Genomic DNA, 56,130 nt, shown 5'->3' on the forward strand with positions numbered 1-56,130 from the left:
CGCCATGGATGGCGCCATCGAGCCCCCAGGGACGGGTTTACGGCGTGTCCTGCCAGCCCACACCGCCCCGCCAAGCCACAGACAACCCAGAGCCGCTTTGGCTTTGGCTTTGGCTGTTGCCGGCCAGCGGCCGGCACTACCGCAGGTGCAGGGCGCAGCCCTGCCAACCCACCCTTCCCCTGCGCACGAAAACGATTTCACTGATTTCAGCAAACCGTCATCCCTTCGCCACGCCAGTACCATATTGCGCAGCAGCATGCGCCCACGGGCGACCCGTGCTAAAAATCGCCCGCCCATCGCTTAGATCGATCCAAGAACGACATTGCGATGGCCGGGAGTTGGGGGAGCAGCAACAGGACGTACCAGGCCACACGCGCGGTGCTCTGCCACCCACATGGCGACAGCCGCAAAGTCACTTCAAATTAGATCGATTCAAGTTGTCCGTGCCACGTCACCGGATCAATCCAGGAGAGAGGGAGAGATGGGAATGAAGCATTCAATACGTACGCATGGCCAGGACGCACTGTCGTTGGCCATCGCGCTGGCATTGGCCGCCGCCGTCATTCCGGCTGGCGCCGCCGCGCAACAGGCCACGTCTACCGGCGCGCCGGATGCCACCACTCTGGACAGCGTCCAGGTCACCGGCTACCGCTACGCCATCGAAAAGAGCCTTGAGCAGAAGCGCGACGCCAACGCCGTGGTCGAAGTGATCACCGCCGAGGACGTCGGCAAGTTCCCCGACAAGAACGTGGCCGACGCATTGCAGCGCGTGCCCGGCGTGGTCATCACCCGCAGCGGTGGCGAAGGCAAGAGCGTCAGCGTGCGCGGCCTTGCACCGGACCTGACCCTGACCCAGTTGAATGGCAACTACGTGGCCACGTCGGAAACCAACGACGAAGCCACCCGTTCGTTCAACTACACCCTGCTTCCGTCGAACATGCTGTCCAGCGCCGAGCTGTTCAAGTCGCCGGAAGCCCGCATCGACGAAGGCGGCATCGGCGGCACGGTCATCCTGCACACGCGCCGTCCGCTGGACATGGAGTCCAACTCGGGCTTCGTCACGCTTGAGGGCACCTCCTCCGATACCCACCACGATATCGACCCGCAGGCCTCGGCCCTGTATTCGTGGCACAGCAAGGATGAGCGTTTCGGCGTGCTGGTCGGCGTGACGCAGCAGAAGCGCACGACCCGCACCATGGAAGCCAGCACCGAGGACTACCAGTGGTACGGCGCCGGCAGGGCACGCGACGCCTATGGCAACGTGCAGCAGCAGGATGGCATCCACTACTGGTGGGGCAAGTCCGGCTTCAACAACCAGACCGGCGGCAACTACAGCGACTTCTTCATGCCGACCTCGGTCAACTTCGCGGTGAAGGAAGAAAAGCGCGAGCGCAAGGGCGGCCAGCTGACCTTCCAGTTCAAGCCGGTCGACAACGTCACGATGACCGCCAACTACTTCCGCTTCGAGCTGCAGGGTGACTACACCCAGAACATGCTGAAGATTCCGGAATGGAGCATGGCGCGCTACAACCAGGACGGCAACTGGGCCGGAGGCCGCCTTCTCAATGGCCTGGACTTCGATGCCAGCGGCAACACCGTCACGGGTGCCCAATTCGAAAAGCTGGCTGGAAAGACCTACTACTGCAGCGAAGACCAGGCCAAGGCCGCCGGCCTCAAGCCCGGCGGCTGGGGCCCGGACGACTGCACGATTCCGACACCGCAGCTGACCGGTGGCTACAGCAAGGAAAAGGCGCTGTCGCAGACCGCCGACCTGACCATCGACTGGGACATCAGCCCGCTGTGGAAGGCCTCGTTCACCGGTGGCCGCACCTGGTCCGAAGGTGGTCCGTCGATGAACTTCCGCATGTCGGCCAAGCCGCGCCGCAAGGTCGGCAACGACTACCTGTCCGGTAACCAGTACAGCGCATGGGACCTGACCGGCACGCCGTCTGCCACCTTCTCGCCCGACCTGCAGCAGCAGTTGATGAACGGCATCGCCGAAGTCGACACCGGCTCGACCGATTCGTCGTGGAAGCGCACCGAGGTCAAGCAGAACTACTTCCAGGCCGACGTGACCAAGCTGTTCGAGTCCGGTTGGCTGGATTCAATCCAGTTCGGTGCCAAATACCGCGACGGCAAGGTGCACCGCAACACCGGCAACACCTACTGGGTGTGCCCCGGCCGTGACCCGGCCGACTATGACAACAGCCGCTACCAGAGTGGCTGCGATCCGACTGCCGGCGATGCGCAGCCCGGCTTCTTCCTGTCCAATCCGATCAGCAACATTGCCGGTGGCTTCAATGCCAACGTGTTCCCGGGCATCAACTACCCGGCGTACATCGACTATCTGAACAAGACCTACGGTGGTTCGCACAACCGTACCGAGGAAGACTTCGTCTACAACGTCAACGAGAAGATCTACTCCGGCTACTTCCAGGCCAACTTCCGCACCGAGCGCCTGCGCGGCAATGTCGGCGTGCGTGTGGTGCGCACCAAGCAGTTCGCGCAGTCTTCCGACTCGATCGAGAAGTTCAACGACTACTTCCTGGACAACGCATCCGGTGCGCCGATGGCGTGCACCGACCCCGCCGCTGCGGCCTACCCGACCTACAGCTGCGAGAGCGGCTTCGTGCGCCTGCCGCATGACCTGGCGCAGAGCAAGACCTACAGCCTGATCGGCGTGGACCGCACCTACACCGACGTGCTGCCGAGCTTCAACATCGCATGGGACATCACCGACACGCTGGTGCTGCGTGGTGCCGCATCGAAGGTAATCGCCCGCCCAGGCTACACCGACATCGCAGCACCGGGCGCACTGAGCTACTACAGCGAGGAGTACGTCAATGATCGCCGCGTTGCCGGTGGCGCATCGACCGCAGGCTGGGTCGGCCAGGGCAGCAACAAGCAGCTGGAGCCGTTCAAGGCCACCCAGTTCGACCTGGGCCTGGAGTGGTACTTCCAGCCGGGCGCGGTCGCCGGCGTCAGCCTGTTCCGCAAGAACGTGGACAACTTCACCCTGCCGGTGGTGCGCGACACGCCCATGGTCATCAACGGTGAAGCGGTGAACGTGCAGCGCTACGAGACCCAGGCCAATGGCCGCGATGGTGTGTCGCAAGGCGTCGAGCTGTATGGCCAGTACACCTTCGATTTCGGCTTCGGCGTGCAGGCCAACTACACCTACAACGACACCAACCTGGCTTCCATTGTTCTGGACGGGCAGGAAATCGGCTCCTCGCCGCTGGTCGGCAGCGCCAAGAACCAGGCCAACGTGACGGTCTTCTACGAGAACGAGAAGTTCCTCGCGCGCGCTTCGTTCAACCGTCGCGGCCAAGTGGTCGGCGGGCTCAACAATGGCCTCACCGTCTACACCGAACCGTATGACCAGCTGGATCTGAATGTTGCCTACAACCTGACCCCGGACTGGACCCTGACCGCCTCGGTGATCAACGCCACCAAGTCCGAGCAGCGCGTGCATCTGGGAAGCGACACCAAGGCACGCCTGATCTCCAATACCTATGCAGGCCGCCAGCTGTACTTCGGCGCTACCTGGAAGTTCTAAGGCAACACCGGGTTGCCCGGGCGCGCCCCGGTGCAACCCACGCCCCGCCCTGGCGGGGACGTTCCTCCACGGCAGCCGCGCTGGTACAGGCGGCTGCCGTTTTTTTTGCCGCCTTGCCTGTCGTTCAGCCCGGCACTTGACCCTGCCATCGTTGGAAGGTGCACACTGACTCGACCCCAAGAGCACCCAAGGAGCTACGGATGGAATTCCATGTTGAAGGCATGACCTGCGGCGGTTGCGCGCGCAGCGTGACCAAGGCGATCGAACTGGTCGATCCGCAGGCCAGCGTGCAGGCAGACCCGGCCAGCCGCCGAGTGCAGGTGCAGACCTCGGCCAGCGAAGCGCAGATCGTGGCGGCACTGACCGATGCCGGCTTCCCGCCGCGTACTGCCTGATCCCCTGTCCTGTCCCATACTGAAAAGCCCGCCGGGTACTACAGCACCCGGCGGGCTTTTTCATGCATGCGATATCGAGTCAATGCTTGTGCGTACGCCGCCGCACCGCACCAGTCTTCGCGGTATCGACCGGTACCAGCGTCCCATCGTCCTCACCCAACCGCTCCAGGATCGGGCACTCCGGGCGCTCATCGCCCGCGCAGCAGCTGATCAGCGACTTCAGCGTGTCGGCCATCTGCCGCATGTGCTCGATGCGTTGCTCCAGATCGGCGATGTGCTGCTCGGCCAGGTGCTTGACGTCGGCGCTGTGCCGCGAGGTATCGTTCCAGAGGCCGAGCAGATCGGTGATCTCGGCCACCTGGAAGCCCAGATCGCGTGCGCGGCGGATGAAACGCAGGCGGTGGATGTCCGCCTGCGAATACGCCCGGTAGCCCGACTCGGTTCTATCAGCGGCGGGAATCAGGCCGATCTGTTCGTAGTAGCGGATCATTTTCGCCGACACGCTGGAGGCTTTGGCGGCTTCACCGATGTTCATGGGTATTCCCTTCAATGAGTGACGGCGGCGGCATCCGCCATCGGTGGCTGGAAGCGGCGCAGGCGCAGCGCATTGCCCAGCACGAACACGCTGGACAGGGCCATCGCACCGGCCGCGAACACCGGTGACAGCAGCACGCCCCAGACCGGATACAGCACGCCGGCGGCCACCGGAATCAACGCGGTGTTGTAGGCGAAGGCCCAGAACAGGTTCTGCCGGATGTTGCCCAGCGTCGCCTTCGACAACGCAATGGCATTCGGCACACCCTGCAGGTTACCCGACATCAGCACCACGTCGGCCGATTCCACCGCGATATCGGTACCGGTTCCGATCGCCAGGCCGACATCGGCCTCGGCCAGTGCCGGCGCATCGTTGATGCCGTCGCCGACGAAGGCGACATGGCCATGTGTGGTCTTCAAGCGGCGCACCGCCTCGACCTTGCCTTCCGGCAGCACCTCGGCCACCACTTCGTCGATGCCGAGCTGGCGCGCGATCGCCTGCGCGGTACCAGCGTTGTCACCGGTGATCATCGCCACCTTCAGGCCAAGCTGATGCAGTGCCGCGATCGCGGCCGGCGTGCTCGGCTTGATCGGATCGGATACCGCGATGATTGCGGCCAGGCGACCGTCAATGGCGGCATACAGCGGCGACTTGCCCTGGGTGCCCAGCTCTGCCGCCAGCGCCGCAGACAAAGTGATGTCCACGCCCAGATCGCGCATGAAGCGATCGGCACCGACCTCCACCCGCGCACCATCAACGCTGGCACGCACGCCCATGCCGGTGACCGATTCGAAATCGATCATCGACGGCAGTGCAATGCCCTGTTCAGTGGCTGCATCGACGATGGCGCGGGCGATCGGATGTTCAGAGCGCGATTCCACTGCAGCCACTGCCGCCAACACTGTGCTGCGATCGAAGCCGTCCGTGATCTCGAAGTCGGTCAGGCGCGGGCGACCCTCGGTCAGCGTGCCGGTCTTGTCCACCGCCACCACCTGCGCATCCTTCAGCAGCTGCAGCGCTTCGCCCTTGCGGAACAGCACGCCCATTTCGGCGCCACGACCGGTCCCCACCATGATCGAGGTCGGCGTGGCCAGCCCCATCGCGCAGGGGCAGGCAATGATCAGCACCGCCACCGCATTGACCAGCGCGAAGCTCAGCGCCGGCGACGGGCCGAAGATCAGCCAGACTGCGAAGGTCGCCAGCGCGGCCAGCATCACCGCCGGCACGAACCACAGCGTGACCTTGTCAACCAACGCCTGGATCGGCAGCTTCGAGCCCTGCGCCTGTTCGACCATGCGGATGATCTGCGCCAGCAGGGTCTGCGCGCCCACCGCCGTCGCACGTACCGTCAGTGCGCCCTTCTGGTTGACCGTACCGCCCACCACGCTGCTGCCCGGCTGCTTCTCAACCGGAATCGGCTCGCCGCTGATCATCGATTCGTCGATGTAGCTGCGGCCTTCAACCACCTCGCCATCGACCGGCACACGCTCGCCTGGCCGCACTTCCACCACGTCGCCGCTCTGCACTTCATTGACCGGGATATCGACGGTGCGGCCGTCACGGATCACGTGGGCGACCTTGGCCTGCAGGTTGACCAGACGCTTGATCGCCTCCGAGGTGCGGCCCTTGGCGCGCGCTTCGAGGAAGCGGCCGAGCAGGATCAGTGCGACGATTACCGCCGCCGCTTCGTAGTAGACGTTCACCGTGCCCGGCGGCAGCAGCCGCGGTGCAAAGGTCGCGACCACCGAATAGCCGAACGCCGCAGCGGTGCCCACCGCCACAAGCGAATTCATGTCCGGTGCAAGGCGCAGCAGCGCCGGGAAGCCCTTCTGGTAGAAACGGCGACCGGGGATGGCCAGCACCAGGAGCGTCAGTGCGAACTGCAGGTACCAGCTGGCCTGCATGCCAATCGTGGCCATCACCCATTCGTGCATGCCGGGAATCAGGTGCGAGCCCATCTCCAGCACGAACACCGGCAATGCCAGCGCAGTTGCCACGATCAGGTCGCGCTTCAGTTCGGCACGCTCGGCATCCTTCTTTTCTACGGTCTCGTCATCGGACTGCACACCCGCCTCGATTACGCGTGCGTCATAGCCGGCCTTGTCGATGGCGGCGACCAGCGTCGCAGCATCCGCCACGCCACGCACCGTGGCGCGCTCGGTGGCCAGGTTGACGCTGGCCTGGCTCACGCCTGACACCGCCAGCAGCGCGCGCTCCACGCGGCCCACGCAGGAGGCGCACGTCATGCCTTCCACGGCCAGTTCAACGGTGGCGGCAGGTACGTCGTAGCCCACCCGCTCCACCGCCTGGATCAGCGCGGCCCGATCGACCGGGCCGGACGGGCGGATATCCGCGCGCTCGGTGGCCAGATTGACCGAAACACTGCCCACACCTTCGACCCTGGACAGCGCCGCCTCGACCCGGCCGACACAGCTGGCGCAGGTCATGCCCTCGATGGGCAGGCTGATGGTGGCAGGACTTGCGGTGGCGGCAGCGGCGCGGGGCGTGCTCATGATCGGATTCCCGGGGTTCCTTCTGGATGCGGACAGGCTAAACCTTGCCATCGTGGGAAGGTCAAATCCAGCCTGTCCGCATGCCTGAAGGGGGCGCCGCCCCCGGCGTTCCGTTTCCGCATCCACGCATGGCGTGGATCTACCGGCGAGGTCGGTCTCTTCAGAACGTGAACACATACTCCAATGCGAGCTCACGGCCGACCGCGCTCAGCAACCGGGTCGGGGCGAAGTCATAGTCCAGCTTGTACGGATCCTTGTGATTCCAGCTGGCGGAGTTGAAGGCGTTGTTGACGTACACGTTTACCTTCGCGTGTTCGGTCACCTGGTAGCCCACGTTGAAGTTCCAGGTGATGAACGGCCCCACTCGACCGTAGTAGCGCGCCGTCTGCTGCCCGGCATTGGGGTTCGGGTTCGGCGAGCCATCCGGACGCGTTGCCGGCTCCAGGCAGTTCAGCGACGGGCTGTCGCTGGGCACGTAGCCATCGGCGAACGGCAGGCAGCCGCCGGGGTTGTCCAGGCGGTCGGTGCCCCAGTGGTAGCGCACGCCCGGCACCGAGCCCACGCGGTCGGCATAGACATTGGCATTCCAGTTGCCGCGCTGCCAGGCCAGGCTCGCGCGCAGCTTGCTGCGCAGGTCGCGGTCGCGGCGTTCCGGGTTCGGGTCGTTGGCGTAGCGCTGTTCCTTGGTGGAGATCTGGTTGGTGTAGTTCACACCCAGCTGGAAGCTGCCCCATTGCGCGGTCTCCAGACGGTAGCGCGCGGTCAGGTCGACGCCACGCACTTCGCGGCTGGCCAGGTTGAACGGGCCGCGCTCGATCGACACCAGGCGCCCGTTGCTGTCACGGTTCACGCGCGCCAGGATGCCGGCGCAGTAGTCGCCACCGGCCGGATTGGCCCATGGCGTGCCATCGATGTTCTTGCCGGTCAGGCAGCCGGCCTCGCTGGCCAGCACCTCGTCGGCGCCGACGTCGACGATCATGTCTTCCAGCTTGATCGCCCAGTAGTCGGCGCTGACCGACAGGTTGGGCATCACGTCCCAGACGAAGCCGACCGTCCACGAATCACCGGTTTCCGAGCGCAGCAGCGGCGTGCCACGGCGGTTCACGTCGAAGGTGTACCAGACATCGGTGTTGCCCACGCCACAGTTGTTGACCAGGTAGGCACCGCTCTGGATGCAGCGCAGGCGATCATAGGTCTGCACTTCGGAACTGCTCGGCTGGCCCAGCAGGTAGTGCATGTCCGGCGCGTGGAAGCTGGTGGCATACGAGCCACGCACCAGCAGCGATTCGACCGGGCGCCATTCCAGGCCGACGTTCCAGGTGGTTTCCTTCTGGCTGCCGATATCCAACGCTTCACTGCTGTCATCGGCCTTGTAGTTGCCATAGCGGTCGTAGCGTGCGGCCGCGGTGGCCGTCACGCTCTCCAGCAGCGGGATCTTGAACTCGACTCCCGCTGAATACCGGGTGCGCTCGCCACCACCGCGGTCGACGTTCTGCAGGTCGAAATCGATGCCGGCGCGTGGGTCCGGGCTGAGGTGGTAGCCCTGCTGCGCGACTTCAGCTACCGCTGCGAACGAGATCGGGCCTGCCCAGCCCTGGAACAGCTCGCCGGTGATATCCGCCGAGGCCTGGTTGACCCACGATGACGCGCGGTTCCTGGCCACCGTGCCCATCTGCCAGTATTGGTCCGGCGTGAGCGGATTCCACCAGCGCGATTCGTTCAACGCGTAGATCGCCTCGCCATCGGGGGTGGTGCCCAGGCGCGGGCCGAGGAAGTAGTCGTACGACTTCTGCTCGTCCACCACGTTCTGCCGTTCTTCCACGCGGTAGTAGGAACGGCCCACCGAGGCGCTCCAGTCGAAGCGATCGGCAAGGCGGCCACGCAGGCCTGCGCTCCAGTCCCAGGACAGCTCGCGGTTGGTGTTGCGCAGGGTATCCAGGCCACCGACTTCGTTCGGAGTGAACTGGCGCACGCCCAGGATCGGGCGGTTGCGGTTGGCATCCCAGTAATAGCCGTTGTCGTCGTCGATCAGCGAGACGCTGGGCGGATTGGTGCCCCAGATCGCTTCGGAGTGGTACACCGCCAGGTTGGTCCAGGCCTGCAGGTCGCTGCTGAAATCGAAGGTGGCGTAGAGGTTGCCGGAAACATTCTCGGCGCCGCCGGTGAGCAGCCAGTTGGCGTAGTCGGCGCTCATGCCGCACAGGCGGCCGGTGTTGGTGATGGTGTTGGTAGCGTAGTTGTAGACCAGCCGATCGGCAGTGTAGTACTCGCCGTCGAACTTCTCGCAGGTGCCTGCAGGCGGTGCCAGGCGCTGGCCGTTGGTCGGGTCGATCAATGCCAGGCCCGAGGTGGGGCGGAAGCCGACCTTGCGCTGCTCCATGTTCCAGGAGGGATACGGTGCGTCGTCGGCGTCGTCCATCTGCGGTCGGTCGCGTCCGAACAGCGGATCGCGCTTGGTGTACTGCAGCGCGTAGGTCACGCTCCAGTTGTCGCCGGTCTTGCCGCCGGCCCAGGACAGGTCCCAGGTATCTCGTCCACCTTCTGTGGAGGTACCGCCACGCACGCGCACTTCGTCGCCGTCGTAGTTGGTCTTGAGGATGACGTTGACCACGCCGGCGATCGCATCCGAACCGTAGATGGCCGAGGCGCCGCCGGTCAGCACTTCAATGCGCTCCACTGCTGCGGCCGGAATGTTGCCGTAGTTGGAGAAATTGGTTTCGCCGCCGTAGGGCAGCGGGTAGTCGGCCACACGGCGGCCGTTGACCAGCAGCAGAGAACGGTTCGGGCCCATCCCGCGCAGGTTCAGGCCACTGGCGTTGGGCGTGTGCGAGCCCCATTGCGAGGCGGCTTCAACGGTGCCGGTCGCTTCGGTGAGCGTCTTCAGCGCGTCATACACGCTGACGAAGCCTTCTCTCTGGATCTGCTGCGCGGTGATCACGTTGACCGGGGCCGGGCCTTCGACACTGGCGCGCTTGATGCGCGAGCCGGTGACGGTGACCGCGTCGAGATCCTTGGTAGACGAGCTTGAGGCTTGCTGCGCATTGGCAGCCAGGGGAAGCAGGGCCAGGATCAGGGCCTGGGACAGCAGGTGGCGACGCTTGTGGACGATCTGAGCCATGGTGGTTGCTCTTCGAAGATGTGGACGCACGGGCGGACGGTGGCGCGGCACTACGACGGATCCAGGCGCTTGGATCGGTTCACGACCGATATGGCACCTCCCCTGTGGATCGATCCAAACTAAAGCACAGCTGAACCACGCCCGGCATGCGGCGGCGCAGCAACAGCCGGCGGAATGCCGCTAGCGGCCACCGACGTCCATAACAATCAAATAGTTGCGACACATCGCTGAGAGAACGGCGCACGAAGTAGTGACACGATCACGACAGCCGCGCGCGGAACGGTTTTGTCCGCCCTCAGCGATTCCCCTCACCCGATCGAGTCGGGACGAAGCGGTCATTTCGGAGCGCGTAGTGGCTCGACGTATCGCCTCCGGGTCCGATACCCCACCACTCGATGGAGAACCCGTCCCCCTGCCAGATGACCGAGGAAAAGTCGGATTCACTGTTGGATCGCCCTGAGTTCTGGCTCACCAGAGACAGGGTTTCAAGGCAGCTGCTGATCAACACCCTGCCGCGCTCAATGGGCTTCGGCAGGGTCAATTCGTAGACGAACAGATGGATCTCGCGCCCAGCGCCACAACGTCCCATCGGGTTGGAAGCGTTTGAATCGAACACCTGATACAGCGCGCGAAAGCGCTTCTCCCCGATCCGATGTACGCGCGTGTCGAGGAACGCGCCCCGCGCGGTTGGCTCAAGCCTCACACCAACCATTTCGGGGTCAACCTGCAGGTCCTTGTCGGCAGCCACCTCCCGCACCCACTCCGGTGCATGCCCTTCACGTGCGCCGATTGCAATGGCTGGCACCACGCAGACAAGCAGCAGGAACAGTCGAAACATGCGGGAATTCGTTGGCGAACGACGGTATGAACCACTATCGGCAATCACCGACTGCGCCGCCATGCGACGGCGCACCAGCGTATCCATTTCAACGACTTGGCCTGCCGCCCCAGCCGTTCGAACGTGCTGTAAGCGTCACTTCTTCGGCCGCAACGATGGGCAGGCCCGGGGTCGGAGCCATTCTGCGAAGGGATCCGACCCCGGGGCCCAAAGAGCAGCCGAGCGTGGGCTCGGCTCTACAGAAGAGGCGGGCTACCTTGCGCCGTCCAGCGCCTGCCGCAGCGCGGCCACGGTCGCGGTGGCGGTCTGGCTCCAGTCCGGGTCCAAGCCGCGCAGGGCCGGGTTCTGGAACTGCATGGCCGAGCGGCGCAGGCCTTTTGCGGACGCGTGCAGTTCGGTACAGCCCGTCTGCCGCGCGACGGTTGCGATGTTGCCCGGGGCCAGCCCCGCGCCGGCCATCACACTGATGCGTCCCTTCGCCTGGGTCACCAGGCCCGCCAGCACTTCGGCACCGGCCTCGGCGCTGACCTGCCCGCCCGAGGTCAGCACGCGCTGGCAGCCCAGCCCGATCACCTGTTCCAGCGCTGCCGGCAGGTCGCGGGCCGCATCGAATGCGCGATGGAAGGTCACCTGCAACGGCCCGGCGGCCTGCACCAGTTCCCGGCACAGCGCCAGGTCGATGCCGCCCTGCACGTCCAGCGCACCGATCACCACGCCATCGCAGCCCAGCGCGCGGCACTGCGCGATGTCACGCAGCATCAGTTCGGTTTCCAGCGCGTCGTAGTGGAAGTCGCCCGGGCGTGGCCGCACCAGCACGAACAGCGGAATCGACAGGCGTTCGCGGGCAATCGCGATGCTGGCGAAGGACGGCGTGGTGCCGCCCTCGGCCAGGTTGTCGAACAGCTCGATGCGGTCGGCGCCGCCGGCCTGCGCGGCCAGCGCCGAGGCCAGCGAGTTGCTGGCGATCTCCAGGGTCCGACGCGTACTCACGCCTGGGAGCTCGTGTAGATCGACGGCGAGTCACGCAGGTCATCCTGGCGCTGCGCATCGCACACCGCATAGACGAAGCCGCGATGCAACGCGCAGGCGCCCACCTCGCCCTGCTTGTTCATGGCCAGGAAGCACACCTGCAGGGTCTTGCTCGCCTCCGGCCGCTTGCGCACCACACGGTCGATCGCTTCGCGGCAGGCCTGTGCCGGCGAGCGCCCCTGGCGCATCAGTTCGACCACCAGGAACGAAGCGGCGTTGCGGATCATCTCTTCACCCACGCCCGAAGCAGTGGCCGCGCCCACGTCGTTGTCGACATACAGGCCGGCACCGATAATCGGGCTGTCGCCGACCCGGCCGTGCAGCTTCCAGGCCATGCCGCTGGTGGTGCAGGCACCGGCAAGGTGGCCCTTGGCATCCAGCGCCAGCATGCCGATGGTGTCGTGGTTGTCGCTGTTGCCGGGAATACCACGGCGCTCGGCGTTGATCTGCGGCTGATACTTCTCCGTCTTCAGCCACTCGCGCCAGGCCGCTTCGGCCTGCGGCGTCAGCAGGTGCTTGCGCTCGAAACCCTGCTGCATCGCGAACTGCTGCGCGCCCTCGCCCACCAGCAGCACGTGCGGGCTGTTCTCCATCACGTTGCGGGCCACCGACACCGGATGCAGGATGTCGACCAGCGCGGCCACTGCGCCACAACGGCCATCGCCATCCATGATGCTCGCGTCCAGGCTGAGCACGCCGTCGCGATCGGGGTTGCCACAATGGCCGACGGTGGGGTTGCACAGCTCGCTCTCAGCCCAGCGTGCGCCTGCTTCCACCGCATCCAGCGCGCTGCCGCCCTGCGACAGCACCTTCCATGCGGCCTGGTTGGCCGGCACGCCGAAGTCCCAGGTCGAAACCACCTTGGCCCCACCCTGCGTGCGCGCCTGCACGCCCGGCAAAGCCGCCATGCCTGCAGCCAGTGCACCGGCCTGCAGGAACTGCCTGCGATCCACCATCTTCCCCTCCCAGTCTGCAATGCACGGCCGGCACGATGCCGGTCATGCCGATCAGTCGTGCGTGGGCTGCCGTGCGGCGTGCCAGACCGCTGCGCCGAGCACGCCCAACTGGCCGTGCTCCACGCGCCATACCGGCACCTGGCGCAGCACCTCGGTCAGCACGCCCTTGTTGAGGAAGCGCTCACGGAAGCGGCCATCGGCCAGGAAATCCTGCACATGCGCGGAAATACCTCCGGCGAGGTACACCGAGCGCGCACCGACGGCGATCGCTGCGTCGCCGGCCAGGCTGCCCAGCCAGGCGCAGAACACCTGCAGCGTCTCCACCGCCAGCGCGTCTTCACCGCTGCGGGCGGCACCGATCAGTGCTTCGGTACTGGTCCACACCGGGGTGACGCCGCGCAGCTCGCACAGGCACGGGTACAGGTTCATCAGGCCACTGCCGGACAGCACGCGCTCGTTGTCCACGTGCGTCCAGCGCTGCAGCAGTTTGCCCAGCACCTGCAGTTCCAGCGCGTTGCCGGCGCCGAGCGCGGCATGGCCGATCTCGCTGGCCAGCACCGGGCGCTCGCCATCGGCGAAACGCAGTGCCGCGCCCAGGCCGGTACCGGCGCCCAGCACCAGCGCCGGGAACGCCTGCGCCGGGTCAGCATCGCCGTTCAGTGGCACCAGAGTGGCAGGCTGCAGGTACGGGATGGCCAGCGCCACCGCTTCGAAATCATTGATCAACTGCAGCTCATGCAGCCCGGACTGCGCGCGGGTGGCCGACAGCGAGACCGTCCACGGCAGATTGGAATTGATCAGTACATCGCCATCGAGCAGGCCGGCGATGGCGACCACCGCGGTCTGCACCGGCTGGCCGAGGCCAGCGGTGAAATCAGCAAGGATCGCCGCCAGGCTGGGGTGCTCGGCGCAGGCATAGGTGCGGTGGCTGCCCAGCCGTGGTGCGTGGCCGGGTTGCGCTTCAGCCAGCGCCAAACGGGCGAAAGTGCCGCCGACATCGGCGACAACGAGACTGCGCGGAAGACCGCCGCGGGCGGAGTCGGTGGAAACCGTGGACGCTGCTGCGATGGTCACGCTGGCCTGGCCTGCTTGGATCGATTGAATCGCCTCGATTCTCAGGCATCGGGGCGGCTTTGCCTAGCGCGCCGGCGGTTCAGGTTGGCCTACATGCCTTCCTGTTCGGCCACCTGCACGCCATCCACCAGCACGCGCAGCCGCTGCGGGCGGAAGCCGGCAAACAGCAGCGGCCGGGTGCGCTCGACCAGCACTTCGTGGCCGGCGATGTGGCGCAGCCACGACTGTACCAGCGAGAAGGAGAAGTGCGTGCCCGGATGCAGCGGATGCTGCACCCAGACCTTCTCGGTGGCGCTCTGCAGCAGCATCGCGCCGGTGAACCAGTGGCGGCTCAGGGTCACCGGCGTGGTGCCGGCCATGAAGCGGATATCCATGCGAGGTCCTTTCGCTGGAGAGGCCTTGCGGCGTGTCAGGGCTGGGCCGTCTGCAGGCTGTAGCGGGTGGTGGCGGTGAACACCGCGCCATCGGGCTGGGTGGAGCGTACCTCGACCTTGTGGCTGCCCACGGCCAGGTCGGTCGGCAGCGCGCCACGCCACAGGTGCGGCGACGCGGTGGCCTCCGGCGAGCGGTCGTAGCCACGCAGGCTGTCAGCCAGATCGTCGGCCACGTTCTCCACCATCAGGCGCGGGTCGGGCTGGCTGACCTGCTTCATCGGCTGCCAAGCGCCGCCATCAACGCGGTACTCAACCACGCTGGCATCCTCACCCATGTAGACGTTGGCATAGATGCCCCACGCCGGGTAAGCCCCCTGGCGCAGCACTTTCGGCGCATGCAGGCCGATCTGCTCGCTGGCCGGCTTGCCGGCCACGCGGTACTGCAGGCGATAGCTGCCGTTGCCGGCCACGTCGAGCAATGCGTAGCCCTTCGGCGTGCCATCACTCATGGTGCTGTCCGGCACGCCGGCGGCATCCTTCACCCCCGACCAGAACGCACCGCAGTTGGCACCCACGTTGTATTCGTGCAGCGGTTTGTCGCCGTTCCAGCCGTCGGCCTTGCCGTGGTAGACGTGCTGCTGGGTGTGGCTGTGGCCGCTGAGCACGAGCACGTTGCGGAAGTCCTTGAGCAGGTCGAACAGGCGCTGGCGGTCGGCATGGCGGAAGGTCTCGCGCCCCGGCGCCGCGTCGAACAGCGGGATGTGCATGCCCAGCACCAGCAGGCGATCCTTGTGCAGGCCCTTCAGGTAGCTGGCGAGGAAGGCGAACTGGTCTTCGCGCAGGCCGCCGATGTACTTCGGCCTGGCCTTGGGGTCGTACACCACGTCGTCCAGGAACACGAAACTGGCGCCGCCCTCTTCCACCGCGTAGGTGTCCGGACCGTAGATGTTGCGCCAGCTGTCCAGCGAGTGTTCGTCGCTGGCCGCATCGAAATCGAGGTCGTGGTTGCCCGGCACATGGAACCACGGCACGCCAAGTCCGGTGGTGACCTTGTTGATCGCCGGGTAGAGCGTCAAGTCATCGTTGACGATGTCACCCAGGGTGGTGCCCATGCGCGCCTTGGTCTGGCCGACCAGCGGCGCCACGATCGACTGCTGGTAGTAGCCGATGTCCTTCAGGCTCGCGGTCTGGGAGTCGGTGAACACCAGCATCTGGAAGCCGCGCCGACTGTCATGGCGATCCGACTGCAGGGCGAAATCCCAGTTGCGGGTGACGTCGCTGGTCGCGGCGATGCCGCCGTACTTCAACGCCGGCGAACCGTTCGGGCGATAGTGCCGCCAGAACGAAGGCAGGCCGTCGGCCGCTTTCGGGAAGGAATACGCATCAGGCTTGATCACGAATACGGTCTGGCCGTCGCGCACCGGCAGGCTGTAGCTGCCGTCAGCGGCAGTCTTGACGATGGTCTCGCCGTTGGAAACCTGCACCCCGGCCAGGCCCGGATCGGTCGCACCGCGGCCAGGCTTGCCGTCATGCTCCAGATACACCTTGCCGCTGACCACGGTGTCCGCAGCCCAGGCCGGCGAGGTCAGCAACAGGCAGCACAGCCAGGCGGCAGGCAGTTTCATGGGAGGCATCCGGCAGAAAGAGACGCGGTATTGTAGAGCCGAGCCACGCTCGGCTGCATTGCCGGCACTACCGCACTTCAACGATGGCGTTTTTCCAGTACCGCGCGCGCATCATCCAGCGACAGGCCGCGCGCGCGCAGCAGCACCAGCAGGTGGTACAACAGGTCCGACGCCTCGCCCAGCAATGCCTCGTCATCCTGCGCCACGGCGGCCAATGCGGTCTCCACGCCCTCCTCGCCCACCTTCTGCGCGATACGGCGGATGCCGCCCTCGAACAGGCTGGTGGTGTAGCTGCCCGGCGGGCGTTGCGCCTCACGCATCGCCACCAGCTGGCCCAGCCCGCCCAGGAAATCCTTCGGCGCCTGGTCAAAGCAGCTCTCTGCACCGGTGTGGCAGGTTGGCCCCGCCGGCCGTGCCATCACCAGCAAAGTATCGGCATCGCAGTCGACGCTGATCGACTGCACCACCAGCACGTTGCCGGACTGCTCGCCCTTGGTCCACAACCGCTGCTTGCTGCGGCTGAAGAAGGTCATGTGGCCGATGGCCAGCGTGGCCGCCAGCGATTCGGCACTCACATAGCCCAGCATCAGCACCTGCAGGGTGTCGGCATCCTGAACCACGGCCGGCAGCAGGCCGTCGCCCTTGCTCCAGTCCAGCGCCTGCAATGCGTCCGACGACGGCCTGACTTCAATAGACATCCCGCACCTCGATCTGCTGTCCGCGCAGGTAGCGCTTCAATTCTGGAATGGCGATGGCGCCGCTGTGGAACACGCTCGCCGCCAGTGCACCATCGACGTCGGCCTGGTCGAAGGCTTCTGCGAAATGTTCCATCGCACCGGCGCCACCAGAGGCGATCAGCGGCACCTGGCACAGTGCCCGCGCCTGCTGCAACTGTGCGACATCGTAGCCGCGGCGCACGCCATCGCTGTCCATGCAGTTCAACACGATCTCGCCGGCTCCACGCCGTTGCGCTTCGACGATCCAGTCGAGCGTGCGCAGCGGCACCGCCTGGGTCTTGTCCGGATCGCCGCTGAAACGACGCACCCGCCATTGCCCGTCGGCCTCGCGCACCGAATCGACCCCCACCACAACGCACTGCACGCCGAACTCGTCCGCCAGCTCGGTGATCAGCTCCGGCCGGCCCAGCGCCGGCGAATTGATCGACACCTTGTCGGCACCGGCGAACAATACGCGGCGCGCGGTTTCCACGCTGTCGATGCCACCGGCCACGCAGAACGGAATGTCGATCAGGCGTGCGATGCGCTCGATCCAGGCCACGTCCACTGACCGCGCCTCGGGGCTGGCGCCGATGTCATAGAACACCAGCTCGTCGGCGCCCTGGTCACGGTAGCGCTGCGCCAGCTCGGCGATATCGCCCATGTCGACGTGGTCGCGGAAACGCACGCCCTTGACCACGCGGCCATCGCGCACGTCCAGGCACGGAATGATGCGCCGGCTCAACATGCCAGTGCCTCCGACAGGTCCATGCGCTGCTCCAGCAGCGCCTTGCCAAGGATCGCGCCACCGCAGCCTGCACGTCGCGCTTCGGCAACGTCGGCCACGTCACGGATGCCGCCGGACGCCTGCACCGCCACGCCCGGCAGCAGCGCCGACAGGTGCTGGTAGAGGCTGATGTTGGGCCCGGCCAGCATGCCGTCGCGGGCGATGTCGGTGCACAGCAGGTGGCGCATGCCGGCGCGTGCGTAGCGCTGAGCCAGAACGTCCAGGGTCACCCCGGCGTTCTCGGTCCAGCCGTGCACCGGCAGCTGCCACTGGCCCTGTGCATCCTGGCGGGCGTCAAGCGCAATGGTGATGCGTTCGGCGCCGAATTCCTCCAGCCAGCCGACCACTTCATCGGGGCGGCGCACCGCCAGCGAGCCGACCACTACGCGACCGGCGCCGGCATCGAGGATGCGCGCCACGTCGTCGCGACCGCGCACGCCACCGCCGGTCTGCACCTGCAGCGGCGTCTGCGCACGGATCGACGCGAGCAGCGGCGCAAGGGTGTAGCCACCGGCACGCGCAGCGTCCAGGTCGACCAGATGCATCCACCGCGCACCCTGCGCGGCGAAGGCCTGCGCGCGTGGCAACGGATCATCGCCATACGAGGTTTCCTGCGCGTAGTCGCCCTGGCGCAGCCGCACCACGCGGCCATCACGGATATCCAGCGCGGGGTAGACGATGAAACTCATGCAGCAGTGCCCTCGAGGAAGTTGCGCAGCATCAGCGAGCCGGTCTCGCCGGAGCGCTCGGGGTGGAACTGTGCGCCGTAGTAACGCCCCTGCTCCACCACGGCAGTGAACAGGCCGCCGTGGTCGCAGGCAGCGACGGCGTGGGTATTGAGCGGCGCCGCATAGCTGTGCACGAAGTAGGCGCTGGCACGCTCCGGCACGCCGCGCAGCAGCAGCGATTCGCGCAGTGGCAGCAGGCGGTTCCAGCCCATGTGCGGCACCCGGATGCCGCAGGCCGGCACCAGCTTGCGCACCACGCCGGGAATCAGGCCCAGTGTCTCCACACCCGCTTCCTCGGAGCGCTCGAACAGCAGCTGCATGCCCAGGCAGATGCCCATCAACGGCACCTCCAGTTGCTGCAGCGGTTCCACCAGGCCCTGCGCGTGCAGGCGCTGCATGCCGGGACCGGCGGCGCCGACACCGGGCAGGATCACCCGCTGCGCGCCGATCAGGCCGTCCGCATCGCGCACCAGCCGCACCGTCGCACCCAGACGCTCCAGTGCATAGCGCACCGAGCCCAGGTTGGCACCGCCGGCATCGATCAGCGCAACGTCACTCACAGCGCCCCCTTGGTGGTTGGCAACGCCGTGCCCTGCCGGGCCAACGCCGGCCGCAGCGCGCGTGCCAGCGCCTTGAAGCAGGCCTCCACCTTGTGATGGTCGTTGTCGCCGCGTACCTGCAGGTTGAGGTTCAGGCCGCTGGCATCGCACAGCGAGCGGAAGAAATGCGGCACCAGCTCGGTCGGCATGTCGCCCACGCGCTCGCGCTTGAACTCGCCCTCGAACACAAAGTAGGGCCGGCCGCTGAAATCCAGTGCGGCGCTGGCCAGCGTCTCGTCCATCGGCAGGGTGAAGCCGTAGCGGCCGATGCCGCGCTTGTCGCCCAGCGCCTCGCGCAGGGCCTGGCCCAATGCGAGCCCGGTGTCTTCAATGGTGTGGTGCTCGTCGATGTGCAGGTCGCCCTCGGCCTGGATGTCCAGCGCGAAGCCGCCATGCTTGCCGATCTGTTCCAGCATGTGGTCGAAGAACGGCAATCCGGTGGCGATGCGTGCATCAGCGGCACGGTCCAGGTCCAGTTCCACGCGGATCTTCGTTTCTTTCGTATTGCGCTGGACCACGGCAGTACGCGGTGCGTCGGCCAGCGCGTGGGCGATGCCCGGCCAGTCCCACTCGCCCCCGAACTGCGCGGTGCGCAGCTGGAAGCCACGGATGTTGAGGTTCTCGGCGAACTGCAGGTCGGTGATGCGGTCGCCAACCATGCCCGAGCGCGCCCAGTCGATGCTGCGGTCCTGCAGGTAGGCGGTCATCAGGCCGATGCCCGGCTTGCGGGTCGGCGCATTGTCCTGCGGCCAGCTGCAGTCGATCAGCACGTCACGGAAAGTGATGCCCTGGCTCTCGAAGATCTGCAGCATCAGGTCGTTGGGGCCATCGAAGCTGGCGCGCGGGTAGCTGTCGCTGCCGAGGCCGTCCTGGTTGGTGACGATCACGAACTGGTAGCCGGCGTCACGCAGCTTCAGCAGCGCCGGGATCACCTGCGGCACGAAGCGCAGCTTCTCGTAGGCGTCGATCTGGAAGTCGGACGGCTCCTCGATGAGGGTGCCGTCGCGGTCGATGAACAGGATCGGGGTCATGCTGCGGCCCTCCGCGCCGACAGGGCCGCAAGCACGCGGTCATTCTCTTCTGGGCTGCCGATGCTGATGCGCAGCGCATCACCCAACTGCGGCGCGGCGCGCTGGTCCCGCACCACCACGCCCGCAGCCAGCAGCGTATCGAACGCGGCCTGGGCATCGGCGAAGCGGACCAGCAGGTAGTTGCCGGACGAGGCGTACACCCGGCGTACACCGGGCAGGCTGGCCAGTGCCGTTCGCAGGCGCTCGCGTTCGGCGATGACCGTGGCCACGCGTTCGGCGGTGCGTGCCCGCGCGGCCGGCTGCAGGGCCTGCACGGCCAGCTCGGCGCACGGGGTCGGCACCGGGTACGGCGCCTGGCAACGACGCAGCACGGTAATCAGTTCCGGGGCGCCGATCAGCGTTCCAACACGAGCGGCCGCGAGCGCGTGTGCCTTCGACAGCGTGCGCAGCACCGCCAGGTTGGCGTGCGCGGCCAGCAACGTGGTCGCCGACGGCCGCTGCGCGTACTCGACATAGGCCTCGTCCACCACCACCAGCGCCTGCCCGCGCAGCGCAACCACCACGCGCTCGACTTCATCCAGGGCGATGTCACTGCCGGCCGGGTTCGACGGGGCGCACAGGAACACCAGCTTGGCACCTTGCGCCTTGGCCGCGTCGATCACCGCATCCAGATCGGCACGCAGGCCATCTTCGCTGTCCACCAGCGGCACTTCAATCAATGCGGCGCCCTGCAGGCGTGCGCAGACGGCATACATGCCGAACACCGGCGGCGTGACCAGCACGCCGTCGCGGCCCGGCACGCACAGCGCGCGCACCAGCAGATCAATGGCCTCGTCGCTGCCGCGGCCGACCAGCAGCTGCTGTGGCGTCACGCCGTACAGCGCCGCCAAGCCTTCGCGCAACGCCAACGGTTGCGGCTCCGGATAGCGCCGGCTGCTGCCAGCCGCGTCGGCCGAATTGGCCCAGGCGGACTCGTTGGCGTTCAACCAGACCTCGCCCTGCACCGCTGCGCTGCGTGCCGAGCTGTAGCCGGCGAACGCCAGCAGATCCGGGCGCACCAGCGCCAGCACCTCCTCGACAGCCGCGCTCATGCCGCCACCTCCATGCGCAATGCCACCGCACGCTCGTGGGCATCCAGGCCTTCGGCGCTGGCGATGATGCGCGCGCAGCCGCCGATCGCGGCCAGGCCGGCGGCACTGGCGCTCTGCACGCTGATCAGGTTCTGGAAGCTGGCAACGCTGACGCCACTGTAGGCACGCGCGGCACCGGCGGTCGGCAGCACGTGGTTGGTGCCGCTGCAGTAGTCGCCCAGTGCTTCGGGGGTGTAATCCCCCAGGAACACCGAGCCGGCGGCCTGCACCTTGTCCAGCCACGCGCGCGGATCACGCAGGGCCAAGATCAGGTGCTCGGGTGCATAGCGGTTGCTGATCGCGAAGGCCTCGTCCAGCGAATCGACCTGGATCAGGCGCGAGGCCGACAAGGCCTGGCGCGCGATCTGCTGGCGCGGCAACAAGACCACCTGGCGCTCCACCTCGACTTCGACCGCGGCCAGCATCGCGGCATCGTCGGTCAGCAGCAGCACCTGTGAATCCGGGCCGTGCTCGGCCTGCGACAGCAGGTCGGCGGCGACGAACGCCGGATTGGCACCAGCATCGGCAATCACCAGCACTTCGGAGGGACCGGCCGGCATATCGATGGCGGCGGCGCCATCCTGCGCGACCTGCTGCTTGGCTTCGGTCACGAAGCTGTTGCCCGGCCCGAACAGCTTGTCGCAGGCCGGAACGCTGGCGGTGCCATAGGCCATCGCAGCGATCGCCTGCGCGCCGCCCAGCTTGAACACGCGCTGCACGCCGGTCAGCCGCGCCGCCACCAGTACGGCCGGGTCTGCGCTGCCATCGGCTCGCGGCGGCGTGCACAGCACCACCTGCGGGCAGCCGGCCAGCTGTGCCGGAACACCGAGCATCAGCGCGGTGGACGGCAGCGGCGCGCTGCCGGCTGGCACGTACAGGCCCACCCGGCCGATCGGACGCAGCATGCGTTCGCAGACTACGCCCGGCGCGGTTTCAACTGCGTATCCCTTGCCCATGCCGGCGGCGTGGAAGCGGGCGATGCGCTCGGCCGCGTCCACCATGGCCTGGCGCAGTTCGCCGGGTACGGCGGCTTCGGCCGCAGCGAACTCGGCTTCGCTCACTTCAAAGGACGACAGTTCGACACCATCGAAGCGTGCGGTGATCGCACGCAGCGCGTCGTCGCCCTGCGCGCGCACCTGTGCAATCAGCGTCGCCACCGCGTCGCGGGTCTGCTGCGCCACGGTCTGCACCGGGCGGGTCAATGCCGCGCTGCGCGCGGCCTCATCAAGTCGGGACCAGATCAGACGGTTCATGCCAGCGACCGCTCCACGCTCAGTACCATCAGGCCCTGCGCGCCGGCGCGCTCGAGTTCTTCCATGCGCTGCCAGCTCAGCGGGCCGGGGCACATGGTCTGCAGGCGCAGCGCACCGCCATCGGCCGGCAACCGCACCAGCGGCTCGGCATCGGCCAGCAACTGCGCCAGCGCGTCGACGCGATCCTCGCTGGCGCGGAACATCAGCAGCTTGCGGTCCTGGCGCTGCACCACGCCGTCGAGGCGACGCAGCAGCATCGCGCGCAGCGATGCGCGCGCATCATCCGGTACGCGCACTGCACCGGCCAGCACTGCTTCGCTGTCGAGCAGGTTGTGTACCGGGGTCAGCTGATTGGCGCGCAGTGTCGCGCCGCTGGACACCAGATCGCAGATCAGGTCGGCCGTGCCCAGGCGCGGTGCGATTTCCACCGAACCGGACAGCTCGACCACCTGTGCATCCACGTTCTGGTCGGCCAGCCACTGCTTGAGGATGGCCGGGTAGCTGGTGGCGATGCGGGTGCCGGCCAGCTGCGCCGGGCCCTGCCACTGCCATTCCTCGGGCACCGCCAGCATCAGCCGGCACTGGCCGAAGCCCAGCCCGCGCAGTGCCTGGTAGGCATCCGGCAGGCCGCTCTGGCGACGTGCCGCAGCCTGCTCGTCCAGCTCGTTGCGGCCGACGATGCCGAGGTCGCAGACGCCGTCGGCGATCAGGCCCGGGATGTCGTCGTCGCGCACCAGCAGCAGGTCCACCGGCAGCGATTCGCCGTAGCAGAACAACTTGTCACGGCTCTCCCGCCAGCTCAGGCCACAGGCGCTGAGCAGGTTGCGGGCGGGCTCGGCCAGCCGGCCACTCTTCTGGATGGCGATACGCAGCCGGTCTCGCGCCGGCGCTGCCTGGGTTGCACTCATGGGGGAGGTCTCGAAGTTCGGAACGGGGCGCGGATCAGCGCGAAGCAAGGCGGTCGATGGCGGCGGCATAGCCTCGATGGCCATGCTCGAGCGTGCGCGCCACCCGTCCGGTGGTGGTCACGCTGACGCCGGTGCGCTCGTGGATCTCGCGGTACGGCACGCCCTGCTGCAGCAGCGGCACCACCTTCCAGCGGTCGGCCATGGCTTCCAGCTCAGCGGGGGTGCACAGATCGCGCAGGAAGGCCTCGACCTGTTCCGGCTCGCGCAGGGCGGCAAAGGCCCGGGCCAGGGCTTCCAGGTCGGCCTTGGGGTCTTTGGCGGCAATCTCGGGGCGGGCTTTCACGGGGCTGTTTCCATGCATCAATGTAATAGCGCGTTAGTACATTAGCGCATTCTTGCGCGGCGCGTCAAATCTGGGGGAGGCTGGGCGGCGCTGCCCCTGCGCCAGCTGCATGCGAAGCAAGGTCAAATGCCAGGTTGCTGAGGGTTGGCGGGGGCGGATCCGTTTCTGGAGGAAAACCGCCCTGATCCCAGGCAATGGCAAAAAAAAACGCCCACCGGGTGGCGGGCGTTTTCGTGGCGTGGTGGCGCGCGGCCAACCGCCCGTTACATCACCTTCGACTGCTCCAGCTCGACCTGCAGGGTGCTGGCCAGCTCGTCGCGGGAGACTTCGAACTGCTGCTCGCGCACCAGGTCCTTCACCGCCACCACGCCGCGCGCCAGCTCGTCTTCACCGGCCAGCACCACGAAGCGGATGCCCGCCTTGGCCGCGTACTGGAACTGCTTGCCGATCTTCTTCGGCTCCATCTGCACTTCGGTGTTGATGCCACCGGCGCGCAGGCGACGCGCGATGTCCAGCGACTGCGGCATGCCCTGCTCGTCCATCAGCGCCACCAGCGCCTGCACGCTGCTGGCCTCGATGCCATCGATCAGGCCAGCCTCGCGCAGCTGCCAGAACAGGCGCGACAGGCCGATGGAAATGCCCACGCCCGGCAGCTTCGACTTGCTGTAGTGGCTGGCCAGGTCCTCGTAGCGGCCGCCCGAGCAGATCGAGCCGATCTGCGGGTGGTCGGTCAGCGTGGTCTCGTAGACGGTGCCGGTGTAGTAGTCCAGGCCGCGCGCAATGGAGAAGTTCAGGCAGTATGCGGTTTCCGGCACGCCCAGCGCCTGCACCAGCTGCAGCACCTCGCGCAGTTCGGCCACGCCAGTGCGCAGGATCTCCGAAGAACCGGCGTTGGCTTCAAGCGTGGCCAGCTGCGCCAGTGCATCGGCATGCCCCTGCGAACGCACGGCCACGAATGCCAGGATCTTCTCGACCTGCTCGCCCGGGATGTTGAAGCCCTCGCCCACCAGCGTCTCGCGCACGTAATCGGCGCCGCGCTTGTCAAGCTTGTCCACTTCACGCAGCACCGCCAGCTGGCGCTCGCCTTCGGCCACGCCCAGGCTTTCGAAGAAGCCGCGCATCAGCTTGCGGTTGTTCAGCTGGATGTTGAAGTCACCGATGCGCAGTTCCGAGAACACGGCGTGGATGACCGCCAGCACTTCGGCATCGTAGCGAACGCTCAGGCTGTCCTTGCCGATCACGTCGATGTCGCACTGGTAGAACTCACGGAAACGGCCGCGCTGGGCACGCTCGCCGCGGTACACGCGCTGCATCTGGTAGCGACGGAACGGGAAGGTGAGTTCGTGTTCGTGCTCGGCCACGTAGCGTGCCAGCGGCACGGTCAGGTCGAAGCGCAGCGCCATCTCCGGCAGCGAACGGTCGCCCGATTCGGCCGCATTGGCCAGCGCACCGGTGGACTGCACGAAGTACACCTGGCGCTCGGTCTCGCCGCCGGACTTGGTCAGCAGCACGTCGGACAGTTCGAACACCGGCGTCTCCACCGCCAGGAACCCGAAGCGCTCGTAGTTGCGGCGGATCACGTCCAGCATGCGCTGGAATGCAATCTGCTCGCGCGGCAGCAGTTCAAGGGTGCCGGGCGGGGTACGGGGCTTGATCACGGGCGGAACTCCTGCTGGAACGGGACGTGGGAGGGGGCGACATTCTAGCGCCCCCGCCTCGGGCAGGGTCGAACGGCCGCTTGAAGTATCATAAGGCCCTCCCCGCCCGCGATACGCCCCCGCAACATGTCACGGCCTTCCGGCGCTCCGCCCGCCACCAACGATCCCGCCTCGCCGTCCTGCAACACGCTGGACTGCCTGCACTGCTCGGTTCGCCACCTTGCGGTGTGCTCGGCGCTGTCGCCCGATGAAGTGCAGGCACTGGAACAGGTCACCGTTTCCCAGCAGGTCAGCATGGGCAGTACCCTGGCCCGCACCGGCGAAGAGCGCGACCATGTCTATACATTGACCGCTGGCGCACTGCGACTGGTACGCACCCTGGCCGACGGCCGCCGCCAGATCAACGGTTTCGTGCTTCCCGGCGACTACCTCGGACTGAGTGGCAGCGACCATCACCGCTACGACATCGAAGCCATCGCCGACAGCCGCGTATGCCGCGTCGCGTTGCCGCAGATGAAGGCGCTGCGCAGCCGCTTCCCGCACCTGGAGCGCAAGCTGCTGCAGCGTGCCTGCCAGGAACTGGATGCCGCGCAGGACGCTGCACTGGCGCTGGCACGCCTGCAGCCGGCAGAGAAGCTGGCTGATTTCCTGCTGCGCCTGGCCGCGCGCGAGGCCAGGCTCGGTGGTGACGGCCTGCGCGTATCGCTGCCGATGGGGCGTGGCGATATCGCCGACCACCTGGGCCTGACCATGGAAACGGTCAGCCGCACCTTCACGAAGCTGCGCCAGCAGGGATTGATTGCCCTGCCCCATTTGAACGTGGTGGAGATCCTCGATGAGGATGGACTGCGCACGCTGGCCGGTGAAGGGTTGATCTGACCGCATCGCGGTTGGCTGGGTTGCCGGCCAGCGGCCGGCACTACCCGTGTTGCGCGAAGGGCATTGTAGAGTCGAGCCATGCTCGACTCATCGCGCCGTGCGCGAACAGCAGCCGAGCATGGCTCGGCTCTACATGGGAGCCAACACCTCACGCAACGCCGCGTAATCGGCGGCCAACGGTTCGGCGTGCGCCGGCCGCTGCAACAACGCATCCAATGCAGGCGGCACGGCCACGGGTTCGCCGATCAACGGTTCGACCACAGCCTCGAACTTGGCCGGATGGGCGGTAGCCACCACCGCCCAGTCACCCTTGGCACCACGCGCACGCAGGCCCTGCAGCACCTTCACCGCCGTGGCCGTGTGCGGGCAGAACAGCTCGGCGCTGCTGGCATGCGCTGCCGCAATCGTCGCGCGGATGGTCACGTCATCCACCGAGAACGCGCGGAAGGCAGCGCGCAGCCCGGCATCATCACCGTGATAGAGCCAGCGCAGGCGTTCGAAGTTGCTTGGCGCCCCCACATCCATTGCGTTGGCAACCGTGGCCACACTGGCCTGCGGCTGGTAGTCGCCACCGTTGAAGTACGCCGGCAGTACCGCATTGGCATTGGTGGCCAGCACGATCTGCCCGATCGGCACGCCCAGCGCGCGCGCCAGCACGGCCGCCATCGCATTGCCAAGGTTGCCGGTCGGCACCACCAGGTTGAGCCGGCGACGATGCGTCGCGTAATGGGACAACGCCGCATGCGCGTAATAACTCATCTGCGGCAGCAGGCGGCCGAGGCTGATGCTGTTGGCCGAACTCAGCGGCACCTGCGCCTGCAGTTCGCGGTCAGCCAGTGCCTGCTTGACCATCGCCTGGCAATCGTCGAAGGCGCCGGCCACGCGCAGCGCCTGGATGTTGTCGCCGAAACAACCGAGCTGATGCGCCTGCCGCGGTGACACGCGGCCATCCGGATACAGCACCACCACGCGTACGCCGGGCTGGCGATGGAAGGCCGCGGCAACGGCGGCGCCGGTATCGCCGGAGGTGGCGACGACGATGGTCAGATCACGGTCCTTGCCGGCCTGCAGCCGCGACAGCGTACCGGCCAGGAAGCGCGCACCGATATCCTTGAACGCCGCCGTCGGCCCATGGAACAGCTCCAGCACATGGTCACCGCCGCCGAGTGCACGCAGTGGCACCGGGAAGTCGAACGCCTCGCGGCAGATCGAAGGCAGCGCTGCCTCCAGAGCATCACCTGCGAAGAACGGTGCCAGCAGATCGGCGGCGGTATCGGCCAGCGTTGCGCCGGCCTGCAGCTCACGTGGCGCCGGCAGCACCTGCGGAACATACAGCCCACCATCGGGCGCCAATCCTGCAGCGATCGCCGCACTGAGGCCGACGGCCGGGGACTGGCCGCGGGTCGAAACAAATTGCATAGGTTGGGTATCCAGTAGAGGGGAAGGATTCAGCACAAGCGGGCTCCCGGTGCATCCAGCGGCGACACCCAGGCATCGCTGTCGAAACCGGCGGCGGCAAATGCGGCCTGCACCGGTGCGGCAGCGGCGCGGGCCTGGTCGGCGTCCTCGAACCAGGCGAACACGCTGGGTCCGGCACCGGAGATGCCCGCACCCATTGCATGGGCCGACAGCGCCGCATCGCGGGCTGCTTCGAAACCTGCAATCAGGCCGGCCCGCCGTGGTTCGACCAGCACATCGCGCAATCCAGCCCGCACCAGCGCCGCATCACTACGATGGCAACCACTGAGTACCAGCGCGAGGTTCGCACTCTGTGCCACGAATTCACCCAGCGCGTAGCTGCCCTGCAGCACCTGGCGCGCACGGCGTGTTTCCAGCACCGCGTGCGGATGCACCAGCAGGCTGTGCCAGGCCGCCGGCACAGGAATTGGCAGCAGGCGGTCGGCCGTACACAGCGCCAGGCCACCCAGCAGCAGCGGGCCGACGTTGTCACCGTGACGGCCACCACTGGCCACCGCCTCACCGTCCAGCGCGTAGGGGTAAAGCGCCTCGCGCGGCAACGGGGCCTGCAGCAGCGCATTGGCGGCGACCAGCGCCGCGACACTCGACGCTGCCGAACCGCCCATGCCGGAACCGAACGGGATGCCCTTGTCGATCTCGACTGCGAAACCGAAATCCAGGCCCAGGCCTTCGCGCAGCGACATCAGCGCAGCCCCGGCGGTGTTGCCGGCTGCGTCCAGTGGCAGCGCGACAGCACTGCCACGGATCGCATCGATCCGCACCGCCGGCTCGTCGATGCGGCGCACGCTCACGGTATCGCCGATACCGGCAATGGCATGGCCGAGAATGTCGAAGCCCACTGCCACGTTGGCCACCGAGGCAGGCGCGAACGCACGTGCGATCACAGCCGCGCTCCTTCACCGGCGGCGACCCGCAGCAGGTCCGCGAACACACCCGCTGCCGTCACCTCCGGACCCGCACCCGGGCCCTGCACCACCAACGGGTTGTCGCAGTAGCGACGGGTACGGAACTGCACCACGTTGTCGGTCAACCGAAGGTTGGCGAAGGCGTGGTCGGCGGGCAGTTCCTGCAGGCCCACCGAGGCACCGTCAGCGCCCAGCTGTGCCACGTAGCGCAGCACCGCGCCACGCGCCCGCGCGTCCTGCAACCGCTGCAACAGGCTGGCATCGGACTCGCCCAGCCGCGCCATGAAGTCATCCACGCTGCCGTCGCGCAGCAGCGCCGGCACCAGGCTTTCCACCTGTACCTGTTCCAGGCTGAGCGCGTGGCCGGCCTCGCGGGCGAGGATCACCAGCTTGCGCGCCACGTCCACGCCCGAAAGATCGTCACGCGGGTCCGGCTCGGTGTAGCCCATCGACCGCGCCTGCGCGACCAGCTGCGAGAACGGCTGGCTGCCATCGAAGCGGTTGAACAGCCAGGCCAGCGTGCCGGAGAAGATGCCTTCGATCGCCAGCACCTCGTCGCCCGTATCGACCAGATCACGCAGCGTGGTGATCACCGGCAGGCCCGCGCCCACCGTGGCTTCGTAGCGGAAGCGCGCACCACTGGCCGCCGCAGCAGCGCGGATGCGCTGGTAGCGCGGCAGTGGGCCAGCACCGGCTTGCTTGTTCGGGGTCACCACGTGGATGCCGGCTGCCAGCCAGCCCTCGTAGCGATCGGCCACCTCGGCGCTGCCACTGCAGTCGATCACCACCGCATGCGGCAGGTGCGCGGCCAGCAGGTGTTCGGTGAAGCGATCCAGGTCGCTGGGCTCGCCCGCGTCCTGCAAGGCCTCCCGCCAATCGGCGTGCAGGCCATCCACTTCCAGCCGCATGCGCGAACGCGAGGCCAGCGCGCGCAGGCGAAGATCCACATTGGCCTTGGCCAGCAGCTGCGGGCGGGCCGCCAGCAGCTGGTCCAGCAGTGCCGCGCCGACGTTGCCCGGCCCGATCACACCGACCGCGAACGTCTGCGGCGACAGCCAGAAGCCCGCATGTGCGGCCCGCAATGCGCGGGTGGCATCGGCACTGTCCACCGCCACAGAAATATTGCGCTCCGACGAGCCCTGCGCGATCGCCAGGATGTTCACCTGCGCGCGTCCCAGCGCCTCGAACAGGCGCGCCGCCACACCGGGCTGGCCGGCCATGCCGTCGCCCACTGCCGCCAGCACGCTGACGCCCTCGCTGACCTGCACGCGCTGCACCTGCCCTACCGACAGTTCATGCGCGAACGCATGCAGCAGTGCCTCACGGCCACGCGCCGCTTCGGCGGCGCGAACCACGCAGCAGATCGAATGCTCTGACGAACCCTGCGAGATCATCACCACCGACACCTGCGCCTGGCGCAGCGCCGCGAACACGCGCTCGGCGGTACCGGGCACGCCGATCAGGCCGGTGCCCTCCAGGTTCAACAGGGCCAAGCCGGGGCTCAGGGTCAGGCCCTTCACCGGCCCGCGCGGCGAGCGCTCGGCGCTGATGCGCGTCCCCGGATGCGCCGGCTGGAAGGTATTGCGGATGAAGATCGGCAGGCCGAGGCGGATGGCCGGCGACATCGTCTGCGGGTGCACCACCTTGGCGCCGAAATAAGCCAGCTCGCAGGCCTCGTCGTAGCTCAGTGACTCCAGCTGCACCGCCTCGGGCACCAGCCGCGGGTCGGCCGACAGCACGCCGTCGACGTCGGTCCAGATGTGCAGTTCATCGGCATTGAACAGCGCGGCGAAGATCGCGCCGGAATAGTCGCTGCCGTTGCGGCCTAGCGTGGTGATGCGGTCATGGCGGTCACGGGCAACGAAACCGGTGGCGACCAGGCGCATCTGCGGATGCCGCAGGCGCCACTTGGCCAGGCGGTCCGCGCTGGACTCCCAGTCGACATCCACACCCAGTTCGCCATGCCCGACCACCAGCACGTCGCGTGCATCGAGTACCGCACAGTCTTCGCCCAGGGCACGCAGGTGGCTGCCGAGCAGCTGTGCGGAAAACACTTCGCCCAGGCCCTGCACACGGTCGAGCACTTCGCGCGGCAGCTCGCCGATCACCGCCAGCGCCGCCAGCACTTCGGCCAGCTGATCGAAGCGGGCGTCGATCCATTCGACCGTCTCGCCGACCTGCTCGCCCAGCAGCGCCACGGCGGCGCCGCGATGGCGCGCGCGCAGGGCATGCCACGCCTCGCGCCAACCTTCGTCGCCCTTGGCCGCCAGCTGCGCCAGATCAATCAGCGCGTCAGTGACGCCCTTCATCGCCGAGACGACAGTGACCTGCAGCGGTTCGGGGCGGGCCAGCAGCAGGCCGGCAACATGGCGATAGCGTTCGGCATCGGCCACCGAGGTGCCGCCGAACTTGTGCACGACAGTGGACGGCGCAGCCAGATCGGCCGGGGCAACGGGATGGGCGGGGGCGTGGGAAGACATGCAGACCTCGGCAGGAGGCCCCGTCGCATGCAGGTGTCGAGTTTCCCCGCCACCTGTATGGTGCGGGGCCGTGGTTTTCGGGAGTTACACGAAGACGACGGGCCGCACCAGGGCAGTGGTGACGGTGGTGGTGGTAATGGTGGTGGTGGCGACCGGCGCAGTCGAACGGCCCGCAGTGGCGGGGGCGATCAGGCTGGCGTGGGCGGCATCAAGGACCATGGCGCACAGAAAACACTGTGCGCCGGCCCGCTGTCAAGTGCTGCGATGCAAAAAACCATTGCGGCGATCATCGGCTAACGTGCGTACATTTGGTTGCAACTGAGACCAAGCGCGCATCAGCACGCTTGTCGACCGGATTCAGCCGGCATGTTCGGCGATCGCCCGCGGCGTGCGATGGGCATGCGCGCACAGCATCACGCCGGCCATCAGCAACACGATGGCCAACGCTTCCAGCAGCGACGGCCAACGCTGTTGCCAGGCGAAGGCATACAGCAGTGCGAACAGCGTTTCGAACACGATCATCTGGCCAGTCAGGGTCAGCGGCAGCAGGCGGCTGGCGCGGTTCCAGAATGCGTTGCCGAGGATCGAGGCCACCACTGCCACACCGGCGCTGATCGCCCAGAACCCACTCCACTGCGCCGCCGAATGGCTGCCGGTGTGACCGATGAAGGCCATCGGCACCAGCAGCAGGGCCAGGCCGCCAGTCGTCACGCCGGTCAGCAGCGACCAGTCGTGGCTGGACAGATCCGGTCGGCGCGCCAGCCAGCGGCTGTTGCCGATCGAGTACAACGCCCACGAGAACAGCGCGCCGAACGCGCACAGCAGGCCGATCAGGCGCTGCCGCCACGGGGTGGCCAGGTGCTCGGACATCAGCGCTTCCCAGCCAACCAGTCCCACGCCGAGCACGCACAGGCCCAGCGCCGGCAGCAGCTGCCTCAGCGGCACCGCCCCCTGCTCGCGCACGCCAACGAGGGTGACCACCACTGGGATCAGGCCGACAATCAAGGAGGCTGCAGCGCCACCAGCCCACTGCACCGCCACGGCCAGCAGCAGGAAATAGACCAGGTTGCCTGCCAGGCTCAGCCACAGCAGGCCGGTCCATTCGGCACGGCCCAGCCGCGGTGCCAGCCGCTTCCATCGCGGCAGCAGCAGGGCGACTGCCATCAGGCCATAGACCAGGTAGCGACCAGCGGACAGTTGCAGCGCATTGAAGGACTGAAGCACGGCAGGTGCGAGAAAGACCACGCCCCACAGCGCGCCGGCGGCAATGCCGTTGGCGATGCCCAGGGCCATCGGGTTGTTGCGCATTCGGGTTCTTCGGGGGAGAGAACGGGCCGCGCAGTGTAAGCGCTGGCCGGTAGGGGCTCTTGACCCAGGCTATTGCCTTGTCATCTCTGTAGAGCCGAGCCACTGCTCGGCTGCGATTGGCCGCTGTGCAGATAAGGGCAGCCGAGCGTGGGCTCGGCTCTATAGATCAGCCGGCGCTCCTGCGCCACGCAGCCGGGGTCTGGCCACACTCGCGGCGCAGCGCACGAGTCAGTGCGCTCTGCTCGGAATAGCCTGCGGCCAGCGCGATATCGCTGATCGGCGCCGTACTGGTGCGAAGCTGGTGCTTGGCCCAGCGCAGCCGGCACGCGCTGAGCCAGGCCTGCGGGCTCAGCCCGAACTCGCGCTGGAACAATGCGTGCAACCGGCTCTCGCTGACACCGACAAATCCGGCCATCCGGGCAACCGGCCAGGCCCGGCCGGGATCGGCCTGCACCGCCGCACACAGGCCCTGCATGCGCGCGCCACTGCCCGCCGGTGCAAACACCTGCAGCAGCTGCGGCAGCAGCGCCGGCATCGGCTGCCCTGTCTGCACGTCGGCCAGGCACCGGCGCAACGCCAGCGGCAGATGCAGCCAGCGCTGCCGGCACAGATGCTCCTGCGTGCCGTCATCAAGCACGCCTGGAGGACAATCAACGATCACGAAACCATTGGGGCCGTCCGCCATCTGGTCATGCGCTTCGCCGGCAGCAACAAATGCCCCCTGCAGCAGGTCCAGCCGACCGCCGCGCCCTTCCATCTCGAACTGCAGCTCGCCCTGCAGCGGCAGAACCCACTGCGCGTAGTCATGGCGGTCCAGGCCGGTGGCCTGCCCGTAGTGCCGCAGATGGAAGATGGCGCCCATCCGGGCAGTGTGCGCGTGTAACAACGGCCGTGCAAACCGCTGCTATAGTCGGTCCGTCATCCAACGCAGGGAGTGCAGGTCATGACCCATCAGCAGCTGTCCCTGGTGCTTGCCACCAGCCTCGGCCTGGCGCTCACCGCCCCGGCCTCCGCTCAGGAACGTACCCCACCGGCGCCGCACTGCATGGACGCGGTCGGCGTCCAGGAAGTGGAGCAGGCGTCACCGCGTTCAATCGCCCTGCGAGCCGCCTCGGGCCAGGCTTATCGGATCGACTTCAGCGAGGAGTGCCCCGGCGTCCGCGGTGCCACCACGCTGAAACTTGAGGCGCCCGCTGGCTGGGCCTGCGGTCGCCCCAGCGAGCGTGTGGTGGTCGATGGCCGCAGCTGCGCGATCAGCGCGGTGACCCCCGTGCAGGATCGCGACTACGCCAACGTGGCCCGCGACAGCGACCGCCTGCGCATGGCCACCCTGCCCGCCCTGACCATCCGCGAGCGCAGGGACATCCGCCGCAGTTTCGGTGGTTCGCCGTCGTACTGCTTTGCCACGCGCAACGTGCGCGCGTGGTCGTCCGACCCGCAGGGCATGCTGGTGGAGACCAATCCGCATCGCAATGGTGGTCACCGCTACTATCGCGTGGAGCTTGGCAGCCACTGCCGCCAGCTCGACCGTGCGCCACAGCTGAGCTTCCACTCCGGGATGCAGAACGGCCTGATCTGTGGCAATCCGGGCGATCGCATCCTTACCGCCGGATTCGAGAAGGGTGACCTGCGCAACGATGCACTGGCGCCGCTGCCGCAGTACACCCACGGCGGCTGCACGATCCAGGCGGTCTATCCGGCTTCCAGCCAGGCGTCGAACTAACCGTCGACGGCGAGGAAGGTGAACGGTGCGCTGGGTACGAACTGGCCCAGCGCATCGCCGGCAAAGGTGTTGCGCTGGTCCTTGCCGAGGTCCAGCTTGAGGACCTGGCCGCCGAAGTCGACCTTGTTCAGATCAACCCAGAAGGTGTTCGGGGTCAACGCCGACTCGAAGAAGTACAACCGCCGCTTGTGGTCGGCTACGGTGCGCCAGCGCGTGGAAGAAATGTTCGGCTCGCCTGGCGTGGTGATGCCATACGGCACCGATGCATTGCGGATCACGCTGAACACGCTGGCCAGCGCCATCACCGGGTCTTCGGACTTGGGAATGGCATTGATGTAGAACGAGGCGCGGGCGAAGCGGTCGGCGGAACGGTTGGTACCGGGCAGCATCACCGTGCCACCGATCTGCTGCCAATAGCTGTTCAGCGCCAGCTGGTGCTCGAAGATCGGCGAGTTGGTCATCACCTGGTAGCGCCGGTCATGATGGATCACCTGGCGACCGCCGATGTATTCGACGATCGCGCTGTCGCCGCTGGCATCGGACAGCGACAGGTGCAGCGTCGCCTGGCGGTCTTCGCCGGGCACCTTGTCGGTGACGATCGAGTACGGCTCGCGCTTCAACGCGGTGACCGCCTCTTCAACGGTAGCGAAATTGTCCAGCACATACTGCGCCCACAGCGAAATCGCCAGGCCCGGCTTGTTGCCACGCTTCTGCGGATACTCCGATTCGACCAGCCACAGCAGGTTGGCCACCAGGCCCTTTTCGTTCATGCCATCGGTGGTCGACACGTCGTAGCCGGTGGCCACCACGCTGCCGTAGCGCGCGGTCCACGCCAGCGACTTCGGGCCGGCCTGGCCGGTGCGCGCAATGCCGCGCGGCAGTATGTAGAGGTTGGTCGCCACATCGACCTTCCAGTCCATCGAGCGCGCGGTGATCACATCGCCGTTGTCACCCAGGTACACCGCACGCGTGCAGGCCAGTGCCGGCGTGGTCGCGGACGCCAACGCCACGGCCAGCATCACCTTTCCTTTCCAGTTCATCCGTGCCATGCACTACGCTCCTTTCCCCGTGATGCATGATCTGATCCGATCCAGGGTGACACCGGAGTGAAGCCTCAGCGCACGAACCGATCGTGCGCCCAGAAGCCCAGGACCATGGCAGGCACGAACCACAGCGCCTCGCGCGATGCCGCCGCCAGCCCCGCGATGGCCGGGCCCGGGCAGTAGCCGGCCCATCCCCAGCCGATACCGAACAGTGCGGCACCCAGCAGTAGACGCGTATCGACATCGCGCGCGGTGGGCAACTGGAAGCGCATCGCGAACCACGGCCGCGCGCGCCGCAGCGCCCAGCGCTGGCCGGCCGCACTGACCAGCAGCGCCGACCCCAGCACCCATAGCAGGGTGGGATCGAAATCCCCGGTGACATCAAGGAAGCCGAGCACGCGACGCGCATCGGTCATGCCGGAAAGGGCCAGGCCTGCGCCGAACAGCGCACCCGCTACAGCGGCAGCAGCCCTCGGACGACTCATGCCAGGGCTCCACCGTGCCGGACCAGGAAGGTCGTCAGCATCGCGAACGCCATGAATAGCAGCACCGCCAGCGACGATCGCTTCGAACCGCGCGCCAGGCCACACACGCCGTGGCCACTGGTACAGCCGCTGCCCAAGCGGGTGCCGAAGCCGACCAGCAGGCCGGCGCCGACCAACTGCCAGGCCGGCAATGCATCACGCAGCAGTGCGCGCGGCGATGCCGCGGGCACCGACTGCCACCACAGCACCAGCCCCGCCGATGCCAGCAGGCCGGCCAGGAATGCCCAGCGCCAGCCACGCTCGCCTTCGGCTGCCCGCAGGCTGCCCGCGGCGATGCCGCTGATGCCCGCCACGCGCCCGATGCTGGCCAGCAACAGCACCGCAGCGGCACCGATCAAGGCGCCGCCGGTGACCGCACCCCAGGGCAGGTTCATGCCCCACCCTCTTCGCCACCGCACATGGAATTGCCCCTTAATTTAGACTACTCTAAATTAGATCATTCTAAACAAAGGAGTCAACATGGTCCGGTCCCTGCCCGACGGCGCAGCCATGGCCGAACACGCTTCAGAGGCAGCCACGCTGCTCAAAGGCCTGGCCCACCCCGCCCGGCTGCGGGTGTTGTGCCGCCTGGTCGAAGGCGAGGCGGCAGTAGCGGAGCTGCAGGCGCTTACCGGGCTGAGCGCGTCGGCGCTGTCCCAGCACCTGGCGGTACTGCGCGCGATGAAGATCGTGGCAACCCGGCGCGAGGCACAGGCGATCCACTACCGGGTGGTCGAAGGGCCTGCGCTGGGTGTGCTGCAGGCCCTGCACGCTGCCTACTGCGGCCGGGCGTGAGGTTGAATGTCAGCCGGCATGCAGCGCCGGCTGCACCACCGTGTCCAGCAGGTCGACCGGTGTCGGCGCCGCGCGATCCCCCTCCAGCGCCCGGCTGAAACCGGCCCAGTCGCTGGATGACAACTGGCGCAGCAGCGCTGCCTCCACCGGCAACGCCCGCATCGACCAGTAGGGAAACTGGCGCTGGCCGAGGCGGCCTCGCGCCAGCTCGATGATGTCGATGTGACTGCCGGCCTGGAGAATGCGCTCATACACCGAGTCGATGCCATCCGGCGGCCCCTCGATGTACTGCAGGAAACGATTGCCATCGTGCAGCAGCACTCCGGTCACCCCCGCCATCTTGTTGAAACGCGCAGCGTCTTCGACCAGCGCCTGCAGGCGTTGGCTGGAGAGCTCCGGCAGCGCCCGGCTGATGTAGGCGATGGCGCGCAATGGCATGGTGCTTCCTTGGCTGGGTGTGAACGCACGGTAGCAGTTGCGGACGAGTCCGTCTCAATACGCCCGCCCGTTCCCTGAAGAATTCAGGTTGCGATGGCGCCCGCCCCGTCCCACCGCCGCGGCAGCACGGCCTCGAACACGACCTGGCCTGCCTCGTTGCGCGCCCCGATCCGGCCGCCGTGCGCGCGCACGAACTGATCCACGATGTACAGGCCCAGCCCCAGTCCCTTGCTCTGGTGGAAACTGGCCTTGAACGGCTCGAACAAGCGCGGCAACAGCGCCTCATCGATATGGCCGGCATTGCTCACCCGCAGCACCACCGCGCGGGCATCGTTGCCATCCAGCTGCACGTGTGCCTCGCTGCCATGCGTCAACGCATTGCCCACCAGGTTTGCTGCGATCTGGCCCAGGCGGTCCATGTCGCCTTGCAGGCGCGTGTCGCCGACGGCGTCGAAACGAATGCGCTCCTGACCGTGGGCACTGCCCGCTTCGGCGATCACCGCACGGGTGACCTCACGCAGGTCGCAGGCGGTAGCCTGCAGCCGCAGGCCACCACTGCGGATCCGCGAAAAGTCCAGCAACTGCTCGACCATCCGCGCCATGCGCAGGGTACTGGCCTCCAGATGCGCCAGTGTCTGCTGCGCGCTGCTGTTGTTCGCCGGAAGCTCCAGCGCCAGCTTGTCGGCACACAACAGGATCGCCGACAGCGGCGTGCGCAGGTCGTGGGTCAACACGGCGGCCATTGTCTCGTTGAGCTTCAGCGCCCGCTCGAGCGCCTCGTTGCGGGCCTTCAGCAGCTGGCGCTGCTGGTACAGCTCGATGAAGACGTTGACCTTGCTCAGGATGACCTGTGGTGCCACCGGCTTGTGCAGGAAATCCACCGCACCGGTTTCGTAGCCCTTGAACGCACGCAGCGGATCGTCCGGCGAGGCGGTCAGGAAGATGATCGGCACCGTGCGGCTGCGATGCGAGCCGCGCATCAGTTCGGCCAGGGTGAAGCCATCGATCTCGGGCATGTGCACATCGAGCAACGCCAGCGCCACCTCGTGCTCCAGCAGCAGCTCCAGCGCCTCCGCGCCCGAACCGGCCAGCAGCAGGTTCACGCCCTCGCGCTGCAACAGCGCCTGCATGGCCACCAAATTCTGCGGCACGTCGTCGACGATCAGCAGGTTGACCGGGGACTGCGACTGCGCAGGGTCCGGCGGCAACAGGTTCATGCAAACAGCTCCTTCAGGCGACGACACATCAGTTCAAGGGGCAGCACGGCATCGGCACCAGCGTGCTGCAGGGCGGAGGCCGGCATCATCGATGCCTCGGCCTCCTCGGGACATTGCAGCCAGGCTCGACCACCGGCGCCGCGCACTGCGGCCACCCCTTCACTGCCATCGCTGCTGGCGCCGGTCAGCAGCAGGGCCAGCACCTGGTCGCCGAATACGGCCGCTGCCGATTCGAACAGCGGATCGATGGCCGGGCGCGAGAACAGCACCGGCGCGTCCACCGACAGCGCCAGCGAGCCGGCGTCTTCCACCAGCAGGTGGTAATCCGGCGGCGCGAAGGTCACCGTGCCACGCAGCAACGGCTGCTTGTCTTCGGCCTCGCGCACCGGCAGCGCGCAGTACGGTGCCAGCACTTCGGCGATGCGGCTGCTGCGATCGCGTGGCAGGTGCAGCACCGCCAGCACCGGCACCGGCAGCGTCGCGGGCAGCGCGCCGAGCACCGCCTGCAGGGCCGCGACGCCACCGGCCGAAGCCCCGATCACCAGTACGGCCGGGGGTGTCGGCGTGGCCATCAGGCCACCTTCCGGTACAGGCGATGCTCGCGCGAACAGACCTCGAACGCATCGTGGTGGCACCCGAACTGCAGCGACTCCTTGCTGCCCAGGCCCAGGAAGCCGCGGTGCACCAGCGCTTCACGGAACAGGCCCACCGCGCGGTCCTGCAGGTCGCGGTTGAAATAGATCAGCACGTTGCGGCACGACACCAGGTGTACTTCGGAGAACACCGTGTCGGTGGCCAGGCTGTGGTCGGCAAACACCACGTTGCGGCGCAGCTGCCGATCGAACACCGCGCCATCGTAAGCCGTGGCGTAGTAATCGGACAGCGACGCGGCGCCACCGGCCGCCAGATAGTTGCGGCTGAACTGCGCCATCCGGTCGATGCCATAAGCCCCGGCTTCCGCGGTGGCCAGCGCCGCTGGATTGATGTCGGTGGCGTAGACGATGCTGCGCTCGAGCAGGCCTTCCTCGTGCAACAGGATCGCCAGCGACCAGACTTCTTCGCCCGTGCTGCAACCGGCCACCCACAGCTTCACCGACGGATAGGTGCGCAGTACCGGCACTACCTGCTCGCGCAGCTCACGGAAATAGGCCGGGTCACGGAACATCTCCGAGACCTGCACGGTGAAGAACTGCATCGCCTGCGCGAACAGGTCCGGCTCGTGCAGCAGGCGGTGCTGCAGATCGGCCAGCCGCCCGCACTCATAACGCTGCATGGCCTGGCGGATCCGTCGGCGCAGCGACGACACCGCGTAACTGCGGAAATCGTAGTGGTAGCGCTGGTACAACGCTTCCAGCAGCACCTTCAGCTCCAGGTCGAACAGGGCCTGCTCGTTCATTGCCGCGAGCACCAGACCCGGCACAGCGATACCAGCTTGTCGACGTCGATGGGCTTGGCGATGTAGTCGTTGGCACCGGCCTGCAGGCAGCGCTCACGATCGTCCGGCATGGCCTTGGCGGTCAGCGCGATGATCGGCAGGTCCTGCAGGTGGCGTTGCGCGCGGATCTCCCGCATTGCGGCCAGCCCATCCTTCTCCGGCATCATGATGTCCATCAGCACCAGGTCGACCTCGCGCTCGGCCAGGCGATCCACCGCTTCCTGGCCATTGCGCGCGATCTCCAGGGTCACGCCCAGCGGTTCAAGCACACTGGACAGTGCGAAGATGTTGCGCACGTCGTCCTCGGCCAGCAGCACCGTCCGACCGTCGAGCACAGTATCGCGACGGCGCGCCTCGCGCAGCAGGCGCTGCTGGTCGGTCGGCAGGCTGGCCTCCACGCTGTGCAGGAACAGGGTGACCTCGTCCAGCAGGCGCTCGGGCGAACGTGCGCCCTTGATGATGATGCTCTTGGAATAGCGGCGCAGGCGCTGCTCTTCCTCGCGGCTGAGCGCGCGACCGGTGTAGACGATCACCGGCGGGAAACCGACATCGTCGTTGCCGGCCATGTGCTCGAGCAGGTCGTAGCCACTGCCGTCGGGCAGCGACAGGTCCATCACCATGCAGTCGAACGTGACCGTGCTGAGCTGTTCCAGTGCGCCGGCCAAGGTGCCCACCGCGACGATCTGCAGCTGGTCGCGGCCCAGCAACAGTTCCAGGTTGCGGCGCAGCTCGCTGTCGTCCTCGACGATCAGCAGCCGCCGCACGTCGCGTTGGCTGGTCTGTTCCAGCTGCTCGATGGCCGTCACCAGCCGCTCGCGCGTGGTCGGCTTGATCGCAAACCCGATCGCGCCCAGCTCGCGCGCCACCTGGCTGCGATCCGTGGCCGAGACCACATGCACCGGGATATGGCGGGTATCCGGGTTGCGCTTCAGGCGCTCCAGCACGCTCAGCCCCGACACGTCCGGCAGGCCGATATCGAGCAGGATGCCGTTCGGGCGCAGTTCGCTGGCCAGGGCCAGCGCCTCTTCCGCCGTGCCCGCCACCACACAGTCGAAGTCCAGTTCATGGGCCAGGGCCACCAGCGCTTCGGCGAACGTGGCATCGTCCTCCACCGCCAGGATCAGGCGACCGGCGCGCTGCCGGCGACCACGGTCGTCGGCCACGCCGGCCGTCGCAGTGACCGGCGCTGCCGCGCCCGCAACGCGCACGGGCGCGGCTGGCAGCACGGCCGGTGCCGCCGGCGGCGCTGCCAAGGGACCCTCGGCAGCGTCAGCCGCGCTCGCGGCGGGCGCACCCTGCAACGGCAGCTCCAGGATGAAGCAGCTGCCGCGTCCGGGCTCACTGTCGACCTGGATGCCACCGCCCATGCGCTCGGCCAGATCGCGCGAGATCGACAGGCCCAGCCCGGTACCGCCGTAGCGACGGCGGGTACTGCCGTCGGCCTGGCGGAAGGCTTCAAAGATGACGTCCAGCTGCTCGCGGGCAATGCCGATGCCGGTGTCGCAGACCTCGAACCGGATGCGGCCGTTGCCGCCGGCACGCACGTGCAGGCTGACCTTTCCATGCTCGGTGAACTTCACTGCGTTGGCCAGCAGGTTCTTCAGGATCTGCTGCAGCCGCTGGCTGTCGACCACCAGCTGGGTCGGTGCCAGCGCGTCGGCTTCGATCTGCAACGCCAGGCCCTTCTGCCGCGCCATCGGCTCGAAGGTCTCGCGCAGGCGCTGCAGCGCGCTCTCGACCACCACCACTTCATCGGACAGTTCGACGTGGCCGGCCTCGATGCGCGACAGGTCCAGGATGTCGTTGATCAACGCCAGCAGGTCGTTGTTGGACGAGAGGATCGCACGCGCGTACTTCACCTGCTCCTCGGTGAGCGTGCCATCCTTGTTGTCGGCCAGCAGCTTGGCCAGGATCAGCGAGCTGTTCAGCGGCGTGCGCAGCTCATGCGACATGTTGGCCAGGAACTCGGACTTGTAGCGCGAGGTCGCGGCCAGCTCGTTGCTGTTGCGCACCAGCTGGCTCTGCGCCACCAGCAGCGCCTGCTTCTGCGCCTCCAGCTCGTGGGTGCGCTCTTCCAGCTGCACGTTGCTCTGTTCCAGCTCGGCCTGCTGTTCTTCCAGGTGGCTCTGCGACTGGAGCAGGCTGCGGCTCTGCTCTTCCAGTTCTTCGTTGGCCACGCGCAGCTCTTCCTGCTGGGCCTGCAGCTCTTCACCCTGGCGCTGCGACTCTTCCAGCAGCACCACCAGCTGCGCACGCAGCAGCGATGCGCGCAGCGCCATGCCGACGGTCTCCGCACAGCGCTCCAGAAGTTCGCGATCCAGGTCACGCAGTTCGCCCACCTTGGCGCGACCCAGCTCGATGACCCCGACCACCGCGCCATCGCTGCTGATCGGCGCCAGGATGCGCTCGCGCACCGGCAACCGGCCGAGGCTGGTCTGCAGTTCAAGCACGGCGGCATCATCGCCGTGCAGGTGGCGGATGCGTTCATCACGAGCGACCTGCCCGGCCAGCCCTTCGTGAAGGGCCAGCGACGCTGGCGTTCCCGCAGGCAAGGCGACGCCACCGGTCAGCTGCAACCGCCCGCCTTCCAGTCGGTAGACCGCACCTACCTCCGCGCCGAGCTGCGCGGCCAGGCTTGTCGCTGCAGCCTCGGCGATCTGTTCCGGCCCCAGGTCACCGCGAAGGCTCGTCGCCACCGCGTTCTCGGCTTCCTGCAGCCAGAGCGCGCGCATTGCCTGGCGCCGGGCCTGGATCGCGCGCGAGACGATCAGTGCGATCATCAGGAAGGCACAGCCGCCAATGGTCCGGTTGACGAAGGAGAACGCCGAGTTGGAACTGGCGGGCGCGACGTTGAAGCCGATGACCAGCAGGAGGCAGGACAGCAGGGCCACCACGAACGGCGCCCGCGCGCTGCGCTGGAACACCGTGACGCCAACAGCCAGGAAGTAGGCCAGCCATACGGCATAGCCGAGCGGGACGACCAGTTCCAACGCGATGGTCGCGGCCAGCAGCACAGCGGACGTCATCCAGATCCAGCGGTCACGCGTAGTCGCACCAGGACGCATGCAGGTCGGTTCCAGAAGGCAAAGGGTGGAAGATGGTACTCCGTGTCGCATTCAGCCGCACAGGACAAATGGCACGTGTCAGGTGTGCACGCATCCTTCACACTTGAATGCCTAGCTTCACGTCCCTCACAGGGGTAACACTTATTTACACGTGGACGCAGCTGCCTCTACGACGTCCGTGCTGACGGACCCTTCCCGACAACTGCGACTGCTGATCGACAGCGTGCGCGATCATGCGCTGTACCTGCTTGATCCTGAAGGCATCGTCTGCAGCTGGAACCCCGGCGCCGAACGCATCAAAGGCTATTCAGCCGACGAAGTGGTGGGAACCCACTTCAGCCGCTTCTACCTGGCCAGCGACCGCGAGGCTGGCGAACCACAGCGCCTGCTCCGCGTCGCAGCGCAACAAGGGCATGTCGCCAGCGAGGGCTGGCGGGTACGCCGTGACGGCTCGTCGTTCCGCGCCAGCGTGGTCATCGAGCCGGTCGTCGAAGCGGGCGAACTGCTCGGCTTCGTCAAGATCACCCGTGACATCACCGAGCAGTGGCAGGCGCAACGGCTGCTGCGTGATGCCCAGCGTGCGCTGCGCAATACCCAGCAGTTCGAAACGGTCGGCCGGCTCAGCCGCGGCCTGTCGCACGAGTTCAACAACCTGCTGACCACCATCGGCAACGCGCTGGACCTGCTGTCGCTGCGCGTCAGCGGTGACGATGCACGCGCGGCCGAGCTGCTGGATGCCGCGCAGGCGGCCACTGACCGTGGCGCGCTGCTGACCCGCCAGCTGCTGGCCTTCAGCACCGGCCAGACCCTGATCCGCGAACCGGTGGACATCAATACGCTGGTGCGGCAGTGGCTGCCGGACCTGCAACGCGCCTGCCCGCCCACGGTGACGCTGGATGCCCATCTCACCCCCGGCCTGCCGCAGGTGAGCACCGATGCGATGCAATTGCAGACCGCCCTGGCAAACCTGGTGGCCAATGCCGTGGAGGCCACCGCCGATGGCGGCCGCATCCTGATCGGCACCGCACTGGAACATCGCCTCGACCCGGATGCGGACACCACGCTGCAACGCGGCTATGTCACCCTCAGCGTCTGCGACGAAGGCCACGGCATGGCCGCCGACATCGCCGAGCGGGCCAGCGAGCCCTTCTTCACCACCAAGGACATCGGCAAGGGCAGCGGCCTGGGCCTGAGCCAGGTGTTCGGATTCACTACCCAGAGCGGCGGCTTCGTCGATGTGTCCACCACCCCCGGTGTCGGCACCACGGTCAGCCTGCTACTCCCCGCAACAGAGGATGCAACCGATGACCGATGAACCGATCCGCGTACTGATGGTGGAGGACCAGAACGATCTGCGCGAGATGATCGGCATGGCGCTGCGCGATTTCGGCATCGAGGTATCCACCACCGCCGACGGCCATGAAGCTGCCGCGTTGCTGAAAGGCGACGCACGCTTCGACGTGGTGTTCAGCGATGTCAGCATGCCCAACGGCATGTCCGGTATCGAGCTGAGCGAGCATGTGGCGCGCGAACAGCCGCAGGCGCGGATGATCCTCTCATCCGGATACGCGCGCTCGCAGCTGCCGCCACTGCCCGATCAGGTGGAATTCCTGCCCAAGCCGTATCGTTTGCGCCAGCTGGTGGAGCTGCTGAAGCAGGATTGAGGAAGGCCGGTCAAGCGCTCGACGGCCCTCATCCCTGACGCCCCAACGGCTTGCAATTATCCTGCGGGCAATGCTGTGCCCTGAAGGCCGCCACGCCGGAGCAGCGTTCAGCCCGAGGTGCGCTGCATGAACAGAAGGTCGGGGGTCGAGAACGCTTCAACCTGCTGGAAACCGAGGTCCCGGTACAGCGCCACGGCAGCCGTGTTGTCACGATAGACGCGCAGGGTGAGCTGCTGCACATCCGCTTGGCCCAGGGCCTGTGCACTCAATGCCTGCATGAGCAGCCGGCCAAGGCCGCGCCCGCGTGCCAGCGGGGAAACGATGATGCGGCCCAGATGTGCGGTGCGGGCGTCAGTCATCCAGTATTGGCCGAATCCAACGCAGGTACCCTGCTCGTCCAGCAGCGCCCAGCCTGGGCGCGACCCGAGTTCGAGCACCTGCGCGAACCGTTCCGGCAGCAGGGGAAACGGCACACCGGGGCCTGCCCAGCGCCGGGTCGCCTCGGCTGATTCAGGCCAGTTGGCCACGATGGCGTAGTGCGACGGCTGGACGGGGCGAAGCTGGGGGCTCATGGCGTTCATGGCGCGTCATCTGCGCCAGGCCTACACGCTGCGCGGCCGCATTTGGGATCTGCCATAGGGCAATAGATTCCAGACGCGCCGCCATCACGCCCCGTGTGCCGCCGCACCCAGCCCAGCCCGGTTTCGCGTGTTCAAAGGCCTCGGCGCGTTTCCCGTTGCCCCGCCCTCTGAAGCGGGTGTTTTCGCGACTGATCGGGCGCGTGACCGGCAGCCACGCCCACGTGGATTCGCGTCATGGCCTGCGCGGCGGCGGCGCTGGGCTGTCTGGGGAGGACTGCCTGCCGCTGCCGTCCGGCGAGCGGTTGCCATGCGGCTGTAGCAGATGGTGACCCCGGCCCGATTCGAACGGGCGACCTTCCCCTTAGGAGGGGGACGCTCTATCCAGCTGAGCTACGGGGCCATTGGCAGCGGAGAAGGATACCTCGTCTGGCTGAATGGACCAAGCGCCGGGCGTTCTGCACAGCGCCCGGACTCGATATGCTGGCCCGCCGCGACCCGTTGTGAACTGGATGTCCGACGTCTGGCGAACCCTCTCCGCCCTTGGCGACAGCCGCTGGCTGCTGCCGATGGCCCTGGTGCTGCTGTTCACCCTCCCCCGCGCAGACGCACGCCTGAAATGGCGATGGCTGCTGGCCATCGCCGTCACCGCCGGCATCACGCTTGCTTCGAAGCTCGCCTTCATGGGCTGGGGGATTGGCATCAAGAGCATGCACTTCACCGGCGTCTCCGGGCATGCCGCGATGTCCAGCGTCATCTATCCGGTCGTTGGCGCGCTGCTGGCGGGGCCCGGCAAGCTCCCCCGGAGAATCGGCCTGGTCATCGGCGTGCTGCTGGCCACCGCCATTGCCTGGTCACGAATCCCGTTGCATGCGCATAGCCTTTCGGAGGTCATTGCCGGGCTGATGATTGGACTGGGGTGCAGCACGTGGGCAGTGCGTACCACATCGTTCATTGATCGACCTCCACCCATCGTAACTGTTGGCGCGGCGTTTGCTGGAATGATTTTGCCCCTTACCCTGCCCGATCTGCATACCCATCAGCTCGTGATTGCACTGGCGAAATCGATCTCCGGCAGGGCAGAAATCTTGCAGCATTTCTGAAATCCGCCTATTCGCTCCATCATTTTCTTCACTTTCCTTGACACAGCAGATGAACAGTCGTCAACATAGCGGTGGAAAAATTTCCCTCACGGAGTAGGAGACCCCGTAGATGAAGAAGATGATTGCCGCCCTCGCCCTGCTGGGCCTGTCCTCGCCGGTGTTTGCCCAGGAAGCTCCGGTTGCCACTGCGGAAACCAGCGCTGAAGTCGCTGGCGCAGAAGCGGCTGGCGCCGCCGCCACTGGCACCCTGACCACCGTCGCTACTGTTGGCCTGGGCATTGCTGCCGCTGGCGTGCTGTACAGCGTTGCCGCTGACAGCAGCAAGGACGATGCAGGCAACAACAATGGTGGCGGCACCACGCCTCCGGGTCCCGGCGGCACTACCGGCACTACCGGCACTACCGGCACCACCGGCACCAACTGATCCGCTGAGCAGATCAGGGTCATCACGCCCCCGCCGGGCGCAGATCTGGCGGGGGCTTTTGTTTTGCCCAGCAGGGCAAGGAAGAATCATCGATGGACTGCAAGCGTCTTTGCGCCGCTTTGGCGCTGGCCCTTTCCCTCTCCGGATGCATGTTTGCACCCGGCCAGCACATGCGTTCGAGCGCGTTCGCACGCGACGACCAGCCGGTTGGCAATGACCAGATCGAGCTGATTCCGATCACGCCGAAGCTCATCGCCATGGATCGGGCTGCACGCGATGTGCCCGGCCTACCGACAGCGCTGACCAGCTACCAGCCTGGCCCTTACGAGATCGGCGCCGGCGACGTCCTGTACATCACGGTTTGGGATCACCCGGAGCTGACCGTTCCGGCAGGCCCCCAGCAACAGCTCAATGCGGCGGGCCGTCCCGTCCAGTCCGATGGATCGCTGTTCTATCCCTATGTCGGCAAGATCTCTGCCGCAGGCAGGACACCGAGCCAGCTGCGCGAGGAACTTACAAGCAAGCTTGCGCGCTACATTGAAGCACCCCAAGTCGATGTCTCCATCCTGACCTATGCCAGCCAACGCGTCTGGGTCACTGGCGCGTCGCGCCAGGCCGCCACTGTGCCGCTGACCGTCACGCCGCTGACGCTGGGCGACGCAATCAGCCAGTCCGGACTGGACGCCACCCAGGCCGACCTGTCCGGCGTCCGGCTGACCCGCGACGGCGTCACCTACACCATCGACCTGGATCGCCTTGGTCGCCAGGGCGGCGGTGCCACGAATATTTTCCTGAAGTCCAGCGACCACTTGTACGTGCCTTACCTGGATCGCAAGGAAATTTTCGTGGTGGGCGAAGTCAACCAGCCCGGCGCGATGAGCTTCAAAACCAGCGACATTTCGCTCAGCCAGGCACTCGGCCGGGCACGCGGACTGCAGCAAAGCACCTCAAACGGAAATGCCGTCTACGTGATCCGCGGCTCGCAGGATCTGCAGAGCACGCCTTCCACCGTGTACCACCTGGAAGCCAGATCGCCGGCCGCGTTTGCCGTTGCCAGCCAGTTTGAACTGCTTCCCGGTGACGTTGTATTCGTCGGTGCGGCCGGGGTCACTCGCTGGAGCCGCTTTGTGAACCAGCTGCTTCCCTTCACGTCGATCATCAGTAACGCGGCAAGCGCGCGTAACGATCTCGACAATTGATGGCAGGCACAAGATGAGCAGGAGCGCTCTCGCCGCGCTATCGTCGGCGCAACGCGGCGTTGCCGCATTGCTGGTGATTGCATTCGGTCTATCGGGCTGCGGCGTGGTGGGCCGTACCAGCGTCAAGACGGCACAACTGGCCCTGCAAGGCCGCCCCGACATTACACCCAGCGCCGAAGAGGTCGCCAAGAAGCGCTATCCGCAGATCAAGGTGCTCGGTCCTGATGGCGGTGCCGTGCTGGTGCTGGGCAATATCGATGCCGGCCGCCAAGCCTGGTACAGCAGTGAGCGCAGCATCATCTTCCTGCACGACGGCCTGCTCGTCGGCACCTTTGGTGGCAGCCCCGAGCTGCAGAACATGTGGATCGAGGGCGATAACCCATTCAGGGCACTGCACAAGCTTGATCGTACAGTAATTGTGCATCGCCGCTACGACCTGATGCCGGGCTACCGCTATGGCGTGGAGGTGCAAGGCACGCTGCAGCCGATGGGCAGTGAAGCCATCGAGATTCTCGGCAAGCGCCGCAGTGTGCTGCACGTGCGCGAAACACAGCGCGGCAGGCACTGGAAGGCCGAGAATCATTTCTGGGTAGACCCGGATACCGGCTTCATCTGGAAGAGCCGCCAGGCAATCGCGCCAGGCACCAGCTTGGAAATCACCCAGCTCAAGCCCTATAGCCCGGATCTGCCACACCGATGAGCCCGCGTCTGCTTGCCCTGCTGCTGGGCACGATAACTGCAGCCACCGCCACGGCCGCTCCACAGGTATCGGTGGAGGTGATGGGTCATGTCAGCCATCCCGGCGTGCAGATCATGCCGGCCGGCGCACGCCTCAGTGATGCCATTCTGGCCGCAAGCCCACAGCCCTCCGCCTACCCATTGGCGGCCGCCTGGCTGCGTGCCTCCGAGCGGATCGCGCAGACTCGCCTGAAGACCGGTGTCCTGTTCGATCTAGCTCAACTGATGGAAGACACATCCGCCGACGCGGATGATGCAGGTGTCGCCCGCACCCTTGCGGACGACATCGAGCGCATGCCGGTCACCGGTCGTGTCCCCGCACTGTTGACCGCTCGCGCGATCGAAGTGGCAGACGCAAGCAACCGCCCCCTCGGCGACGGAGATCGCCTGGTCTATCCCGGACGTCCCACCACGGTGACCGTCGTGGGAGTCGTTGCCGAGCCCTGCACGCTGCGCCATGTTGCTCAGCAAGCGCCGCTAAACTACCTGCGCCACTGTCCTGCCCTGCGCGCCGCGAGCAAGGACTACCTGTACGTGATCGAGCCGGACGGCAGAGTCGAGAAGATCGGCATTGCGCTCTGGAATCGCTCAGCCCTTTCCACGCTGGCCCCTGGAGCAGTGCTGTACGTACCTTTGCGACCGAGCGCCCTGGCCAAGGTGAATCCTGGCCTCAATGAAGAAATTGCAAGCTTCCTCGCAACCCAGGTAATGGAATTACCGGGAGTTTCGCCTTGATCACCTCCAACTATAGGCCGCTGGCGCGCGCCGGCGTGGCCCTGCTCAGCCTGAGCATCAGCACTGTCCTGCAGGCACAGACCGCGCCTGCACCCACCGCAAGTGACTGGGGCGGTATCGGCTTGCTGCAGACGCCAACCGCACGCATGGCAGAAGAAGGCGAACTGGCGTTCACCGCCAGCCACACGTCGCCTTACAGTCGTTACAACCTCGTGCTGCAGCCGCTCCCATGGATGGAGGGCGCGTTCCGCTATGTATCGGTGGCAAATCGGCGCTATGGCCCGGAATGGCTCAGCGGCAGCCAGAACTACAAGGACAAGTCGATCGACGTGAAGATCCGCTTGCTGCAGGAAAGCCGCTGGGTCCCGGAAGTCTCCGCAGGCTTCCGCGACCTGGGCGGCACCGGCCTTTTCTCCAGCGAATACCTGGTGGCAAGCAAGCGGATCGGCGCCTTTGACGCGAGCCTGGGCGTGGCGACGGGCTACATCGGCAATCGGGGTGACTTCCGCAATCCCCTTGCTGCGTTGAATGATCGGTTTGAGACCCGACCACGCTCCACGGGCGCAGGAAAGTTCAACAGCAATGGCATGCTCCGTGGTCCGGTTGGCGTATTCGGCGGTGTCGCCTATCAGACGCCGTGGGAACCCCTTCAGCTGAAGCTCGAGTACGACGGCAACGATTACAAGCGCGAGCCGCAGAACAACCGGCAGGTTCAACGCAGCCCGTTCAATTTCGGGGCATCCTACGCCGTCAATCAGAATGTGCATCTGCATGCAGGCTGGGAGCGAGGTGACGTGGCCACTTTTGGCATCACGCTGCGAACCAACCTCGCGCAAGCCAGGTCAATGCCCAAGGTTCTGGATCCAGCGCCTGTCCCACTCAAGCGTCATGGATGGAATGGTGAGGCACGCACCGATGAGAGCAGCAACACGGATTATCAATCCCCGGATTGGAGCGCCGTGGCCAGCCAGCTTGATCAGAACGCCGGACTGCGCGTAAACCGCATCAGCCAACGAGGCTCAGAAATCATCGTTACCGGCGAGCAACGACGCTTCTATTACCCGGCACAGGGCCTGGGACGGACTGCTCGCGTTCTCGACGGCATCGCGCCAGCCAGCGTCGACTGGTTCACAGTGCAGAACACCCGCCTCGGCGTGCCGGTCGTCGAGACCAGCATGGAGCGCAAAGCGTTCGTGGACTATGTGAACAACAAGAGCGACCTCGGTACGTTGGCCGGGCATGTGGAGATGACCCCCCCGGCAAGCCAACGCAGGCAGACCCTCTACGAGGCGCCTCGTCACCGCTTCGACGGTGCATTCAACATTGGCTATCAGCAATCACTGGGCGGTCCCGACGGGTTCGTGCTGTTCCAGGTCGCCGGCACTTACGGCGCGAGCTTCTACTTCACGCGCAATCTGTGGCTCAGTGGCAACATCAGCTATAACGCTTACAACAACTACGACAAGTTCCGCTACGACGCCCCAAGCCGCCTGCCGCGGGTTCGAACGAACATTCGTCGTTACATGACGACTGAAGACCTGACGTTGCCCAGCTTGCAGCTGACCAGCACCCATCATCTCGGTCGAGACCTTTACGGCATGGCTTACGCCGGCATGCTGGAGTCAATGTATGCAGGCGCCGGCGGCGAGGTTCTCTATCGCCCGCTGGACGAGCGCTGGGCAGTGGGAGTCGAAGCAAACTGGGTGAAGCAGCGCGATTTCGACCAGCGATTCAGTTTCCGCGACTACAGCGTCGCTACCGGCCATGCAACCTTCTACTACCTGTGGGGTGACCAGCGGCGCGTGGTCAGCGCGCTGAGCGCCGGCCGATACCTCGCCAAAGACTGGGGCGCAACGCTCGCCGTCTCGCGCGCCTTTGACAACGGCGTAACGATGGGCGCCTACGCGACGAAGACCGATGTATCCTCTGCCGACTACGGCGAAGGAAGCTTTGACAAGGGAATCTACGTCTCGATCCCGTTCGATTTCCTGCTCCCACGATCGACGCGCGCACGTGCCAACTTCCTGTGGAATCCCCTCTACCGAGATGGAGGCGCAAGAGTTGGCCACAGCTACGGCCTTTATCAGATGACGTCTGAACGAGACCCTGGGTTCTTCTTCGACAACATCAATAGAATTGGCGATTAAGGGAACAGCTGCCTGCTCGATCGCATCGGGCTGCCTTGGCGCTACTTTCGGGCCAGCTCCTGAGCAGGCACACCCGCCACCGTACTGCGGGGCGATACGCTCCGCAGCACAACTGCATTGGCGCCCACAACCGCGTGATCTCCCACTTGCAACGGGCCCAGCACGCAGGCGCCGGCAAAAATGGTTACTCCATCTCCAATGCATGGATACTGCGTGCCGCGTTGGCCGAGCGTGACGGATTGGTACAGCTGAAGATCGCGTCCAGCCACAACGCCATCTCCCACGACCACGGCTGCAGCATGGGGAAGAGACAATCCGGGCCCGATCCTGGAGCTGGGGGAAAGATAGCAAGCGGAAACGCGCACGTTGTACAGCCACATCAACTTCGACAGCACGCGGCCCACCTTGCCGAATCGCCTCGCGAAGACCGACAACCGGTAGCGCACCACTGTTGCGAACCCAGGATCCACAAAATAGCGAACCAGGCCTCTCATCAGTGATGGCTCCGCCCCTGCCCTGGCAACGCGGAGATCCGCATTCAACAGGCTCAGTAGTGTTTCCGTAACAGGAACCTCGGTCATGCATCCAACTCCTTCTTGAAGACGGCCGGGTTGCCCGCAACAAGCACGTTCGCTGGCACGTCGCGTGTAACCACCGCTCCCGCACCAATGATCGCGCCGGCACCGATCGAAACGCCGGAAAGAATAACCGCGTTCGCCCCAATCCAGACCCCGTCACCAACATCCACGTCACTGGCGGTAACCTTGCCCGCGCGCGCGTCGGCGCTACCGACAACGTGAGACGCCGTGATCAATGCGACGCCGTGGCCCACGGTTACACGACGGCCAAGGCGGATCATCCCCGTTGCATCGAAGTAACAGCCACGGTTGATGAAGCAGCCCTGGCCAATGACGATGCGCCCTCCCTCAAAGCGCCCGCCCCCCCGGATTCGAACACCACCGGCAGTCGATATCCCGAGAATGCCCAGCAGACGCGGACGAAGGCGACAGGAGATCGGATCGTCGGGAAGCACCGCGCAGGCCATGTTTACCACATGCACCACGCACTTATGGAGGGTGCGCCAGATCATGATCCCATCCTCTCGTAGGCGTTGGAGTACCTCGAGAAGACCACGTCGCGCGCGTGCTGCTCAGAGACGTAGGCCGATGCGTTGAAGGCGATACTGTCAAGCATTGTCGGATCCGCAATGACTGTCCTTACGATTTCCAGGAACTGCATGGGCGTGTCGAAGACGAGTGCAACGTGACGACCCTCGACATCCAACCCTTCCAAGCCCAAAGAAGTTGTCACGGTTGGAACCCCGATCGCAAAGGCATCAACGATCTTTGTCTTGACTCCGGATCCGGAAAGAATGGGCGCCAAGTGTAGATCCGTTTCACGGAGCGCCTCATTCAAATCGTCAACGAAACCATGGAAGGTAATCTCCGGACGCGAAAGTTCATGGGCCACCCTCGCATCGATGCTTCCAATCACATCCAGCGAGTACTCAAACCCGGCCTCAACCAGCACAGGAAGAAGCGTGCCAACCACGTATCGCAGGGCCTGCAAGTTCTGCGGTGCCTTTAGATTGCCCAGGAACGCGAAGCGAAGCAGCATGCCGCCTTGACGTAACCGTGGCGGCCGGACGCCACTGACGTCCGCAGACATCGGCGGCACAGAGTACAGGTTAGCCGCGCCCGTCCTCAGCCTGTGCCGCTCAGCCTCCAGCCCCGATACAAAGATGACGCTCGCGGCGGACGCGGTCACATCCAGTTCCATCTTTGCCAATCGTTTGGACTCGACGGCTAGAAGGCGGGCTGCAAACACGTTGGCCAGCCATCCGGCTGCAGCCGGCAATCGCTCCCTGAAGGTTCCAAGCACGTCTGTTGCGCCTGAGGACAGTTGCCTCTGATAGCGGACGGAAAGCAGATCATCGATATCAAGGACGAGCGGCGTCGAGCGCCAATGCCGGACGTAGCCCCACAACCTGAGCATGTCCACAACAACAACATCGGGACCGAACTCGGCGATTCGCGAAGTGATCCAACGCGACTTGCCCTCGCCGAAGAAGGCCAAGCATTGAAGCGGCGCTGACAGCCCCAGGTGAAGGGCGCCACGCAACACATCCGCCAGCCCCGGGTAACTGGTGAAATGGAACGCCACCGAGGGGAACTCCCGCCGGTACCGCTCAACATCAACAGCCTCGCCCCGCCCCTTAAAACAGATGACCATCACTTCATCGAACCGATCAACCAGGTACTCGAGGTGCTGGCGCAGCATGCGCTCACGGCCACCGACCACAGGAAGGAACGGCCTGGTCATGAGAAAGACGGCCTTAGCCATGACGCACCATCCTTATACCACGTGAAATGGCCAGTACTGCGGCAAGCGGGATCCACAGGAGCACGAAGGCAAATGAGCCAAACTGAAGGCAGGCGGCGCCCATGAGCACCAGCTGGAGAACCACCAGCTTCTCGGCCGGAGAACCGAAGCGCTTGATGAGGCCGAAATCTCGACGAACGCGGTTGAGCATGAAGATGAGATACGCCAGCCCCAGCAACCCGCCCATCACGTAGATGCCCACATACAGATTACGCGGATCAGCCGAGACCGACGAGATGTCGCCCATAATCTCGAAATTTCGATACGCAACATGATTCAGCGGCAACCATGACATTGCGTCATTGAAACTGTACGGATACATCGCTGCGCCCATTCCGAACGGATATGAAAGCGAGACGAGGAACGCGTACACGGGATACATGATGCGCACAAAGACGGATCCGTCGAGAGACTCCAGCAGCGATGCCTCAACGGTCGACGCCTCGTCGAGCTTGATGATGCGTGTCAAGTAGTAAGGAAGGTCACCTGAAGATGCGAGATTGGACACGATCAGCTTCACCGCATATGCCACCAACAAGGTACCTGCGCCGATGAGGAGCACCTGAAACAGGGTCCTGGTGAAGCTGCGACCCATCAGAAGGCGGTATCCGATCAATCCGATGACCAGCGTCGCAAAGCCATAGAGCGAGAAAGTGGCGGCAAAAAGCATCAACCACATCCCGCGATAGATCCAGGACAAGCGGCCAAGCAGCGGGAATGCGAACACAAGATAGAGGCTGGCCCAGGATGCCTCGGAGGTAAACAGCTGCACCCGCGACCCTGCATTTCCGCTCAGTGCAAGTGCCAGTGCGTCGCGAAACACGCCACCAATACCCAGGTAGAGGGCGACGATCTCGAAGATTCCATAGCACAGCACGATTTTCAGCACGGAACGAAGAATGTTCAGGTACTGATCGATAGAGACGAACCTGAAGTAGTAGCGGAAACCAAGAAAGGCGGCCAGCCCCGCTAGAACAGGCAGAAGTCCTCTCAGGACGCGATCCACGCCAATGTCCTTCACGCCCAGGAAGATGAAACTGACCAGGACCACGTAGAGCACAAAACAGATTGTCGCCACGTCGGCGCGCTCAATCCTTCCACGTGAACCGAAGAAGAAGACGATACCAAGCAGTGCTGCCGGGATGAGCGACGGCGGGCTGTAACTGACAGGGACGAACGACATCTTGAAAACGGGCAACAGAACTATCGCCAGAAGACCAAGCCAGCTGACAAACCTGATCCTGATCATCGAAGGCCCTCGATGGCCGCGACGAACCTGCGCGATGTCCCCGCGTATCCGTACTGCTCGCGCAAAGACCTTACGGCAGCGAGTCGGGGCAATTCGGTGATCGCTGCCATGGCCTCGGTTGACGCTATTGCCACTGCGGCCTTATCGCATCGATCAAGTGCGTCAAGATCGGACGAGAAGAAGTCGGCTGCGTCCTGAAGCACTTCCTTGGCCCCACTCCACCGCGTGCTGATCACCCTCCCGCCGACAGCCATCGCCTCAACGGGCACATTGGCGAATCCCTCCCACAAGGAAGTGACAAGCACGAGATCGGCCTGGCGGAAGTACGGAAGGGGGTTGTCCACCGCTCCGAGGAACACCACTCGATCCGATACCCCACTCATTTCAGCACACGCCTCCAGAGACTCTCTCAAGCTGCCGTCACCAATGAACACCAGTGCGCCCTTGTAACCCAGCTTCGCCATTCCGGCGAAAACAGCAATGGCGATGTGTTGCCCCTTCTGTTCATTCAATCGACCGCACGACACAACGTACGGCCCGAATATCGCCGAAACTGGCGGAGCAAGGGACTGCTCATCCAGCTGCGAAAAATCATATCCATTGGGGATGTAAAGGGTCTTCTTCGGCGACACTTTGAAGAGAATCGGAGCGCGTTCGGCAGCAACTGGGGAATTGCAGTGATAGAGATCACTCCCGCGGTACATCCAACCACACAAACTCCGCACCAGGCGCTTTCGCCAGCCGGCAGCGAGATCCCGCGAAGGATCCTGTCGCTCGGAAACGACGAGCTTAAAGTCAAGCCCGAGCTTCTTCGCCATCAACGCGACAATACTCGGACCATACGACATCGAAATAACTGCATCGAAGCGTTCATTCCGCATCAGCCTGCGGAATCGAAGCACAGCCACCAGGATACCCATGGCGCGGCGAAGGTCATAATCCCATCGCGCATTGGGCTGGAACTCCCGCACCAGCGGAAGGCCGAGGGAATAGTCCGCCTCTCCACCCTCTTCCGCAGGCTCATAGGACAGGATGCTCACATTGGAGACCCCGTCAGCCAGCATCTCCCTAAGGCGAAGCGTGGATGCCTTGATCCCACCCGCGTGGACATCCGTAGTGAATATCAGGACGTTGAGGGACGAAACCGGGTTCTCCACGCGACTCGTCTGTTCGCCTACATGATCAGGATCGCTGCGCATCTGATCTCTACCTCTTTCCTGCGAGCTCACGACTGGCCCAACCATTGCCTGGGCCCGCCTACACCAAGCGAGCGATAGCCACAAAGAATGACGAGCACGATCATCACCATTCCCAACATCTGGACAACAGGGCCTGCATACGCAGCAAGGCAGTAGGAGGCAGCCAAGGCAACGAAGGTGACCAGGAAGATCCTTGACAACTTGGCCCACGGGAGCTCCATTGACAGCTTGGAGGCCGCGAGCCAGGCAGCC

General features: G+C 65.9%; 53 protein-coding genes and 1 tRNA gene (1 of these 54 only partly in view). 14 read left to right on the forward strand and 40 right to left on the reverse strand.

The window, feature by feature from the left end:
- Positions 1 to 481: 481 nt before the first annotated feature.
- The gene (locus tag O0J15_RS04065) at positions 482 to 3,559 is read left to right on the forward strand and encodes a TonB-dependent receptor (protein WP_019661431.1); all 3,078 of its coding nucleotides are present in this window, start codon (positions 482 to 484) and stop codon (positions 3,557 to 3,559) included.
- 200 nt (positions 3,560 to 3,759) lie between these two features.
- Entirely contained in the window at positions 3,760 to 3,954 is a 195-nt protein-coding gene (locus O0J15_RS04070; protein ID WP_021204511.1) for a heavy-metal-associated domain-containing protein, read from the forward strand.
- A 79-nt stretch (positions 3,955 to 4,033) separates the two neighbouring features.
- On the opposite strand, the gene cueR is transcribed toward O0J15_RS04070, so the two are convergent.
- The 19 genes from cueR to hisS form a co-directional block, all read right to left on the reverse strand.
- On the reverse strand, positions 4,034 to 4,489 hold the full coding sequence (gene cueR / locus O0J15_RS04075) for a Cu(I)-responsive transcriptional regulator (RefSeq protein ID WP_019661429.1): 456 nt from the start codon (positions 4,487 to 4,489) through the stop codon (positions 4,034 to 4,036).
- Positions 4,490 to 4,500: 11 nt separating this feature from the next.
- The gene (locus O0J15_RS04080; protein ID WP_308305119.1) at positions 4,501 to 7,002 is read right to left on the reverse strand and encodes a heavy metal translocating P-type ATPase; all 2,502 of its coding nucleotides are present in this window, start codon (positions 7,000 to 7,002) and stop codon (positions 4,501 to 4,503) included.
- A 160-nt stretch (positions 7,003 to 7,162) separates the two neighbouring features.
- A complete protein-coding gene (locus O0J15_RS04085; RefSeq protein WP_308305120.1) occupies positions 7,163 to 10,120 on the reverse strand; it encodes a TonB-dependent receptor in 2,958 nt (985 codons plus the stop codon).
- A gap of 295 nt (positions 10,121 to 10,415) precedes the next feature.
- Positions 10,416 to 11,045, reverse strand: a complete 630-nt coding sequence (locus tag O0J15_RS04090) for a hypothetical protein (protein ID WP_308305121.1) — start codon at positions 11,043 to 11,045, stop codon at positions 10,416 to 10,418.
- Between the two features lie 165 nt (positions 11,046 to 11,210).
- Positions 11,211 to 11,948, reverse strand: coding sequence for a copper homeostasis protein CutC (locus O0J15_RS04095; RefSeq protein WP_308305122.1), 738 nt, complete (start codon positions 11,946 to 11,948; stop codon positions 11,211 to 11,213).
- Positions 11,945 to 12,943, reverse strand: coding sequence for a N(4)-(beta-N-acetylglucosaminyl)-L-asparaginase (locus O0J15_RS04100; RefSeq protein ID WP_227844611.1), 999 nt, complete (start codon positions 12,941 to 12,943; stop codon positions 11,945 to 11,947). The genes O0J15_RS04095 and O0J15_RS04100 overlap by 4 nt, the downstream gene beginning before the upstream one ends.
- 51 nt (positions 12,944 to 12,994) lie before the next feature.
- Complete coding sequence (locus O0J15_RS04105; RefSeq protein ID WP_164144264.1) at positions 12,995 to 14,017, reverse strand: glucokinase; 1,023 nt, start codon at positions 14,015 to 14,017, stop codon at positions 12,995 to 12,997.
- An 89-nt stretch (positions 14,018 to 14,106) separates the two neighbouring features.
- Positions 14,107 to 14,391, reverse strand: a complete 285-nt coding sequence (locus O0J15_RS04110) for a hypothetical protein (RefSeq protein ID WP_005409434.1) — start codon at positions 14,389 to 14,391, stop codon at positions 14,107 to 14,109.
- A gap of 35 nt (positions 14,392 to 14,426) precedes the next feature.
- On the reverse strand, positions 14,427 to 16,016 hold the full coding sequence (locus tag O0J15_RS04115; protein ID WP_308305123.1) for a calcineurin-like phosphoesterase family protein: 1,590 nt from the start codon (positions 16,014 to 16,016) through the stop codon (positions 14,427 to 14,429).
- Positions 16,017 to 16,093: 77 nt separating this feature from the next.
- The gene (gene hisIE, locus O0J15_RS04120) at positions 16,094 to 16,714 is read right to left on the reverse strand and encodes a bifunctional phosphoribosyl-AMP cyclohydrolase/phosphoribosyl-ATP diphosphatase HisIE (RefSeq protein ID WP_134731467.1); all 621 of its coding nucleotides are present in this window, start codon (positions 16,712 to 16,714) and stop codon (positions 16,094 to 16,096) included.
- Positions 16,704 to 17,480, reverse strand: coding sequence for an imidazole glycerol phosphate synthase subunit HisF (gene hisF, locus O0J15_RS04125; protein WP_046985961.1), 777 nt, complete (start codon positions 17,478 to 17,480; stop codon positions 16,704 to 16,706). The genes hisIE and hisF overlap by 11 nt, the downstream gene beginning before the upstream one ends.
- Positions 17,474 to 18,208 (reverse strand): 1-(5-phosphoribosyl)-5-[(5-phosphoribosylamino)methylideneamino]imidazole-4-carboxamide isomerase, encoded by a 735-nt coding sequence (gene hisA / locus O0J15_RS04130; protein WP_308305124.1) that lies wholly within the window; start codon positions 18,206 to 18,208, stop codon positions 17,474 to 17,476. Before hisA ends, hisF begins: the two co-directional genes overlap by 7 nt.
- Positions 18,205 to 18,807, reverse strand: coding sequence for an imidazole glycerol phosphate synthase subunit HisH (hisH, locus tag O0J15_RS04135; RefSeq protein WP_308305125.1), 603 nt, complete (start codon positions 18,805 to 18,807; stop codon positions 18,205 to 18,207). Before hisH ends, hisA begins: the two co-directional genes overlap by 4 nt.
- On the reverse strand, positions 18,804 to 19,877 hold the full coding sequence (gene hisB / locus O0J15_RS04140) for a bifunctional histidinol-phosphatase/imidazoleglycerol-phosphate dehydratase HisB (RefSeq protein WP_134731463.1): 1,074 nt from the start codon (positions 19,875 to 19,877) through the stop codon (positions 18,804 to 18,806). Before hisB ends, hisH begins: the two co-directional genes overlap by 4 nt.
- Positions 19,874 to 20,968, reverse strand: coding sequence for a histidinol-phosphate transaminase (gene hisC, locus O0J15_RS04145; RefSeq protein WP_308305127.1), 1,095 nt, complete (start codon positions 20,966 to 20,968; stop codon positions 19,874 to 19,876). The genes hisB and hisC overlap by 4 nt, the downstream gene beginning before the upstream one ends.
- Positions 20,965 to 22,260, reverse strand: coding sequence for a histidinol dehydrogenase (gene hisD, locus O0J15_RS04150; RefSeq protein WP_227844616.1), 1,296 nt, complete (start codon positions 22,258 to 22,260; stop codon positions 20,965 to 20,967). Before hisD ends, hisC begins: the two co-directional genes overlap by 4 nt.
- Positions 22,257 to 23,168: an ATP phosphoribosyltransferase gene (gene hisG / locus O0J15_RS04155; protein ID WP_308305128.1), complete on the reverse strand. Its 912-nt coding sequence runs from the start codon at positions 23,166 to 23,168 to the stop codon at positions 22,257 to 22,259. Before hisG ends, hisD begins: the two co-directional genes overlap by 4 nt.
- A 34-nt stretch (positions 23,169 to 23,202) precedes the next feature.
- On the reverse strand, positions 23,203 to 23,511 hold the full coding sequence (locus tag O0J15_RS04160; protein WP_005416326.1) for a YerC/YecD family TrpR-related protein: 309 nt from the start codon (positions 23,509 to 23,511) through the stop codon (positions 23,203 to 23,205).
- 263 nt (positions 23,512 to 23,774) lie between these two features.
- Positions 23,775 to 25,169, reverse strand: a complete 1,395-nt coding sequence (gene hisS, locus O0J15_RS04165) for a histidine--tRNA ligase (protein WP_308305129.1) — start codon at positions 25,167 to 25,169, stop codon at positions 23,775 to 23,777.
- 126 nt (positions 25,170 to 25,295) lie between these two features.
- On the opposite strand from hisS, the gene O0J15_RS04170 reads away from it, so the two are divergent.
- Positions 25,296 to 26,048: a Crp/Fnr family transcriptional regulator gene (locus tag O0J15_RS04170; RefSeq protein ID WP_058982370.1), complete on the forward strand. Its 753-nt coding sequence runs from the start codon at positions 25,296 to 25,298 to the stop codon at positions 26,046 to 26,048.
- Between the two features lie 129 nt (positions 26,049 to 26,177).
- On the opposite strand, the gene thrC is transcribed toward O0J15_RS04170, so the two are convergent.
- From thrC to thrA, 3 genes are read right to left on the reverse strand one after another with little or no spacing between them, the layout of a single operon-like run.
- Positions 26,178 to 27,467, reverse strand: a complete 1,290-nt coding sequence (gene thrC / locus O0J15_RS04175; protein ID WP_308305130.1) for a threonine synthase — start codon at positions 27,465 to 27,467, stop codon at positions 26,178 to 26,180.
- Positions 27,468 to 27,496: 29 nt separating this feature from the next.
- The gene (locus tag O0J15_RS04180; RefSeq protein ID WP_171952061.1) at positions 27,497 to 28,411 is read right to left on the reverse strand and encodes a homoserine kinase; all 915 of its coding nucleotides are present in this window, start codon (positions 28,409 to 28,411) and stop codon (positions 27,497 to 27,499) included.
- Entirely contained in the window at positions 28,408 to 30,912 is a 2,505-nt protein-coding gene (gene thrA, locus O0J15_RS04185; RefSeq protein WP_308305131.1) for a bifunctional aspartate kinase/homoserine dehydrogenase I, read from the reverse strand. The genes O0J15_RS04180 and thrA overlap by 4 nt, the downstream gene beginning before the upstream one ends.
- A 27-nt stretch (positions 30,913 to 30,939) precedes the next feature.
- Here thrA and O0J15_RS04190 point away from each other — a divergent pair, with 27 nt between their 5' ends.
- The gene (locus O0J15_RS04190; protein WP_181451853.1) at positions 30,940 to 31,209 is read left to right on the forward strand and encodes a hypothetical protein; all 270 of its coding nucleotides are present in this window, start codon (positions 30,940 to 30,942) and stop codon (positions 31,207 to 31,209) included.
- 60 nt (positions 31,210 to 31,269) lie between these two features.
- On the opposite strand, the gene O0J15_RS04195 is transcribed toward O0J15_RS04190, so the two are convergent.
- Complete coding sequence (locus O0J15_RS04195) at positions 31,270 to 32,220, reverse strand: DMT family transporter (RefSeq protein WP_308305132.1); 951 nt, start codon at positions 32,218 to 32,220, stop codon at positions 31,270 to 31,272.
- A gap of 166 nt (positions 32,221 to 32,386) precedes the next feature.
- Positions 32,387 to 33,082: an AraC family transcriptional regulator gene (locus O0J15_RS04200; protein ID WP_021202843.1), complete on the reverse strand. Its 696-nt coding sequence runs from the start codon at positions 33,080 to 33,082 to the stop codon at positions 32,387 to 32,389.
- 81 nt (positions 33,083 to 33,163) lie between these two features.
- On the opposite strand from O0J15_RS04200, the gene O0J15_RS04205 reads away from it, so the two are divergent.
- Positions 33,164 to 33,943, forward strand: a complete 780-nt coding sequence (locus O0J15_RS04205) for a DUF6491 family protein (RefSeq protein WP_308305133.1) — start codon at positions 33,164 to 33,166, stop codon at positions 33,941 to 33,943.
- On the opposite strand, the gene O0J15_RS04210 is transcribed toward O0J15_RS04205, so the two are convergent.
- From O0J15_RS04210 to O0J15_RS04220, 3 genes are all read right to left on the reverse strand, one after another.
- Positions 33,940 to 34,992 carry a linear amide C-N hydrolase gene (locus O0J15_RS04210; protein ID WP_308305134.1) on the reverse strand — a complete coding sequence of 351 codons (1,053 nt, stop codon included), beginning with the start codon at positions 34,990 to 34,992 and terminating at the stop codon, positions 33,940 to 33,942. The genes O0J15_RS04205 and O0J15_RS04210 overlap by 4 nt on opposite strands.
- A gap of 65 nt (positions 34,993 to 35,057) precedes the next feature.
- On the reverse strand, positions 35,058 to 35,471 hold the full coding sequence (locus O0J15_RS04215; RefSeq protein ID WP_019661402.1) for a DUF6691 family protein: 414 nt from the start codon (positions 35,469 to 35,471) through the stop codon (positions 35,058 to 35,060).
- On the reverse strand, positions 35,468 to 35,905 hold the full coding sequence (locus O0J15_RS04220) for a YeeE/YedE family protein (RefSeq protein ID WP_058982685.1): 438 nt from the start codon (positions 35,903 to 35,905) through the stop codon (positions 35,468 to 35,470). The genes O0J15_RS04215 and O0J15_RS04220 overlap by 4 nt, the downstream gene beginning before the upstream one ends.
- A gap of 85 nt (positions 35,906 to 35,990) precedes the next feature.
- Here O0J15_RS04220 and O0J15_RS04225 point away from each other — a divergent pair, with 85 nt between their 5' ends.
- The gene (locus tag O0J15_RS04225; RefSeq protein WP_019661400.1) at positions 35,991 to 36,305 is read left to right on the forward strand and encodes a metalloregulator ArsR/SmtB family transcription factor; all 315 of its coding nucleotides are present in this window, start codon (positions 35,991 to 35,993) and stop codon (positions 36,303 to 36,305) included.
- Between the two features lie 9 nt (positions 36,306 to 36,314).
- Here the strand turns inward: O0J15_RS04225 and O0J15_RS04230 are convergent, their stop codons facing one another.
- From O0J15_RS04230 to O0J15_RS04250, 5 genes are all read right to left on the reverse strand, one after another.
- Entirely contained in the window at positions 36,315 to 36,743 is a 429-nt protein-coding gene (locus O0J15_RS04230) for a BLUF domain-containing protein (RefSeq protein WP_019661399.1), read from the reverse strand.
- Between the two features lie 83 nt (positions 36,744 to 36,826).
- A complete protein-coding gene (locus O0J15_RS04235; RefSeq protein ID WP_308305135.1) occupies positions 36,827 to 37,960 on the reverse strand; it encodes a hybrid sensor histidine kinase/response regulator in 1,134 nt (377 codons plus the stop codon).
- On the reverse strand, positions 37,957 to 38,532 hold the full coding sequence (locus O0J15_RS04240; RefSeq protein ID WP_019661397.1) for a chemotaxis protein CheB: 576 nt from the start codon (positions 38,530 to 38,532) through the stop codon (positions 37,957 to 37,959). The genes O0J15_RS04235 and O0J15_RS04240 overlap by 4 nt, the downstream gene beginning before the upstream one ends.
- Positions 38,532 to 39,356, reverse strand: coding sequence for a protein-glutamate O-methyltransferase CheR (locus O0J15_RS04245; protein ID WP_019661396.1), 825 nt, complete (start codon positions 39,354 to 39,356; stop codon positions 38,532 to 38,534). Before O0J15_RS04245 ends, O0J15_RS04240 begins: the two co-directional genes overlap by 1 nt.
- Positions 39,353 to 42,460, reverse strand: a complete 3,108-nt coding sequence (locus O0J15_RS04250) for a response regulator (RefSeq protein ID WP_134731439.1) — start codon at positions 42,458 to 42,460, stop codon at positions 39,353 to 39,355. The genes O0J15_RS04245 and O0J15_RS04250 overlap by 4 nt, the downstream gene beginning before the upstream one ends.
- Before the next feature lie 178 nt (positions 42,461 to 42,638).
- Here O0J15_RS04250 and O0J15_RS04255 point away from each other — a divergent pair, with 178 nt between their 5' ends.
- Together O0J15_RS04255 and O0J15_RS04260 are read left to right on the forward strand one after the other, a co-directional pair.
- The gene (locus O0J15_RS04255; RefSeq protein WP_227844621.1) at positions 42,639 to 43,775 is read left to right on the forward strand and encodes a nitrogen regulation protein NR(II); all 1,137 of its coding nucleotides are present in this window, start codon (positions 42,639 to 42,641) and stop codon (positions 43,773 to 43,775) included.
- A complete protein-coding gene (locus O0J15_RS04260) occupies positions 43,765 to 44,124 on the forward strand; it encodes a response regulator (protein ID WP_021202849.1) in 360 nt (119 codons plus the stop codon). The genes O0J15_RS04255 and O0J15_RS04260 overlap by 11 nt, the downstream gene beginning before the upstream one ends.
- A gap of 107 nt (positions 44,125 to 44,231) precedes the next feature.
- Here the strand turns inward: O0J15_RS04260 and O0J15_RS04265 are convergent, their stop codons facing one another.
- Positions 44,232 to 44,696, reverse strand: a complete 465-nt coding sequence (locus O0J15_RS04265) for a GNAT family N-acetyltransferase (protein WP_111099126.1) — start codon at positions 44,694 to 44,696, stop codon at positions 44,232 to 44,234.
- 332 nt (positions 44,697 to 45,028) lie between these two features.
- Positions 45,029 to 45,105, reverse strand: a tRNA-Arg gene (locus tag O0J15_RS04270).
- 109 nt (positions 45,106 to 45,214) lie between these two features.
- Here O0J15_RS04270 and O0J15_RS04275 point away from each other — a divergent pair.
- From O0J15_RS04275 to O0J15_RS04300, 6 genes are all read left to right on the forward strand, one after another.
- Positions 45,215 to 45,805, forward strand: a complete 591-nt coding sequence (locus O0J15_RS04275; RefSeq protein WP_308305136.1) for a phosphatase PAP2 family protein — start codon at positions 45,215 to 45,217, stop codon at positions 45,803 to 45,805.
- 109 nt (positions 45,806 to 45,914) lie between these two features.
- Positions 45,915 to 46,229, forward strand: a complete 315-nt coding sequence (locus tag O0J15_RS04280; protein ID WP_057496636.1) for a hypothetical protein — start codon at positions 45,915 to 45,917, stop codon at positions 46,227 to 46,229.
- Positions 46,230 to 46,321: 92 nt separating this feature from the next.
- A complete protein-coding gene (locus tag O0J15_RS04285; RefSeq protein WP_057496637.1) occupies positions 46,322 to 47,428 on the forward strand; it encodes a polysaccharide biosynthesis/export family protein in 1,107 nt (368 codons plus the stop codon).
- Between the two features lie 13 nt (positions 47,429 to 47,441).
- A complete protein-coding gene (locus O0J15_RS04290; protein ID WP_308305137.1) occupies positions 47,442 to 48,128 on the forward strand; it encodes a YjbF family lipoprotein in 687 nt (228 codons plus the stop codon).
- The gene (locus O0J15_RS04295; RefSeq protein ID WP_308305138.1) at positions 48,125 to 48,901 is read left to right on the forward strand and encodes a capsule biosynthesis GfcC family protein; all 777 of its coding nucleotides are present in this window, start codon (positions 48,125 to 48,127) and stop codon (positions 48,899 to 48,901) included. The genes O0J15_RS04290 and O0J15_RS04295 overlap by 4 nt, the downstream gene beginning before the upstream one ends.
- Positions 48,898 to 51,048, forward strand: coding sequence for a YjbH domain-containing protein (locus tag O0J15_RS04300; protein WP_308305139.1), 2,151 nt, complete (start codon positions 48,898 to 48,900; stop codon positions 51,046 to 51,048). Before O0J15_RS04295 ends, O0J15_RS04300 begins: the two co-directional genes overlap by 4 nt.
- Positions 51,049 to 51,089: 41 nt before the next feature.
- Here O0J15_RS04300 and O0J15_RS04305 read toward each other — a convergent pair whose 3' ends face one another.
- The 6 genes in view from O0J15_RS04305 to O0J15_RS04330 are tightly spaced (at most 26 nt apart) and all read right to left on the reverse strand, a layout consistent with a single transcriptional unit that may run on beyond the window.
- The gene (locus O0J15_RS04305) at positions 51,090 to 51,629 is read right to left on the reverse strand and encodes a serine O-acetyltransferase (RefSeq protein ID WP_155029438.1); all 540 of its coding nucleotides are present in this window, start codon (positions 51,627 to 51,629) and stop codon (positions 51,090 to 51,092) included.
- Positions 51,626 to 52,138, reverse strand: a complete 513-nt coding sequence (locus O0J15_RS04310; protein WP_155029437.1) for a DapH/DapD/GlmU-related protein — start codon at positions 52,136 to 52,138, stop codon at positions 51,626 to 51,628. The genes O0J15_RS04305 and O0J15_RS04310 overlap by 4 nt, the downstream gene beginning before the upstream one ends.
- Complete coding sequence (locus tag O0J15_RS04315; RefSeq protein ID WP_155029436.1) at positions 52,135 to 53,391, reverse strand: glycosyltransferase; 1,257 nt, start codon at positions 53,389 to 53,391, stop codon at positions 52,135 to 52,137. The genes O0J15_RS04310 and O0J15_RS04315 overlap by 4 nt, the downstream gene beginning before the upstream one ends.
- Positions 53,384 to 54,679 (reverse strand): hypothetical protein, encoded by a 1,296-nt coding sequence (locus O0J15_RS04320; protein ID WP_155029435.1) that lies wholly within the window; start codon positions 54,677 to 54,679, stop codon positions 53,384 to 53,386. Before O0J15_RS04320 ends, O0J15_RS04315 begins: the two co-directional genes overlap by 8 nt.
- Positions 54,676 to 55,878 carry a glycosyltransferase gene (locus O0J15_RS04325; RefSeq protein ID WP_195763066.1) on the reverse strand — a complete coding sequence of 401 codons (1,203 nt, stop codon included), beginning with the start codon at positions 55,876 to 55,878 and terminating at the stop codon, positions 54,676 to 54,678. The genes O0J15_RS04320 and O0J15_RS04325 overlap by 4 nt, the downstream gene beginning before the upstream one ends.
- A gap of 26 nt (positions 55,879 to 55,904) precedes the next feature.
- A protein-coding gene (locus tag O0J15_RS04330; protein ID WP_195763065.1) for a hypothetical protein crosses the window boundary here: on the reverse strand, positions 55,905 to 56,130 show its 3' end. It continues 1,160 nt past the right edge of the window; only the last 226 of its 1,386 coding nucleotides appear in the window; the start codon falls outside the window, past its right edge; its stop codon occupies positions 55,905 to 55,907.

The sequence above is a fragment of the Stenotrophomonas sp. Sm10 genome (assembly GCF_030985515.1).
GTDB classification, from domain to species: domain Bacteria; phylum Pseudomonadota; class Gammaproteobacteria; order Xanthomonadales; family Xanthomonadaceae; genus Stenotrophomonas; species Stenotrophomonas hibiscicola.

What these genes read in the sequence shown, in the direction of transcription:
- O0J15_RS04280 (WP_057496636.1), top strand. Translation starts at nt 45,915, where the DNA reads ATGAAGAAGATGATTGCCGCCCTCGCCCTGCTGGGCCTGTCCTCGCCG.
- O0J15_RS04265 (WP_111099126.1), bottom strand. Translation starts at nt 44,696, where the DNA reads ATGAGCCCCCAGCTTCGCCCCGTCCAGCCGTCGCACTACGCCATCGTG.
- O0J15_RS04115 (WP_308305123.1), bottom strand. Translation starts at nt 16,016, where the DNA reads ATGAAACTGCCTGCCGCCTGGCTGTGCTGCCTGTTGCTGACCTCGCCG.
- O0J15_RS04085 (WP_308305120.1), bottom strand. Translation starts at nt 10,120, where the DNA reads ATGGCTCAGATCGTCCACAAGCGTCGCCACCTGCTGTCCCAGGCCCTG.
- O0J15_RS04325 (WP_195763066.1), bottom strand. Translation starts at nt 55,878, where the DNA reads ATGCGCAGCGATCCTGATCATGTAGGCGAACAGACGAGTCGCGTGGAG.
- O0J15_RS04200 (WP_021202843.1), bottom strand. Translation starts at nt 33,082, where the DNA reads ATGGGCGCCATCTTCCATCTGCGGCACTACGGGCAGGCCACCGGCCTG.
- O0J15_RS04190 (WP_181451853.1), top strand. Translation starts at nt 30,940, where the DNA reads ATGCAGGTGTCGAGTTTCCCCGCCACCTGTATGGTGCGGGGCCGTGGT.
- O0J15_RS04315 (WP_155029436.1), bottom strand. Translation starts at nt 53,391, where the DNA reads ATGGCTAAGGCCGTCTTTCTCATGACCAGGCCGTTCCTTCCTGTGGTC.
- O0J15_RS04275 (WP_308305136.1), top strand. Translation starts at nt 45,215, where the DNA reads ATGTCCGACGTCTGGCGAACCCTCTCCGCCCTTGGCGACAGCCGCTGG.
- O0J15_RS04320 (WP_155029435.1), bottom strand. Translation starts at nt 54,679, where the DNA reads ATGATCAGGATCAGGTTTGTCAGCTGGCTTGGTCTTCTGGCGATAGTT.
- O0J15_RS04240 (WP_019661397.1), bottom strand. Translation starts at nt 38,532, where the DNA reads ATGGCCACGCCGACACCCCCGGCCGTACTGGTGATCGGGGCTTCGGCC.
- O0J15_RS04250 (WP_134731439.1), bottom strand. Translation starts at nt 42,460, where the DNA reads ATGCGTCCTGGTGCGACTACGCGTGACCGCTGGATCTGGATGACGTCC.
- O0J15_RS04290 (WP_308305137.1), top strand. Translation starts at nt 47,442, where the DNA reads ATGAGCAGGAGCGCTCTCGCCGCGCTATCGTCGGCGCAACGCGGCGTT.
- O0J15_RS04245 (WP_019661396.1), bottom strand. Translation starts at nt 39,356, where the DNA reads ATGAACGAGCAGGCCCTGTTCGACCTGGAGCTGAAGGTGCTGCTGGAA.
- O0J15_RS04305 (WP_155029438.1), bottom strand. Translation starts at nt 51,629, where the DNA reads ATGACCGAGGTTCCTGTTACGGAAACACTACTGAGCCTGTTGAATGCG.
- hisF (WP_046985961.1), bottom strand. Translation starts at nt 17,480, where the DNA reads ATGTTGAGCCGGCGCATCATTCCGTGCCTGGACGTGCGCGATGGCCGC.
- hisIE (WP_134731467.1), bottom strand. Translation starts at nt 16,714, where the DNA reads ATGTCTATTGAAGTCAGGCCGTCGTCGGACGCATTGCAGGCGCTGGAC.
- O0J15_RS04260 (WP_021202849.1), top strand. Translation starts at nt 43,765, where the DNA reads ATGACCGATGAACCGATCCGCGTACTGATGGTGGAGGACCAGAACGAT.
- hisB (WP_134731463.1), bottom strand. Translation starts at nt 19,877, where the DNA reads ATGACCCCGATCCTGTTCATCGACCGCGACGGCACCCTCATCGAGGAG.
- O0J15_RS04080 (WP_308305119.1), bottom strand. Translation starts at nt 7,002, where the DNA reads ATGAGCACGCCCCGCGCCGCTGCCGCCACCGCAAGTCCTGCCACCATC.
- O0J15_RS04100 (WP_227844611.1), bottom strand. Translation starts at nt 12,943, where the DNA reads ATGGTGGATCGCAGGCAGTTCCTGCAGGCCGGTGCACTGGCTGCAGGC.
- hisD (WP_227844616.1), bottom strand. Translation starts at nt 22,260, where the DNA reads ATGAACCGTCTGATCTGGTCCCGACTTGATGAGGCCGCGCGCAGCGCG.
- O0J15_RS04220 (WP_058982685.1), bottom strand. Translation starts at nt 35,905, where the DNA reads ATGAACCTGCCCTGGGGTGCGGTCACCGGCGGCGCCTTGATCGGTGCC.
- O0J15_RS04170 (WP_058982370.1), top strand. Translation starts at nt 25,296, where the DNA reads ATGTCACGGCCTTCCGGCGCTCCGCCCGCCACCAACGATCCCGCCTCG.
- thrA (WP_308305131.1), bottom strand. Translation starts at nt 30,912, where the DNA reads ATGTCTTCCCACGCCCCCGCCCATCCCGTTGCCCCGGCCGATCTGGCT.
- hisC (WP_308305127.1), bottom strand. Translation starts at nt 20,968, where the DNA reads ATGAGCGCGGCTGTCGAGGAGGTGCTGGCGCTGGTGCGCCCGGATCTG.
- O0J15_RS04210 (WP_308305134.1), bottom strand. Translation starts at nt 34,992, where the DNA reads ATGGCACGGATGAACTGGAAAGGAAAGGTGATGCTGGCCGTGGCGTTG.
- O0J15_RS04205 (WP_308305133.1), top strand. Translation starts at nt 33,164, where the DNA reads ATGACCCATCAGCAGCTGTCCCTGGTGCTTGCCACCAGCCTCGGCCTG.
- O0J15_RS04285 (WP_057496637.1), top strand. Translation starts at nt 46,322, where the DNA reads ATGGACTGCAAGCGTCTTTGCGCCGCTTTGGCGCTGGCCCTTTCCCTC.
- O0J15_RS04230 (WP_019661399.1), bottom strand. Translation starts at nt 36,743, where the DNA reads ATGCCATTGCGCGCCATCGCCTACATCAGCCGGGCGCTGCCGGAGCTC.
- O0J15_RS04195 (WP_308305132.1), bottom strand. Translation starts at nt 32,220, where the DNA reads ATGCGCAACAACCCGATGGCCCTGGGCATCGCCAACGGCATTGCCGCC.
- O0J15_RS04065 (WP_019661431.1), top strand. Translation starts at nt 482, where the DNA reads ATGGGAATGAAGCATTCAATACGTACGCATGGCCAGGACGCACTGTCG.
- hisG (WP_308305128.1), bottom strand. Translation starts at nt 23,168, where the DNA reads ATGAGTGCAACCCAGGCAGCGCCGGCGCGAGACCGGCTGCGTATCGCC.
- O0J15_RS04310 (WP_155029437.1), bottom strand. Translation starts at nt 52,138, where the DNA reads ATGATCTGGCGCACCCTCCATAAGTGCGTGGTGCATGTGGTAAACATG.
- O0J15_RS04070 (WP_021204511.1), top strand. Translation starts at nt 3,760, where the DNA reads ATGGAATTCCATGTTGAAGGCATGACCTGCGGCGGTTGCGCGCGCAGC.
- O0J15_RS04215 (WP_019661402.1), bottom strand. Translation starts at nt 35,471, where the DNA reads ATGAGTCGTCCGAGGGCTGCTGCCGCTGTAGCGGGTGCGCTGTTCGGC.
- O0J15_RS04295 (WP_308305138.1), top strand. Translation starts at nt 48,125, where the DNA reads ATGAGCCCGCGTCTGCTTGCCCTGCTGCTGGGCACGATAACTGCAGCC.
- cueR (WP_019661429.1), bottom strand. Translation starts at nt 4,489, where the DNA reads ATGAACATCGGTGAAGCCGCCAAAGCCTCCAGCGTGTCGGCGAAAATG.
- O0J15_RS04235 (WP_308305135.1), bottom strand. Translation starts at nt 37,960, where the DNA reads ATGAACCTGTTGCCGCCGGACCCTGCGCAGTCGCAGTCCCCGGTCAAC.
- thrC (WP_308305130.1), bottom strand. Translation starts at nt 27,467, where the DNA reads ATGCAATTTGTTTCGACCCGCGGCCAGTCCCCGGCCGTCGGCCTCAGT.
- O0J15_RS04090 (WP_308305121.1), bottom strand. Translation starts at nt 11,045, where the DNA reads ATGGATACGCTGGTGCGCCGTCGCATGGCGGCGCAGTCGGTGATTGCC.
- hisA (WP_308305124.1), bottom strand. Translation starts at nt 18,208, where the DNA reads ATGAGTTTCATCGTCTACCCCGCGCTGGATATCCGTGATGGCCGCGTG.
- O0J15_RS04225 (WP_019661400.1), top strand. Translation starts at nt 35,991, where the DNA reads ATGGTCCGGTCCCTGCCCGACGGCGCAGCCATGGCCGAACACGCTTCA.
- O0J15_RS04110 (WP_005409434.1), bottom strand. Translation starts at nt 14,391, where the DNA reads ATGGATATCCGCTTCATGGCCGGCACCACGCCGGTGACCCTGAGCCGC.